Origin of the sequence: Sporofaciens musculi, assembly GCF_009830285.1 — a bacterium.
GTDB lineage: Bacteria > Bacillota > Clostridia > Lachnospirales > Lachnospiraceae > Sporofaciens > Sporofaciens musculi.
In genome coordinates this window covers 173,014-230,684 of sequence record NZ_WUQX01000003.1, presented here as the reverse complement: position 1 = coordinate 230,684, position 57,671 = coordinate 173,014, and the positions used below count along the sequence as shown (strand labels likewise).

Sequence of the window (57,671 nt, the reverse complement as noted above, 5' to 3'; positions counted from 1 at the left end):
ATCATATCAGGACCTGTGAATTTTCCGCTCGCAGGAAATGGAGAAACAAATTCAGGAAAATCAATTTAAAACTGGATATTATTCTCGGAAGCGGAGATATGGATTATTACAGTGGAACCGACATGAATCTTCTGAAACGCAAACTTGATATGTTGGATGGATATTATGATTATATATTTATAGATTTTCCGCCCGCACATAATATGGTGACAATGACCTACCTGGTAGCCTGCGATTATGTAATTGTTCCTCTGCATCTCGCCAAGAACACCAGTACGCATGGATATGAAGACGTCATTGACAGGTGCCGCGAAGCGCGGGAGGAATATGGGAATAAGAGACTGCAGGTACTGGGGTTGTTTTATATAAGTACACAATTATATAAAGGGGATCAGAAAGCCTTATATGAATACAGCATGGAGGATGAAACAAGGACTTCCATGCGGCTGTTTCGGACAACGATCCGCCATGATTATTCGAGTATGCAGATTAGCGAGTGGGAGAAAAGGCCGCTTTGCATCAGCTGTGGAAGCAGTGAGATTGCAAAGGATTATAAAATGCTGATGAAGGAGATGGAGGAGAGAATTCAGGAAGAAAGGGGAATATAAATGGCAAAGAGGAGTTTGGCAAGCCAGGCGCTTACAAAACGTAATACGATGCAGAAAGCAGCAAGTAAATCAGAAGATTTCCAGAAGGAGATAACGGATGAAACGAATGTAAATGAACTTCCAGACGAAGTAAAAGAGAAGATAAGGTATCTGGAAGATAACATGCTGGAAGATGATCCTTATAATCTTGAAATATACGGTGAATCTGAAGTGGAAATGCTGTCCCGATCCATGAAGGATTATGGTTTCCAGGGGATCATTCTGGCATATCCGCATGAAGGGAAATACAGGATAGAATCCGGGCACCGCAGGAGAGAAGCAGGGCGGCTGGCCGGTATTGATAAATATCCGGTTCTGGTTACAGAAGCACCAAAAGAGGAATGGGAGCGAAGGATGCGGCTGTTTCTTGGCAATCTGCATGGCAGAAAGGAAAAGCCAATGATTCTGGCAAGACTTGCTCAGGGACTTTTTGAGGCCCATGAAATGGAGATTAAGCATAAGAAAAGGGAAGGGTTGCTCAAAGAAGGGGAGATAACGGCAATTAATGAACTGGTCGCTATTGACATGGAACTGGATATCAAATCCGTTGAAAAGTACCGGGCGCTTTTGAAGCTGATACCGGAGTTGCAGACAATGGCAGATTCGGAGGTTTATTCCTGGTCCGGACTTTCCAGTGCAAGTACATTGAATGAAGAGAAGCAAAGAAGCCTTGCAGAGATGATACGGAAACAGACGGAAAAAGAAGGAGCTGAAAGTGTAAAAAAGGTTCGGATTTTAGAAATGATTAGTAATCTGAAATTAGAACAGCTTTCATCCGATGTGAAATCTGCTGTTGGAAGAAATGAAAAGCCAGAGCAAAAAACGGGTGTGCGCGTCAGGCGTAAAAACGGGACTAAAATAATCATGAAGTGTGCGAAGAGCCTCCATGAGGTATTAGATGAGGAGTCCTTAATCAAGGACAACGAAGTCTCGGTGGTTATCGAAACGCTGGAAGGGCTGAAAAAGAGCATTGATGAGAAGATTGATGCATTAAAAATGGAAACCTAACGGTTAGGGTCTGAGAGGATGGGTACACCATCCTCTATTTTAAACTGGAAATACCTGAGGCTTTACCCCAAGTACCAGAATGTCATCTAATCCTTTTCCGAAACCTGGATTCCAGCTGCCGATATACGTATGAAATGAATGATTTTTTAAAAGTGCTACTAATTTTTTTTCATGCCGATGGACATGCTCATTAACATTTTTATCGGCGTCATAGGCAACAACCGCACTCTTGCATCCCAGAGTTTTCAAAAAATCAAGAACGGATCTACCGGATTTGTCCGTTTTGGTTAATTTGGCATGTGAATTTACACCGGGAAGCGAGATTACAATGCAACGCAGAAAATAGTTTGCAACGATTGCTTTTTTCTCACCCTCTGTAATATAGCATACGCCAGGGTCATCTGTGGAAGGGTGAAAATAGAACCCGATATGGCTGCCGGCCCGGCAGCCATTAAGATATTCATTCGAAAGAATGTTATTGCTATCTTTTGAAGGGTAAAATGAAGAAAAGTTTTTATACTTATCCTTTTCCTTCCCTTTCTCATCTTTTCCTGGATGGTCGAGGCGCAGCCGGATACGGTACAACATTCCGTCAGTATCATAGATAGGTATCAGCATTCCGGGGTGTCCTGTGAAAGTCCATTGAAGATCAGCCTCCTGATAAAAACCAGGAACTCCCTTCAGAGTTTTGTGTTTTTTTAGCAAAAGCTGGCAAATCCTGTGCCGTTCCACATGGTCACTGTAGAACCCTTTGACGCTGTCAAACTTTCTTGGAAAAGACAGGGAACGTATAAAACTATCTCTGATTAAATCCTTTGGCCATCTCTCGGATCGCAATCCTGCATAGTGCTTCTTTGATAAGCAAAGCAGGTTCATAAAATCTGTATAAATTAAATCCAAATCGTTGTTAGGCAGAGGAATGGTCCCATAGTCGGCTGGTGGGGCAGGGGCTTCCTGTGCGGGACGATAGGTGTAACCAAAAGACTTTTCAGATACCCGGCCTCTTTTCTCAATATCAGAATAAAGGCATGAACTGTCAGGAAGCTCCTTTATGTAGTAGTAGGTTTTGCCGTTGACTGGACTCTGTGCTTCGGGAGAGTGGATTCTCCGGCAGACGTAAAGAAGCTGTCCGGGATAAGCGACGTTGTCCGGGATGAGAATGCTGCACCAGTCGGATTTGCCGCAAATTGGACAAGGTTCTGCCTTAGAGACATTACGAAATGTACCCATATATACCTCCCATGGCTTTATAGCCTGTGGCTGCAAATGCAGTCACAATAGATCATATCAACCTGTAATATGACTGCATAATGCAGAAATGGTGGAAGATGGACAAAAGCCCCGGTTCCATCCTGGCATAAAGCAAAAAATAAATTTTAAAAATTATACCATAATAACATGGCATATATTAATGTGAAAAGTATAAAGCGTAAAGGAACAAAAATAATAAGACAAATTTTTAGTGAACAATACAAATCCGATAATTTTGCTGTGAAACCCTAACGGTTAGGTTTTTCCTTTTATCCATGGCAAAGTGAAGCAGCCATTCCCAAAGAAATCTTGCTGATTGTACATCTTCCGGAGTCTTCTTCGATTTCACATTGGTATAATGCATCAAACAACGGTTGAACCAGTACGTTTGTATCCAAAGTAAAATAAAGTGGATACAACGAATCTGTAATGCCTGTTTTACCCGACATATATGGCTTGCGAACCTGAAGATAAACTGGGGGAATATCAGAGATACTCTCTAACAGAAGCAAAATCATATGGCAAGGATATTCCTCTTTGCGCCGGTCAAGCCAGCAAAAGAGCAGGCGGCTGCGAAGAACTATATCAGCATAATTGTCCCCGTTATCCCTTCCGCATAAAAGAAACAGATGGACAGCAGGAGAGGAGCTGTCCCCCTGGCTGGCGGAATAACGGATGTATGCATCCAGAAGGAGCAGATGAGAGCCAATCTGTTTATGCAGATTAAAAAGGATCTTTTTTACGGAATTGCGGTAGGATGCCTGAAAACGAATCAAAAGCTGTGCGGCTGCCATCAACTCAATGATCCGGTAAGCAGGCAATGTCTGGTTGGAGATATATGGGACTTCCATAAGGGAAGAAATATAACTGCGCGCTCCGGGGGGATAAGGAATAAAACCGTAAAGGGGAAACAATCTGACGGGCGCTGCCCTCGCCGTCAGTCTGCATACAGATGGAGCTTAAGGAGAATTCCGGCATCTGACAGCTTTTTCAAATTTCTTTTGTAATCTTGTTTTCGGTAATTTTCCGGAAGAGTGTGGTTTAAAGCATAGTTCAGGTTGTGGGTGTTGACATAGCAGTAGGTTCCGAGAAGCTTCAGGATTTCAAAGTCAACAGAGTTTAACAACCCTTTTAATGCAAGGGTGTCGATTTCGGTGTGCGAGCAGTTTTTGTTCCTGTTTTCAATCTGTATTTGGTATCCTTCTTGAAAATGAAATGGACTGTGGGTCATAAAGGCGTCGGTTTTATAATTTTTTAGTTTTTTTATTGCCATAATATCCTCCTACTATATTAGGGTGTAATCAGAATAAACCGTCTAAAGATTCGCTGCCATCGGGTACAGGCGGCCGGGATTCCTGCGTCTGGGAAGGAGACGGCATTTTTGGCGCTGCACTGCGTCTGGTTTCGGAAGAATCAAAATCATAACAACAGTATTCAGAAACAAGTTCTCTTCCAGAAAATGCAGCACAGCTGTTTCCGGCTAAGGATGAGGCGGGGGTGGCAGAAGATGCAGGGCCAGTATATGGCCTGAAAATTTCAGCAGAGAAAGACTCTCTTTTTTGGGGAGACCAGTCTTCGGGCTTTAAAAATTCGACTCTTGCATGCAATGGCGGGAGCGGACGGCCATTCTTGGTGGTAAAAAGAGTGATTTCCTGAAAATCCTTCATACGGATATCTGTCTCCTCCACCAGATTTTTCTGCGTACATGTCTCTCTTGAAGAATAAGAGAGAGAAGGCGAATCATCTGACAGGGCTGTCTCAGAAACGGTTGACTGTTCCTCCACCTCATCATGGATTCCTGCCATTGCAGAAAATACTTCCATATCTGACAGTGAAGAACGTCCGAATACAAAAATATGGGCGCAGCCTAAGATTACGCCTTTCAGATACTTTGTGATTTCGTTTTTCTCAAACTGGTCTAAAGTCTGGATTGCACAGAACATGGCTACCCGGAATTTCCTGAATAAGGAGAAATTTTTCTCTAGAGAACTGTGGATCAGCACAGGAAGCTCGTCAACATAGAAGAAGTGCGGAATCCTTGTTTTTTCTGTTCCTGGACGGGACAATACCGCATTGTTGAATGAGAGCAGAAAAAACAGACCGAATGCAATCGCGTTGCTGTCACCGGAGGCAAGGTCGTAATTGCAGACTGTAATCTCCCCGTTTTCAAGAATCTGGTCAAAGTCAATGGAGGCTTGCGCACAGTAGACATCTTTGCTTTCTGGCATCAGTAAAAACTCATTGATGATATTCCTGGTACCACGGCTCTGATCCTCCATCTTTGGACGGCCTTTCCCAAGGAGGTCCTCCCGGATATATTGAGAGATAAAGGAATAACGCTTCTGCTCCCTGTCAAGCTCGTCCAGTTTGCTCACATAAGGCGGCAGGAGGTCGAAGTTGTTAATGAGCAGCTGCAGGTCAGCAGGGGTGGCCTGGCGTTTGTAAAGGACAGGAACCGTGTTCATGACAAGAATGGCCAGGTTTGCAAGCATCTGCCTGTTGAGTCCGGTGAAATAGGAATCTGCCTTCCCCTTCAGATCGGTAATTACCTGCATGACATCTGAAAAGATGACCGCTTTTTTAACAATAGCCTGATGGAGTGCATTGCCGCTTAGAGAAGGTGATATAAAAAATGGGTTCATGCCAGTCCAGTTTGGCTTGAGTGTTCCTTCAAAGGTGTGTGTTGCGTCAATTCTGTGATAGGGAATGCCGCGTGCCTCACACAGCCTGCATACGTCATCTGTCAGAGAATCCTCCGGTGCCAGAACCGTAATTCCGCAGACCGGATACTGCATGCGGATAGATTCGGGAGAGGCGTAAGTGGCGGCAGTTTCGGTGCAGCTGTCCGGCATTGCTTCTTTGGCAGGACGAAAATTGGACAGGGAAAAATATGAGAAAGAGCCGGTATAGGTATATAGGCCGTCCTGCACAAGCTTGTGCATAGCCTTTATCTGTTCCTGCTCTGCCTGACAACGCATATCCAGATCGTCACGGATTGCGGGCAGAATCGTGGAAGACGTTTTCCCGGTTCCACTGGTTCCGTCTACCAATGTATGCAGAAAACGGTCTGTTTCTGATATGGTAATACGTTTCCCGCTGCGGATGTCCCTGGCGATAGACAAAGGATACTGGATCCTTCTTTTTTGCTTTCCGGTTTGCAGATAATAGGTCAGCTTAAAGGAAAGAATAACACTGCGGCTTTTTGCGTCCCTGGCTGGGCGGAGGAAAGACTTCATCAGTATATAAAAAAGCGGCAGGAGAGGGAGCTCTGTAATCAGGCGGGCAAGAAAAAGAACCATGCCCTTTGTAAAGATTTCGTCTGTCTCAATCGCAAGAACAGAGGGAAGGAATAACTTTGATAAAAGCTGAAATACAACTGTAATGATTATGAGTGTTTCGTAATACAGGGTTGCAATATAGGCGGCAAGCTTAAAACGGTGATAGTTAAACGCTTCTGAGACGGTAGATAAGAGCCAGAGAAGTATCGGAAACGTCATAGCGCAAAAACGATAAACAAAGCCGCAAGGGAGCAGTGAATAGTCGATTCGGTACAGTGCAAAGATAAACCGAAGGCTGTACGCAAGCAGATGGCAGAGGAACAGACCATAGGCAACTGCAGGAAAAGAACGGTTTGTTTTATTCATTAACAGGTCTCCTTTCTGGTGACGATCCGGAGCTGGCCGTCAAATTCGTCACATTCAAAAATAACGGGAAGCTTGCTGCCGTCAGCCAGAAAAATAGCTGGCGGCGGGTTAAGATGAAGAGGGCGGCTGCAGTCAATCATCAGTACAGTAGTGTTTTTGCCAGGTGTTTTGCAGAGGGATTCTATATCTGTAAGATTCTGGACGGATGAAAATAAAAGCAGGAAAACCGGTGTTTTGGCATCGGTCCCGGACTGGAAAAATTTCTGAATACGGATACGGGAGCTTAAATCTATAGTAAGATGTTCACACGCTATATAGCCGTATTTTTTATGGCAGAATCCTTGGAAGAAACGGAGCTCTGTCTGATCCTGGCGTATGATTCGCAGTGGGTGCTGATATTCCCAGCCATCTGTATTCAGCCCGTTAAATAAGAGACATTTCAGGAGCTGCTCTGGAAAATCATATTCATAGGGCATAATATACGGCTGGTAAAGAGGGAGCCTGTGATTGGGAACGGTGAAAATCGGATTTCCATTTAAAGCGTGGGACACGAGCGAAGGATGTTCGCTGTAAACACGCCGGAAATGTGAATGCACCCGTTTTTGAAACAGTTCATCCATATCCAAATCCTGCATATCAGAATAACTGGTATCATCAAGATACATTTTCTTCAGGGTATATACATCTGCGAGGCTGTCCATTTCCGGATGGCGGCTGTGCAGGCTCTGGAAGACTTGGATTTCATTCGCCGAGATCGTTCTTTTCAGCGCAGAACATTCCAATACCTGGAGGAACTGCCGGTAATCCAGCGGTACTTTGCAGTCTTCCTCAAAGATAAACCATATTTTCGTAAAATGCAGGAGAACACGGTACAGGGAGAAGGAAGGCTTTGCAGTGAGGGAGCGTTTGTGTGGAAAAGCAAGACAGAAGATCAGGATGTTTCCGGTCTCGTTTTCTCTGAGGATGCCCGCCTGCCGGTAATGCTGCAGTTTCTGAAGAATGACATTTTCGGATTGTGTATTGTTATCCTGTTCAATATAGTATTTTGTGTGTGGAGTAATAAGGATTCCGTCACACCTTGGCTCGGCTTCTTTTCCGGGGGATGCCAAGGGCTTTAGTGGGTATTCTAAAATCCATGGTACTGGATGGCTTTTTGGGGAACCGATATAAACAAAATAAAAATCGTTTGCCCGGATTCGGTGGTATATCTGCTGTGTGCCTGCCGGTAAGCGTTTTTCCAGGCTTATCTGCAGGTATTCCAGAAGAATAGGAGGAAAAAGCGATTTCAGTATGGAGCGTCCTTTTGGGGTAAGGAAATAATATTTATTTTGATGTTGGTTTGGCAGTTTTCTTGACTGGATAAGCCCGTCTTTTTCCAACGTCTTGAGAGAAAGCCTTCCGGCGGTCTCTGTTTTTCCATGAAGATTGCAGAGGGCAAGTTGTCTGTAGGTAATCAGGCCGGTCTGTGACAGCAGGAACAGGTCTGCCTGTTTCTTTTGCAAAGAAAAAAGCCCGGCGCTTTCGCACAGGCTTTTTTCAAAATATGTCTTTATCTGCATGTTTTCTCCTTTCGTTTGATAATGGTTTCGTGTAGAATCAAGAGACCTGTCTCCAGGAATTGCTAAACGAATGTTTCCGAAAGGAAATAAACTGAAAAAGTATCTTAAGTATAACAGTAAAAGTTGAGGCAGGCAAGTTTTATAAAGAAATAATTTGTAATACATTGTATTACAATGTAGTGTATTACATTTATTTATAATAGCTTATTATCAAGGTTGTATTAATAGAATTCACGTGTTACAATCAGATGAAAGAGAAAATAACGGAGGAAAGTAACATGGCTGAGACAAAACCCAAATCGTATCGGATCGATGAAGATACCGCCGAGCGGATACGGCAGATTACAGAGGAGATCGGGGAAGGGCAGCAGGCGGCGTTTGCCCGGATGATAGAGGCATATTCACTCCAGAAGGCAAAGGTGGTACTGGTAGATGACAGGGAGAATCTGGAGCAATTTGAGAATTATGGCAGTATCTTAAACCGGATGTATATGGATGCGGTGGAAGGAAAGCATAATATGAAAGAAACTGTCCGGGCGGAGTATGAGCTTTTGCTCCGGTCAAAAGACGAGACGATTTCAGACCTGCAGATAAAGAACCGGACGATGGCAGAATTAAAGGATGAAAATTATAAGAGGATCTCTGCGCTGCAAAAAGAAAATGAAGAGCTCGTTGAAAAAATCCATGCACAGGATGCAAAGATTATGGAACAGCAGGAAGATTTTCGTAGCAAACTGGTTGATAAAGATGCCTTAAACCGGAATTTGAGCGAGTCATGCAGTGATTTGCGCAATAAAATTGCCAGTATGGAATCGGCCGTTCAGAAGACAGAAAGTATTCTGGCAGAGAAAGAGGAGCTTGCAGACTCCAATACAGAGCTTCAGAAACGCATTGAAAATCTGGAACGGCTGCAGAAGGAAGCAGAGTTGGAGAAGAAGCGTGCGCTCATGGAGCAGGAAGAAGCGCACAAAAAGGCAGTCGCCGAGATGGAAAGCAGACTGGCAGAGTCAGCCCTGTCGGGTGAAAGGGAACAGCTTAAGTTAAAACAGCAGCATTCGCAGGAAATCGAAAAATTAAAAGAAAAAATGCAGGAGAAGGTAGATTCCTACCAGAATAAATATATGGAATTATTGGAGAAGCTTGGAAGTGAAAGTATATAGATAAGGGAACAGCCCTCTGATGTTCAGTAAGGAATTATAGGGGAATTATGTATAATATTATAATTTGTGATGATGATCGAGCGTTTGTTGATTATATAAAAGGAGTTATGGCAAAAAGCGGAATGGATAAGGGAGAGATTCTGTTTAGCGAGTATTATTCAGGTGAAGATCTTGTGCAGGGAATCCGGAACAGAAAGAGGTGCGATCTGCTGATTCTGGACATGCAGATGGAGGGGCTTGACGGACATGAAACGGCGGCAAGGTTTCGGGAGGTCTTTCCCAGGAGTATCCTTGTATTCTGCTCAGGTGTACACATGCCCACGGATGAGTCGTTTAAAGCGACACCGTTTCGTTATCTGCTTAAAAGTTATTCTGAGGAACGGATGATTTCAGAGATGTGTGCAGTGGTCAGGCAGATTAAGGAGAATCAGAATGTTCCCTGTATTGTTGGGAATTATTACCATAACAGCGTAGCCCTCGTTCCGGATGATATATTATATATTGAGAATACAAAACATGGGAGTAGGATTCATGTGGGCAGGGAACAGATAGAGTATTCTTTTGAACATAAGCTGACCACAAGGCAGAAGCTTGGGGAACTGTATGAGATTCTGCACCCCTTTGGGTTTGCATACGCACATAACAGTTATATTGTCAATCTGAGGTATGTGGTCAAGATGTGCTCGGACGGGGAGATGAAATTAAAGGATGGCACGATTCTGACGATTTCCCGCTCCAGGCTAAAGGAATTCCGGAGTTATTTTGCAGAATGGGTCAGCCGCAAATATATGGAGTGATGCTATGAATAGTATGAACTTTATTGATAAATATATATTACTGGTGTACTGTATCGTGGAGATATATCTTGTCTATACCTTTTTTGAATGTTTTTTTGAAAAGAAGTCCTGGGCGCTGGAACCTAAGAAGCTTTATCTTACGAATGCAGGGGCGGTGTTCAGCCTGTATGCGGTGAATCTGGTGGGGAAACGGGAGCTGAACCTTGTCATGTTCATAGTCATAAGCTTTGTCTTTGTGATGGTTTTATTTGAAGGAAAGACGGGGAGCAGGGTTTTGTGCTACGTAGTCGCATATTCCATTATATTCGCGAGTGAGTGTCTGTTTGCAATTATCTTCAACCAGACGAATGAGAAGAATATGCTGATGTCAGGGGTTCATCTGGAGATCCTGTCCCTGAAACTTTTAACCTATATTATGTTTGTACTGGTAGAACAGTTTATCGGGACATCAAAGAGGAAGATGGATAATCATATCTTTTTGGAATATCTGTGCCTGCCGGTGGCCGGTTTTGGTATCATGGCAGGAATTTTCTATTCGGGTTTTGATTTTGGTACGAATGTCTATGTAAAGGTACTGATCACCGTTTGCTTCAGCCTTCTGCTGACCGGGAATATCCTTGTGTTCTATGCATTTAACAGATATTCGGAAGAAATGTACCAAAATGCGGAAAATCAGATTCTCATTACAAAACAGCAGGCAGATTTAAAATATTATACGCAGATGGACGAAGTGCAGGGAAGCCATAATGAGTTCGTTCATAATATGAACCATTACCTGTCTATGATTCATAATTTTGCAAGGCAGGGCGACTGTAAAAGTATTATGAAGGCAGTGGAGGAGATGAACGGGCATATAGAGGACAGTGGGACGGAAATATTCTGCAGCCATCATGTACTGAACATGATATTATCCGAGAAAAAAGGACGGGCGGAAAAGAACCAGGTTGAATTTGATGCTTATGTGGAGCCGGGAGTAAGATTAGAGATGGTTTCCGATATTGATCTGGTCGCAATACTGGGAAATCTGCTAGACAATGCGCTGCGTGCCGCCGGAGAATGTCGGGGACAGAAATATGTGAAGGTACGTATTTTTATGCAGGATGTCGGAGGGTTTTGTGTATTCAGGATTATAAATGGATATTCAGGGGAGATTGCCGTGCAGGGGGATACGCTCCTGTCAACCAAAAAAGAAAAAGGTCTGCATGGCCTGGGGATTGGCAGCGTAAATAAGATGGCGGAAAAGTATGGGGGTTATCTCTCTTGTAAAGTAGAAAAAGATGTATTTACAGCAGTACTGTTATTGTCAACACAGGATTAAAAGTAGAAAAATAGAATGCCTGATAGCAGGAGATCCTTTAACTGCAAATATGGCGCCTCATTCTGCAAAAATGGACAACCTTGTTGCAGGAGAAAGGTAGGGTTGATAAACTTATATTGCGTTTCTGGGGCTTAAAACCAGTGCCGGCAAGGCACAGGCATAGCAAAGGGAGATGTAAGGCAAAGAAAGAGAGATGATATGGAGTGGGATGAAAAGTTACAGAGAATAATCAGTTGTATTGAGAGTAGCCTGGATTATGGAGAGCGGGCTATAGATGAAAAGGAAATTGAAGAGATTGCCGGTTGTTCTTATGCTTTTTTCCAAAAGGTATTCTCTTATATAAACGGAATCAGCCTGTCCGAATATATCCGGCTGCGTAAGCTTACATTTGCCGGATATGATTTAAAAGGCAGCTGCATTAGGATTGCAGAAGTAAGCAATAGATACGGATATGAATCACCTACCTCTTTTACTAAGGCGTTCCGCAGGTTTCATGGCGTTTCACCGAGAGAGGCAAGGAAGCATGAAACAAGGTTGCAGATTTATCCCCAAATGGAGAAGATACGAAAACAGCAGTATTCCTGGAATATTCAGACAAAAGAAGAGATCTGGCCGGCAGGGGTCTCTGATAATAAAAATGAATGGCAGCATTCAGTTATGATTGTATTGTCACAGCAGCTGGAAAGTGATTTCAAAGGAGGCATTTCGCTGGGTGAAGTCCGTCCATCCATAAGGCATGAATTACGGAATGTTTCTGAATATAAATTATCAGGACATACTTGGGCGATTATAGAGTGCAGGGGTGAGGTACCGCATGCAATACAAAATGGATGGAAATATTTAAAAGGGGAATGGCTGCCCAGACATTCATTCCAATATGGGGAATGTCCGGCGGTGGAATGGTATGGTGAAGGGAATCCAAAGGATAAGGATTATGTAAGCCAGATATGGATTCCTATCATTATATGAAAGATAAGGAAAAGTCCAGTCGTTTCTGGATACGGAGGACAGATCATGGATGAAATATTGCAGATTAAGGATTTGACAAAGAAATATGGGGATTTTAAACTGGATCAGGTTTCCTTTTCAATTCCTAAAGGTTCCATTATGGGATTAATAGGAGAAAACGGAGCCGGAAAAAGCACAACAATCAACGCCATTCTGGGTCTTATAAAAAAAGATAAGGGAACAGTAAGATTCTGGGGGAAGGAACTTGATTCGACAATACAGATCAAAGAAAATATAGGCGTTGTATTTGATGGGATTAATTTTTACGAGACACTGACACCAGAAAAAGTTGGAAAAATTTGTGCTGCAGCATATAAGCAATGGGATAACCCTACATATCAGAATCTCCTGGAGCGTTTCAGTATTCCACAGATAAAAGAAATTAAAACCTTGTCCAAAGGGATGAAAATGAAATTGAGTATTGCTGCTGCATTGTCGCATCGGCCGAAGTTGTTAATTCTGGATGAGGCAACGAGCGGACTTGACCCGGTTATGCGGGATGATATTCTTGAGATATTTGCAGGATTTGTCAAAGAAGAGGGGCGTTCCATCTTGATGTCGTCGCATATTACTACAGATCTGGAAAAAGTGGCAGATTATATTACATTCATTCATCGTGGGAGGGTTATCTTCTCTAAGAGGAAAAGTGACCTGTACAATGGTTACGGGGTAATTCGATGTGAGTCAGGCTTGTTTGAGAAAGTTGATAAAGCAGATATCTTAGCGTGCCGGAAGGATGGGACCAGATGGAACATACTTGTTGGGGATAAGGAAAAGGCAAAAAGAAAATATAAAAATGCTATGGTAGATACAATATCGATAGAAGATATGCTTTTGATGTATGTAAAGGGGGAGCAGTCAAATGAAGAGTCTCATTTTAAAAGATTTATATAATATTGGTCATAATGCAAAGTCGATGCTGTTAATCTTACTGGTGTTTGCTATTGGTTTGATTATGGTTTCGGGGGTGGAAAGCTATATTATTTCATCAGGAGTGTTATGCAGCATGATGATTGTAACAACGTTTACGTTTGATGATCATTGTAAATGGTCTAAATATGCTTTGGTTATGCCGATATGTAAAAAAGATATAGTTAAGGCCAAATTTATTGTTCTTATTATTTTCTGTATTGCTGGTATTTGCGTAGGAACCATTTTTGGTGTGGCAGGGGGAGTGGCTATGCATAAGATGGCGTTAAGTATGGAAGGGATAGTAACAATGCTTTTTATGGGATTTGTCGGACTCATCGTCTCGGTTATTTTCGGAAGTATGTCTATTCCATTGGTCTTTAAGTATGGTGCGGAAAAGGGGCGTATGCTTTTACTGATTTCATTTGCTGTTCCTTTGGGAATATGTTTTATGGTGTATGAAATATTAATGATGCTCGGTGTGAAAATCACGGATCAGCTTATTTTTACAATTTTATGTGCGTCTCCCTTGATTGCGGCGATCTGGATTTACACAATGTATAGAATAAGCTGCAGAATATTTTATAAGCAGGAAATAAACGGGTGATGAAAAGAGAATTTAAGAGAAGAAAGTATATATTTATGCAAAATGTATCCAGCCTTTTCTTTATGGAGTCAAAGTGGTACAGAATAGTCCGGTATGGTATGAGGAATCCATACGGATCAGAGGCTTTGCATGTTATACTTTAGATAGATGCAATATTTTAATTTTGGCAGACAGCTTATGCTGGATGTAGTTTGGAACAGAAATAACTTTGCTTTTTGGTGAAGTTTTTTTGTTTTTAGGAGACAGGAAAGTTTTATATTGCATTGTGAGATTATAGAGAAAAGGAGGGAAAACATAAAAAATAGGAAGGAGGTTTATCTGTAACTAGTAAACAAGTTAACAATGTTGCGGACAGTAGTACTTTTGTGGAATCAAATGAGAATTTGAAGAGAATTGAATTGAAAATATTATGGTGAAAAGAAGGGCTTTTAGCCCTTCTTTTGGGCTTGTCTATTTCATGAAGCTGTCGCTTAAGATAGGCAGATAGGCTTCACATAAAATTCATTTTTCTTAAGACAGTCACTTGCAAAGCAATAAATGGAATGATATAATTCCTATAACAAAATAAACAGGGGAGCTTGTGTGACAGGCTGAGAGGAAGGTAGACCTTCGACCCTTGAACCTGATGCGGATAATGCCGCCGGAGGAAGTCGTGGAGATCGGTACTTTTTCAGGGGGCATGCTATGCAGATGTCTCCTGTTTTTTGTTGAGTTTTAGCAGCCAGGCAGACAATATCGGCCTGCCATCAACCGGGAAAGCGCCGCCATGCAGGGATGTTTTTTCTCATTTTACAAAGGAGTATCATACTATGTTTGAACAGATTTTTGAAAATGTACGGGGGAAGTCACCCCTGGTTCATTGTATCACCAACTATGTCACCGTCAACGACTGTGCCAATATGCTGCTGGCCTGCGGCGGCTCACCCATTATGGCAGATGACCCGGAGGATGCCGTGGAAATCACCGGCATCTGCAAAGGGCTGGCTATCAACATCGGCACACTGAATCAGCGCACCATCCCGGTTATGCTTGCTGCCGGGAAGCGTGCCAACGAGCTGAGGCATCCTGTGGTGCTGGATCCGGTGGGAGCTGGGGCCTCCGCGCTGCGGACGGATACGGCACTTCGGCTGCTTGAGGAGCTAAAGCTTACGGTAATCCGGGGCAACATCTCGGAGATGAAGACGCTGGCTTACGGCAGCGGCACCACCAAAGGGGTGGATGCCGACGTGGCGGACAGGGTGACAGAAGACAATCTGGACGGGGCGGTATCCTTTGCCAGGGAACTGGCCCGGCGCACCGGGGCGGTTATTGCTGTCACCGGAGCCATTGATATCGTGGCGGACAAAGAGCGGGCATTCTGTATCCGCAACGGCCATCCGGAGATGTCTTCTATTACCGGGACCGGCTGCCAGCTTTCCATCCTGACGGCGGCCTTTGTCACCGCCAACCCGGAGCATCCCCTTGAGGCGGCAGCCGCAGCCGTGTGCGCCATGGGTCTGTGCGGGGAGATTGCCCACAGGCGTATGACCGAACTGGACGGCAACGCTTCCTATCGGAACTATATCATCGACGCCATGTACCGCCTGACTCCTGCAAGGTTGGAGAAAGGAGCAAATTATGAAGTGCGATAAACGCTATATGCTGCTCTATGCCGTTACTGACCGGGCCTGGACAGGGGAACAGACGCTCTGTGAGCAGGTGGAGGCGGCATTGAAGGGCGGTGTGACTTGTGTGCAGCTGCGGGAGAAAGAGATGGATGAGACGGCGTTTCTTCAGGAGGCCAAAGATATCTGTGCCCTGTGCCACCGGTATGGCGTGCCGTTCATTGTGAATGACAATGTGGACGTCGCCATCGCCTGCCAGGCGGACGGTATCCATGTGGGCCAGGAGGACATGGCGGCGGGCGAGGTTCGCCGCCGGGTGGGGGACGCTATGCTCCTGGGTGTCTCTGTCCATACGGTGGAAGAAGCACGACGGGCTGTTCGGAACGGTGCGGACTATCTGGGTCTGGGGGCGGTGTTCCCCACAAGCACGAAGACAGATGTGGATCAGATGACGAATGAGACCTTACGCGCCATCTGCGATGCGGTTGACGTGCCCGTTGTGGCCATCGGAGGCATTAACCGGGGCAACCTTCTTAAGCTGTCCGGCAGCGGTGTGGACGGTGTGGCCCTGGTATCAGCCATTTTTTCGGCGGAGGATATTGAGGATACCTGCCGAAAGCTTCGCCTGTTGGCAGAGGGGATGGTGAGGGCATGAGGATTCGCGGCGCGATTTTTGATGTGGACGGCACGCTGTTGGACTCCATGTTTATCTGGGACACCATCGGAGAGACTTATCTGCGCTCTATCGGATATGAGCCGAAAGAGAATCTGAACGAGGTGTTTAAGAATATGAGCCTGCGCCAGGCGGCCCGCTACTATCAGACCGAGTATGGCGTGAAGCTTGGTATTGATGAGATCATGGATGGGGTCAACGCCATGTTGGAGCGGTATTACTGTTTTGAGGTTCCGCTGAAACCGGGGGTGGAGGAGCTGCTTAAGCGGTTTAGGGCAAGCGGCGTCAAGCTGTGTATCGCCACTGCCACTGACCGGTATCTGGTGGAGGCCGCTCTGAAGCGGTGCAAAGCGCTGTCTTATTTTGGCGAGATTTTCACCTGCAATGAAGTGGGACACGGCAAGGATGAGCCGGATATCTTTGAGGCGGCACTTCGCTTCCTGGGAACAGAAAAGTCAGAGACGGTTGTGTTTGATGACGCGCTCTATGCCATCAAAGCGGCGAAAGAAGCCGGGTTCCCTGTGGCGGCGGTCTGTGACAGCCATGAAAAGAATCAGGAAGAAATCCGCGTTCTGTCCGATGTATACCTGAAAGACTTGGCGCAGCTGGATAAACTTCAGAAGCTCCTTCCGGTTTAAGGAATTTACTTCCTGACATCCGAAAGCTTCAAGCGGCGGATCGGGGGCACCACTTTCCGTCGCTTAATAAAAATAATGCAAAGGAGAGATAGCAATGAGAACAGTATTATCAATCGCTGGGACAGACCCTAGCGGAGGCGCCGGGATTCAGGCCGATCTGAAAACGATGACCATGAACGGTGTTTTCGCCATGAGCGCCATTACGGCGCTGGTAGCGCAGAATACCACCGGTGTAAGAGAAATTGTAGAGATGACGCCCGATTTTCTCGGACAGCAGATTGACGCGGTATTTGAGGACATCCCGCCCGATGCGGCGAAGATCGGTATGGTGGCCTCCTGCGGACTGATTGAGAAGATTGCAGAACGGCTGCGCTTCTATCAGGCGGGGAACGTTGTGGTGGACCCGGTAATGGTGGCTACCAGCGGCGACCGGCTGATTTCCGAAGTGGCGGTGGATACACTGAAAACCTGCCTGCTCCCCCTGGCGGCTGTGGCTACGCCCAATATCCCGGAGGCAGAGATCCTGTCTGGCATGGCCATTCAAAGCCAGGAGGATATTGAAGCCGCGGCCAGACAGATCAGCGGCGCCTATGGATGCGCGGTCCTGCTCAAGGGCGGGCACAACATCAACGACGCCAATGACTACCTCTATGCGGATGGCGCGGGGACATGGTTCTACGGAACTCACATTGATAATTCCAATACCCATGGAACCGGCTGTACGTTGTCCAGCGCCATAGCGGCAAATCTGGCCAAGGGATTTGACCTGCCCACATCCATCCGGCGGTCCAAAGAATACATCTCCGGCGCGCTTAATGCCATGCTGAACCTGGGGAAGGGCCGAGGACCCATGCAGCACAATTTCAATCTGACCGGTGAATACGCAAAGGAGGCAGAGTCATGAAAACAACCATAAAGACAACAGAACGGCTTTTATCCGCAACAAAAGACATTTGGGCGGCTTACAATGAGAATCCCTTTGTGAAGGGTATCCAGGACGGTACTTTGGAGCAGGCGAAGTTTAAGTATTACATCATTCAGGATTACCTTTATCTGGAGGAGTATACGAAGGTGTTCGCCCTGGGCATTGCCAAGGCAAAAAGCCCCGAAACCATTCAGCTTTTCTCCAGGTATGTGACCCTGCTGACCGAGGGAGAGATGGATATCCATCGGGGCTATATGGGTAAGTTCTCAGTTTCACGGGAGGAACTGGAGGCAACGCCCCGGTCGCTGGACAATCTTTCCTATACGTCCTATATGCTCCGGGTGGCTTATGAAGAGGGGGAGGCGGAGATTCTGGCCGCTATCCTGTCCTGTGCCTACAGCTATGAGGTGATTGCCAAAAAGATTGTAGAGAACAATCCGTTGGCACAGGATCATCCATTCTACGGCGATTGGGTCAGAGGCTACGCTAATCCCCATTACGGCGAAGCGAACGTCCTGCTGCTGGAAATGACAGACCGGCTGACCCTGCACTATACCGAACAGCAGGTGCGGCATCTGGAAGATATTTTTGTGGCCTGTTCCCGCTACGAGCTGGCTTTCTGGGAGATGGCCTGGAACATGAGCAAATAGGGCGCTAATCGGCATCTTTGGTTTCCGCTTCCATATCTGAGCCATTAGCCAGACCTTCCAGTTCGAGCAGGTCTGCCGGGACATGGCTTACGGCCAACTGTTCTTCTTCAGTCAGGCTATTGTACCAGGTTAGCCATTCTATGGTTTCAGCGGTCAGGCCTTCCCTATTGTACCAGTTGTTGTGATAATGGAGCCTGCCGCTGTCTGTCTCTATAAACCGGATGTCATATATTTCCCCTAGTTGTGCGGGATAGGATTCCATAATTTCACCGTTATACTGGATGCTGATGATATCCCCAACCTTTGGAGTGGGGTATTTTGGCATATATTCTATAGGAATTGAAATGCGGTCAGAGGATGATAATTCAGCAGAGCCCTCTACAGGTTCGACCAGTAAGGAATGCTCGTCGGCTTCTATAATGGCAGCCGAAAAAGAAGCCGAATGCTTTTTGTCATCCGCTGAAGCTGCAGGATTACTGCTGTCTTCCTTTAAGTTTCTGGAAAAGAGTATAAATACGGTAAGGCATATTATGGCGGCTGCGGTTATTATCCAGAATGTAGGTTTTTTGTAGTATGGCATGTGTTTGATCCTCCTGTCATTTTTGATTATATCTGCAAATAGAAAGTACTTCCGCCGCCGTCTGTATCCTGCACGCCAAGCTTTAATCCCTGGATTTTTGCAAGGGTAATGGCAATGGACAGGCCAAGTCCGAAATGGTCTTTTTTATTTCGGGATTTATCACTTTTATAAAAGCGGTCGAAGATAAATTCTTTTTCCTCGTCAGGGATTCCGGGGCCATGGTCCACGACGAAAACCAGTGTATGGGGATGGCAGTGTTCAGCCCTAAGAAGGATTTTTCTTGAAGGCCGCGTCAGAGAATATGCGATGGCGTTATCGAGCAGGATGGTCAAAATCTGTCGGCATAGTTCGGGGTCTGCTGATACTGGCGGAAGCGGCTCCTCCGGCAGGCGTAACTGCAGGGTTCCGTTTTTGGACAGGCAGAGCGGTTCGTAAAGCTCCAAAAGGCTTAGGAGGAGATCGTCTATTTCAAATTTCCGTTTTCTTACAGCCCATTCCCTCTGTTCGGCAGAAGCAAGGAGCAGAAGATTTTTAATCAGGGCGCTTCCCCTGCGGCATTCGTTTTTAATAACAGAAAGCAGACGGGTATCCTCTGCTGAATGGGAAGAGACTGCATCTGCGGTCATTTGGATGACTGCAATCGGAGAACGAAGCTCATGGGAGGCTGCGGCTACAAAATCCTGCTGCTTTTGGTATGTTTCTTCCAGAGGGCGCAGGGAACGGCGGACGAACCAGCGGCCGCTCAGAAAGAGGAGCAGGATTCCAAACAGGTCGATAAATAAATAGAAACATCCGGTTTTCAGGGATTTCTTCCTGCTGTCAGAGATGTCCTGCAGCAGGGTGAGCTTCTTATATCCGGCAGGGGTCTGGAGGACAAGGATATTCCCAAGATAGACATCCCGGCTGTCTCCATGGATTTGAAATATGGAGGTCTGCAACATGTTTGAGGAGATAGGGTAGGAATCTGTGAAAATGCCTTCCTTGTCTGCGGCTTTTTCTGCATATGAAAGAAGAATCTCCCGTCTCGTATCCGGTCTGTATGAACCAGGAAAGAAAAGGGGCGAGTTGTTTTCTTCTATATGAATGATGAGCTGGTTTTTCTCCTCCATCTGTGCCAGAAACAGATCCGTAAAGTGGGAATTACCCTGAAGCTGGAACATCAGAGTAAAAAGATGTTTTTGGAACAGTGATTCCTGGCGGTTTTCCTGTGAGGTAAAGTAGAAAAGAAATGTTATGGACAGGATAAAAGTTATGATCAGCCCGGTACTTAAGGTATAAAGAAAAACTAATTTTCTCTGTAGTTTAGGAAACATTGCCGTCCTCCAATCGGTATCCCATGCCATGTACTGTGGCAATATTTGCGCAGCTCCCTAAAGAGCGCAGGTGTTTTCTGAGGAAATAAATATATGTATCAAGATTGCCGTCTTCTACGGCGCTTTCCGAACCCCAGACACGCAGGAAGATCTGTTCCCTTGTCAGGGTCTTTCCCGGATTGCGTAAGAAGAATTCCATGAGGAGAGCCTTTTGTTTGGAAAGGCGCTGCTCTTTTTCGTTGCAGGTCAGAATCCTGGCCTCCATATCGAACTGGATATCCAGAAAGGATAGACAGGTCTGGTCTGAAAATGCAAGGGGCCTTCTGGAGAGGGCGCGGATACGCGCAAGGAGCTCCTCTATGGCGTAGGGTTTTACCAGATAGTCGTCTGCCCCGCAGTCCAGGCCGGCAATCCGGTCGTCTACAGAACTCAGTGCAGTTGTCAGGATGATGGGTATGGTGATGTGATTCTGGCGGATGGCTTTCAGGATGGCCAGTCCGTCGAGCTCCGGCAGCATGCGGTCCAAAAGAATTAGGTCGTAAGCGCCGGACATGGCAAGATAGATCGCCTCACTTCCGGCGTGGCAGCAGTCAACAGTATGTTTTTTGGCAGAAAGCTGTAATTTTAAGGCGCTGCATAATTCTCTGTCGTCTTCTACAATTAAAATACGCATCTTTCACACTCCTTACTTTGAATCATATAAATCACAATGCGATTCTATCATTAGGGCAGACTGCGGACAATAACCTCGTTCTCTTTTGCAAAATGAAGGGCCGTTTTTGTATTTTATAAATCTTATTTTTTGGTGTGGATATAGAAATTAAAAATAGGAGCTTGATTTATATCAAACTCCTATTTCAGAAATAATCATAAAAACTATAGCAGAAGGGGTCATACTCAACTGCTTATTAGTATAATACCACTTCAACAATATCATGTCAAATTTCCTTGGATTATAATTTCACAAAAATTTTAGCAGTTTTAGAGTTTTTTTAGAGAATGGCTTGGTAGGATATATATGACAAATATTTTAGAAAGGCAGGATTTTAGAGATGGCAAATGAAGGAAAGAACAGAAACCGAAGATTATGTGTCATGGCAGTTGCAGCCTTTTTGGCGTTGTTGCTTGTGGCATGCGGAAGCGGAAAAGAAGACAGTACGAAGGATACAGATACACAGGGAGCTTCAAAACCGGAAAAGAAGACGGAAGATACACAGGCAGGGCAGACGCCGGACAGCGACAATCCGAAGATAGCCGGGGAGACGGAAAGCACAGGCACACCGATAAACGGACTGTCAGTAGAAATAGGAGAAGTTTTAGAAGGCTCTTTTACGGGAAAGGAGATTCAGACAGACGACCAGGGAGATGCGGGGCAGGTTGCGGTGCTTGACCCGGAGGAAGCGAAACAGTTGGAGATTGTATTTACAGAACAGACCACCTTCACGGTGCGCTCATCTACGGATATGGGGGCAACGCATACAGATACACCGGGCAGCAGTGCTGATTTGGCAAGCGGTAGGCAGACAGAAGTATCAGGTACGAGGGATGGCGATACCATACATGCTTCTTCCGTAATGATTATGGATTTTGGTAATTGAGCAGACGAGCTGTTATATATTGGCAGGATGGACTGGATGTACATAATATGAGATGGTACTAAAAAGGGTTCGTCGGGAAACAAATCATTTTCCGGCAGGCCCTTTTTAATGCGCAGCAGTTCGTGTATCAGAAAAAGCGAGAAAGAGGTACAGTTGTGATTAAGGTAGAAAATGTAACAAAAGAATTTGAGCATATATGTGCAGTGAACCAGGTATCTTTTGAGATTCCGGATGGGAGTATGTTTGGCCTTCTTGGAACAAACGGAGCGGGAAAGAGCACCCTTCTTCGGATGATGGCAGGGGTGCTTGGCTGTGACACAGGAAGGATTCTTTTTGACGGAGAAAATATATACGAAAATCCATCGTGTAAGTCATCTGTCTTTTATCTCCCGGATACACCTTACTATTTTCCTAATGTAAATCTGGAAGAGATGGTCCGGTTTTACAGAAGGCATTATCCATTCTTGGAGAGAGATAGTGCGGCGTATATGGCAAAGCTTTTAAATCTTGATATGGAGCTTCCATTGCGCACATTCTCTAAGGGGATGAAACGGCAGGCATTTTTGATCCTTGCCCTTTGTTCAGGAACAAAATATCTATTGTTCGATGAAGTATTTGACGGGCTGGATCCGGTGATGACGGAAACTATGAAGGAGCTGTTCCGAAGGGAAATAGAAGAACGTAAGCTTACCGTTGTGGTCGCGGCACACAAGCTTAAGGATTTGGAGGATATCTGCCATAATATCGGGATTATGCATAAGGGAGGCATTCTAAAGGCAGGGGATATGAGGGAGCGTTCCGGCAATGTGATGAAACTTCAGTGTGTGTTTGAAGGCCAGGAAGATATGAAGGAGGAACTTGAAAAGGAACTGCAAGTTCTGCGGTATGAGAAAGAGGGATATTTTACAACGCTGGTGGTAAAAGGGGATAAGAAGGAAATATTGGAAAGGATAACTCGCAGGGTTCCGGTGTTCGTGGGGGAAATCCCTATGAGCCTGGAGGAAATTTTTATGACGGCAATGAAGGAGGCAGGATATGACATCTGTAAGGTATTTATGGAACTGGATTAAGGAAGCAGGCAGAGGGCATGTGACAGCCTTTCTTTCCTGGGGCGGTTTTTTTATCTATATAGTAGTTACGATTTTCGCACTGCAGAGTGATTCCTATTCTACTTTTTCCGGAATTGGAAGCGAAAGTCTGCTTTATCTTAGCATGGGGCTTGGAGTATTGGCCGCTGCCGCAGGCTTCTGTTATCTGGAGCAGCCTGTGAAGCTGGATTTTTATTATAGTCTTCCGGTAAAAAGAGGAACGATTTTTTGGAGTAAATATATACACGGGATTGTGCAGGTGTTATTCCCTCTGTTTATCAGCATGGCGGTCTGCGGTTTTTATGAATGCAGTATAAACAGAGATTTTGTAGCTTATGCCGGTTACTATGTGCTGCAAAGTGCGGTTCTGTTTTCATTAGTATTTCTTATCTTTTATCATATCAGTATTGTTTCTTTTCTGGCAGGTGGAAGATTTGTTACGGTACTGGTTTTATTTGCTTCTTTTATTTATGGGGGACAGGTGGTTTTTCAGGGGATTGGAAATGCCTATGCAAAATATTTCTTTAAGACTTTCTATCGGATTCCGGAGCTTGAGGCAATGAAAGAAGCGCTGACGCCGGAACAGCTTGCCCGCAAGCTTACCGGAGCCTTTCTGTATGATAAGATCGAGGCATTGGAATATGTTCCGGAAAAGGAGATTGTTCTGGCGGCGTTTTTCTGGATTTTGCTCTTTGCCGTCCTGATGGTATGTCTGGAGCGGAAGAGAAAGGTGGAGAATGTAGGAAAGGTATTCGCATTTTCCGCGGCAGAGAGGGCATTTGTATTTTTTGTGTCTGTTGTTCTGGCGCTATTGTTTGGGAATTTGGCTATGGGATATGGAATTCTTCTGGTTTTCCTTTTTCATATTCTGGCAGAGATGCTGATACAAAGACAGGGAAATGCACTTTTCAGAAGAAAATGGCAGATGGCTGCAGAATGCGCACTTGTCCTTCTGATGACAGAAGGTTTTGCTGCAGGTGCAAAAGCTTTTAACGATTTTTCCCCGGAGAGGGATGAGGTCAGTGCTGTCAGAATCTGTGTCAATGGGATGGATATGTCCCAGGCAGAGTATGAAGAAAACTTCCCCGGAAAAGAAACTTATGAGACTGAGAGGAAGCTTGAGCAGTTTAAATTTACAGAGGAGGGGCTTGCAGAGGGACTTTTCTGGATTCAGAGCCTTAAGGAGAAGGCAGAAACTGATGGAAAGGCATGGGAGTATAGCTTTGCGACAGTTTGTTATGAGATGAAAGACGGGAGACAGCGATACCGTGTCTATCCGGTAGACGAGGTGGATTTTCAGTCCTTTTCTAGAGTTTTTGAAACGAAGGAATATAAGGAGAAAGCATATCCCGCCCTGTTGTGGGAAAATGTAGGGGATAACCGTTTTGCATGGAAGGACGGTGTATGCAATCAGATACTTAAGCTTACGAAGGAGGAAAAGGAAGTATTTCTCAAACTTTATAAGGAAGAGGTACTGGAATTTCGGATGGAAGAGCTTAGAGAAGCGGCGCCGTCCGGAATTGTGGAAATGAACTCAGATAAATGGGGCGAGACGGAGGAGCTCTTGATTTATCCGTTTTTTGAAAAGACTTGTGCATTTCTTAAGGAGCATGAAGAGATAAGGGAGGATTTGCTGGATTATCCGGTTCAATCCCTTAAGGTAAAGGAGGATGTTCCAGATAGAAAAGAAGAAACTTATGTGGGGGATGGATATGCAGGCGGCGTGAGGATAGAACACTATGAGACAGAGGAAGAACTTAAAGAATGGAGAGGACGGTTAGTATGGACAAAGCTTGACGTGCAACCCCTTCTTTGTCCTCTTGGCTACAGGGGAGGAATCGAGGCAGATGTGGAGGAGCCAGAGTCAGGGGCGGTGGTGAATGTAAAATGCTGTGAGATGATGGAAACCTCAAAAACACCTTAACAAAGGGCGGAAAAGTAGTTTTGTTCTTGGAAGTCTTTTTGAGGAAAAATGTGTATAGTGGTAGATAGCATTTATGACCTGCCTGCTTTCAGCAAGCTGGCGTGCAGCTGTTCATAAACTGCGCATTATGTATGAAGGGAGATTATGTGAATGAAAATGGGAAGGCATGGAAGATACGTAAAGCGTACGGCGGCATTTTTGTTATCTGCCGTATTGGCAGCAGGTTTATTATCCGGTTGCGGCAAGGGAAAAACGGAAGAACAGAATAAAGAGAATACTTCTGTGAAGGGCCGTTATGTGGAGAATGATATGGAACTGCCGATACAGGAGGGGGAGAAGATCCTGAACATGGCAAAGTCAAAGGATGGAAACCCGGTTCTATTTTCAGAGGCAGAAGATACGAAGGTATTCCGTTATGAATATAAGGAAGGGAACTGGGAACAGACCCCGCTGGACTGGATTGGCCAGCTTTACGGAGGGCAGAACCTCCGCCTGCAGGAAATACAGGAAACAAAAGAGGGGGCACAGATTGCAAGAAGTACGGACGAAGAGATGCTTACGCATATTGCAAAAAGTGAGGACGGACAGACAGGTGCTGAGCAGTCCATTCCTTATCTTAGCCAGCAGGGCGATAACGGATACCCTGCGGTGACCAATCTTCAGGTTGACGGGGCAGGGAACTACTGGCTGAGTGACATGTACCAGTCAAAAGTGGTAGTGATCGACGCATCTTCGATGGAGGTCATGCAGGAGCTTAACAGTGTAGAAGGCAGTTCCAGTGAGCAGAGGATGCTTTTTGCGGCGGAAAACGGGGATATGGCAGCAAATACGGAGGATGGCGTGGTTACGGTCTATGATTCCGGGGCAGCAGAGAAGGGCACGATGAAGATTGACCAGCAGGAAGGGATCATGATGTGCGGTAATGAAGAAAACTGGTACATCATTTCCGGAGAAGGTATCATGCGGATGGTATTGGGCAATGAGGTTGGAGAAGTAATCCTGGATGGCACGATGGCGTCAATGGGCTCTTCTTTGAACCGTATAGCGGGATTCATAAAAGGGCAGGAGGATGATTTTTATGTCCTCTACAGCCAGCCAAAAGCGTCAACGTGGAGCCTTATGCATTATGTGTATGACGCCGAGGCAATGGCGATTCCCGAGAATACGCTGAGGGTATTCGGCCTTTCGGAAAATGCGACGGTAGAGGATGCGCTTCTCGGATTCCAGAAGGCACATCCGGATGTTAAAGTAGAATTCCTGACTTCGGGGAAAGAGGAAGGGATTACCATGGACGATATCCGTACCCTGAACACAGAGCTGCTTGGAGGAAACGGGGCGGATGTACTTCTGTTAGACGGCCTCTCGGCAGAGTCGTATATTGAGAAAGGAATCCTGGCTGACCTGACAGACCTGGCAGATGAGCTGACAGCGCAGGAGACGTACCTGGAATCCATATTGAAAAGCACAGCGCAGAAGGACGGAAAGATATACGGAATGCCGGTGAAATTCAGCATGCCGGTTATATACGGAGATGAAAATACAAAGGCAGCGCTGTCATCCCTTGACAGCCTGAAATCCTACTTGGAAGAGCATCCCCAGGCAAGCATATTTGGAATTGCGCAGAGGGATTATATCCGTGATTTCTTATTTCAGATGTATCAGGATGAGGTTATTAATAAGGACGGCAAGGTTGACCAGGAGAAGCTGGCAGATCTGCTGGAGATAGAAGTTAAGATTGCGGCAAATGCGCGGGCGGAGATATTCGACGAGGACGGGTCGGCCCAGATGGATATGGGAACGGCGGCAAAGATTTTCCAGCAGGATATGTTCAGCAACGGAGGAAGCGCAGCCATTATCAACCATCCGGACAGCGTCGCCACCAGTAAGATTGCTAGCGTGACGGATATGATGACCCCGTATACGCTTATGCGTCAGATGAGTCTTTCACCGGATACACTGGATGGGCTTTATATACCGAAAGGTATCATAGGAATTAATAAAGACACAAAGCAGAAGGACATCGCAGAGGAATTTGTGAAGTATCTGTTTTCGCCGGAAGTACAGGGCAAGCCAGTAGGAGACGGATTGTCGGTATTGGAATCCGGAATGGGAATCCTCAAGGAGGAGCTGGCAAGTGAATATGCAACAGGGCTTGTGACCATGTCAAGCTGGAAGTTTGAAGGCGAGGAAGAGATTGTGCTGGATGTAAGCTACCCGACAGAAGAGGAGGTCGATGGCCTGATTGCCATTTGCCGCACATTAGAGAAGCCGGCTACACAGGACTGTGTCATCTGGAATATTTATCAGGCAGAGGCAGATGAATGTCTGGGAGGAAATGTTGATGCAAAAACGGCAGCAAAAAACATCGCACAGAAAGTGGATACGTACCTTGCGGAATAAAAAGAGATCGGAAAGACAAGGAAGGGAGGTCAGGAACGGATACCTGTTCCTGCTCCCAAGCCTCCTGGGGACGGGGGGCTTCGTGCTCATTCCATTTATGGATGTTGTCAAAAGGTCTTTTCAGCAGGCAGTAGGCAGCGGATTTGTGGGCATGGAAAACTACCGGATGGTGGTGGAGAATGAGGCGTTTCGCTTGGCAGCAGGGAATACGGCGAGATTCATGGCGGTCTGCCTTCCCCTGCTTCTGGTCCTGTCGCTTGGCACAGCGGTTTTAGTAGGCCATGTGACAAAGTTCCAGAGATGGATGAAGACAGGGTTCCTTCTTCCGATGGCGATTCCGGCGGCATCTGTAGTGGTTTTCTTTCAGATGGTATTTGATGAAAAAGGATGGCTTGGGCAGCTTGTAGGAATATTCGGGATTACTGGACGTGACTGGCTTGCGTCTGACTCGGCGTTCTGGATACTGGTTGCCTGTTATATATGGAAGAATCTTGGCTATGACATGATACTCTGGCTCGCGGGGCTTGGCGCGATTCCAGAGGAGCAGTATGAGGCGGCAAGGGTACAGGGGGCGGGAGAATGGGCCTGTTTCTGGTATATTACCCTGCCGCAGTTAAAAGAAACAACATTTGTAACGGGGCTCCTTTCGTTTGTAAACGCATTCCGGGTATTCCGGGAGGCGTATCTGCTGGCGGGAGACTATCCCCATGAGAGTATTTATATGCTGCAGCATCTTTTCAACAACTGGTTTGTGAATCTGGATATTCAGAAGATGACGGCGGCGGCTGTGATGTTAGTCATTCTGACAGGAGGGATACTGGGTGCGGAAGAATGGTGGAAAAATCATACAAAGAAAATCGAAGAGCGGAGGATATAAAGTGCTGGTGCAGTGGGCTCTTAGGGTGTTCCTTCTGATTGTCCTTGCGGTTATGGTATTTCCGCTCTTTATGCTTACTGCAAATTCTCTGATGGGAAGACAGGAACTTCTGGAAACATGCGGCGCGGTGCTTGCAGATTATGGGGAAAGTGCAAAACTGCGTGTTTTCCCCATGTACCCGACATTGCGCGCGTATGTCCGCCTTTTGCTGGATTCGCCGGAGTATTTTACCGCTTTCTGGAATTCCATGATACAGACCATCCTGGTGCTGGCAGGGCAGCTCCTTGCAGCGGTGCCTGCGGCATGGGCATTTGCCCAGTTCCGTTTTCCGGGGAAAAAGGTGCTGTGGTTTCTTTATATGCTTCTGATGATCCTGCCGTTTCAGGTAACAATGGTATCTGGGTATCTGGTCCTGAATACGATGGACTTAATGGACACCCGTGCGGCGGTGATCCTGCCGGGTATTTTCTCCACACTGCCGGTATTTATCCTGCAGAAGACCTTTGCAGGTATTCCGAAGGAACTGCTGGAGGCGGCAAAGATTGACGGCGCCGGGGACTTAAGGATATTTGTATCTATGGGCATACCGCTGGGGATGCCAGGTATTTTCTCTATCCTGATACTGGGATTCCTGGAATACTGGAATACAATCGAACAGCCAATGACATACCTTAAGACAGAGGCGCTGTGGCCCCTGTCGCTTTATCTGCCGCAGATGGTAAATACGGAGATTGCGGCAGCTTTTGCGGCATCCATCATAACACTGCTTCCGGCGCTGCTTTTGTTCTTCTATGGCCAGGACAGCCTGGAACAGGGGATTGTGGCATCCGGGGTGAAGGCTTAACCACTTTTTACAGGGATATGTATGGGTTCGCTTGTCTGTCAACGAGACAAGACACTAATTATGGAAGGATTGACGAAGTGGACAGGAAAAAAAAGATAAATCAAAAATGGATGATTCGGATTATTGCCGGATTTCTGATCATTATGGCGGCCGGCGGGGTTATTTCCAGAGCGGCAGCCTCTATGCTGGTAGCTCAGGTGGGAGTAGAGAAGGTGGGACGGGGAAAGCTGTCTTATTCTTACGATGGGAACGGTACTGTGGTGACGGTACAGCAGGACCAGTTATTTTTATGGCCTGAACAGCAGGTGGAATGGGTGGCAGATCCGGGAAGCACGGTAAAAGCGGGGGAGCGTCTGGTTCAATTCCGTAAGGAGTATCTGCAGCAGTCAATTGATAAGAAACAGGCTGAACTGAACCAGTTAGAATTGCAGGTATCACAGCAGCAGGTGTCTGCCAGGGAACCGGCGAGGGTTCCGGCAACGACAGGGGCAGGACAGACGCTTTCCGAGGCGCAGCTTGGGCTTCAGACGGCCCAGCAGAAAGCGGCGGAGGCGGAGGCAGCCTACAACCAGTTTATTAATTCGCCTGTACCGGATGGGGAAGAGGACGACGTTGCTGCGAAGAAGCAGGAGCTGGAAGCGGCACTTCAGGAAGCGAATGCAGAAGTACAGACAGCCCAGCAGGCCGTAAACCAGGCACAGAATGCTTATGAACTGGCAAGACAGGAGGATGCGGCCCAGAATACGAATGCAGCAAATGCGGCCCAGGCGGCGCTTTTGGGAGCCGAAGCAGCGCAGGTGCAGGTTGAACAGGCCAGAAAGGAGCTGGAACGGCTTTTGTCCTATCAGGCGGCAGACGGTAAGATCTGCGCAGTTTCAGATTGTACCGTATTGCAGGTTGGTGTGCAGGCCGGCGCGGTGACTACAGGCTCGGAAATCTTTGTGACTGGGAGCGGCGGTTTCCAGCTAAAGGGCATGGTCAAGGCAGAAGATAAAGAAAAATTAAAGGTCGGCGCCGAAGTGGGAGTCCAGCTTGCAGCAGGGAAGAAAAAAACCGTAAAGATTGAATCCATAGGAATGGAGACGGGAGAAACAGCAGAGGGAGGCAGCGGGGATGACACGGCAGGCCAAGGTGCTTCTTCTATGCAGACATTCTGGCGAGCGCCGCTTCCGGAGAATACAAATGTGGGAGGCGGGGAACAGTTTACCTGGAGTATTGAGACCTCATCAGAAAAAGAGTATGACCAGATTATACCGCTTAGCGCACTGCGGGAAGATGCAAATGAAGCGTACTGTCTGGTTCTTTCCGAGGAAGACCGTATGCTTGGCACGCTGCAGACTGCAAAGCGCGTTCCGGTTACTGTGTTAGAGAAAGATGCGAAAAGTGCGGCAATCACTTCCACGCTTACGAACACGGATCAGGTGATTGTATCATCTGAAAAGTATGTGGTAGAAGGAGACCGGGTAAGGCTGAAAGAGTAAAAACGGATATGCGGATGATAATTATCTATGAAAGTGATAAGAATGGGATCAATGCATTTTGTATGGAAACAGGCATAGGTGAGAGAATGAAAATAAGATGGCAGAAAATCAGAATCCTGGTGTTGATGCTGGTATTTGTCATGGTAAATATCTGGATCATAAACGGGCTTTTGCGGTTAAAGGAACAGGCAGACATGATGTCCTTATCTTATCCGGCAGGGGCAGTGACAGAAACGGCTTTTGAGCAGTGGAAAAAAAGTGAAGACAGTGAGATTTTTTCAGAAGGGGCAGTCTGGAAAGCATGTGGGGATTTCAAAGTGTTGTCCGAGGATACCGGGCACGACCAGAAAGTATCCTGCTATCAGATGAAGGGGCAGCCGGCCGCCGTCTTTGGAAAGGAGCTGGCTGTCGGAAGGTATTTTACGGAAGGAGAAAAGAATGTCTGTCTGCTTGACCAGGATACGGTTCGGCAGTTGTTTGGCTCGGATAATGTGCTGGGGTTGGAAGTCAGAATGGATGAAAAGAACTGGCAGATTGCCGGAGTGCTGAAAGGGAGTGCTCCTATCTGTGTGATTCCGGCAGAGGAAGGAGAAGTATTTGACGGGATTACGGTACGCAATAAAGAGGAGGACCAGTCTGTAAATCAGGCGGTCAGTATCATTGAAGCGCTATTTGGAAGCACTGACGGCCAGCAGATAGACGGCCAGCTGTATTATGTTCTGGATAGTCTGCTGTATTTTATGATTTTGGCAGTTTCCCTGATTGTGATTGGAATTGCGGCTTCGAGGAAAACCCGTAAGAAGCCAAAAAGGATAGAGAATGAAAAAGCGGAGGAACGGATGGGTGTCAAAGCGGCGGAGATCGGCAGGCGGTGTATCCTGCCGTGCTGTCTGGCGGCAGCGCTTGTGATAATGATAGCGGGAGTAAATGCGGCGAATCCGGGAAGCGATTACCTGCCTACCTACTGGTCGGATTTTGAATTTTTCAGCAGGCTTTTTAGGGATAAGGCAGAGCAGATACAAAGTCTTGCCGTTCATCAGGAGTTTTTTGTCTGGCAGAAGATGTTTGGCCTTTGGCGGAGGGTTATTCTGGCGGAGGTTCTTGCAGGGGCTTTGATACTGCTGGTCTGCATGGATTTCCTTTTGCACCTGCGGGTTCGCAGGAAGAAAAAGGGGAGAGGCTGGATTGCTTCACTTGGACATCAGATTAGGAGAGTAGGAATGTGTGGTGAGAGTTGTGGTAGAGTAAAATAGAAATTATTATTATTTTTTGAAAAAGTGGTGCTGAGATTGAATATTTTGGCACTGCTTAAAAAGAATGCATAGATATAGGATAAGCAGGAGCCAGAAAATGGCTCCATTTTATATGTTTAAAATAATATGGTTACTTCGATATTAAAGAGAGGGGAAAGAGATGCTTATAGTTTTAGTTTCCAACAAGTAATTATTTATCATTCAAAGATACACAGACGTTATCAATCATAGTGTCTAAGGTAACTGGACATATAGAACATGTTATAAATGAAGAGGGGGAAAATTCCTTTATATCAATTCTAAATATTTTCACTATAACTATATCTTGAATTTATAGATAGCTATCAAGCTTTAAAATTCTGACTGATTTTTGGTAACTTTCGAGCTATAATAATCAGTAATTATCATTGGAGAGTTCTATCCTTTCCCCTATCCCGTTTATGAAGTCTGTACGCAGGGTCTCGGTAGGCAGAGCTTAAATGTAGGTCGGCTATATAGGAGTCAAGTTTGACTTTCCCTTTGGGAATGGAAGGTATACGCATAAACGCGGGCACTGACATTACTTAGTTCCATCTTGACTGCGTTCCGGATATTCATGCAGTTGATCTTAATGAAAGCGAATAAAAGTAAAAACGACAACAGCATGATGAGTGCTAGGATGATGAAGATCGTGAAAGGGACATGTTTCCTCGTACATTCTGTATGATCTAATATATGGCATGCCTCTTTATTTCCAGTAATGTTCTCTGATACCTGCCTCTCCAGATTGTTCTAAAACTATTTCTGCCCGTCTGTCATTCTTCGCTTTTGTATCTCGTACTGTTTTAACACCCATATCTAATTCTCAATTTATTTCTTAGAATGTCTGAATTGTGATGTTATGCCCCATTTGTAAAATTTTAGTTTTTGGACAGTCTCCTCCTGTGAGCGGATGGTGATGGGGACAAGGTTGAACTTCCAGAAGCCGCTGAGGTGGTAGCACCGCATATGGGGAGAGTGTGCCTGCCGGTGTATGAATTATCACGATACCAATTTTAACATACGGGATCTGCGCTACAAATCGCAAAGCTGTGCCAGTTTAGGAAAGTTTTGTGCCAATGTTGTGCCCAAAATAAAAGAAATATTTACAAAGTAAAGCGAAATGCTTTTTATTACGATGGTTTTTGATACTTGCAAATGTGATAGATAAAAAACGGTATTTAATATTACGTATTGTGAATAAAAATATGTATTAAGAACATAATTTTAAATAAAACGAAAAAAGTGTTGCATTTTTTGGGAAAGGTGGTATTATATTGATAAACAATAGAAAGGATCGGCTTCCTATGAAAATACAAAGAATTGCATTGGATGGTTTTAAAAATTTGAGCAATGTTAATATTGCATTTAGCAAGATTACTTCATTGGTTGCATTGAATAATTTTGGCAAGTCTAATGTGCTATCGGGCATTGATTTTGGCATTAACTTTATGAAATATAATGAGGAGCAGAGGCAAAGTCTCATGAGATCAGATAATGCCATGCCAATCAATAAAGCTTCTCTGGATAAGGATTTTCGATATGAAATTGAAATGACTACTATAATTAGAACTGTAAAATATCGTATTATTTATGGATTTACTTTTGGCTGGTTGCGGATCAAAGAAGATGAAGCAAGTATTAAAAATGAATATCTAAAAGTAAAAATTGATGAAAAAGGGAAAAAATATAATCAACTTATCAATAGGCAGGGTCAAGAAGCCGTCTATAAGAGTTCAGAAACTGGAAGGTGCGCTACGCATACTCAGATAGGCAATATGGAGTTAGTTGTTAATAAACTGAAAGCGTTTGATCAGCTGTATTATATAGAAATTATTAAAAGATTGAATGATTTAAAGTTGTATATGGAAAACAATCTTGATCCTAAAGAATTTTATATGCCAAATCCCATTATAAGTAAAGGAAGCTCAGAATATTTTATTGATTCGCGTAGTTTGCCGAGAGTAATTGCAAAATTGAAACAAATCAATCCGGGGAAATTCGACTTGTTATTAGATGCCTATAAAAGCTTATTTCCTGACATTGAGGATGTAATTGTTAAGGAAATTCAGATTTCCAGTGAAGGAGCTATAGTTGTACCTGATGATGTACCTTTTATAGTTTCGGATAGTATATATTTGTTGTTTGTTCGGGATAAGAATTTATGTAGGCTTATTGACTTTGAAGCAATGTCTGATGGAGCGAAAAGGGTATTTATGATTTTGACCAAAATCATAATGGCAAGTTTAGAGGAAAGAAATATATCTTTGATTGCTATTGAAGAACCTGAGAATTCCATTCATCCATCTTTATTCAGGACATACTTACAGATAATTTCCGATTTGTTAGAAGACTGCAAAGTAATAATTACTAGCCATTCTCCATATATAATTAGTTTTATGGATTTAGAGAGCATTTATGTAGGCATAAACCGGGACGGTGGGATGGTCAAATTTCATGGATTTAAAAAGAACAAAGAGAAAATGCTTGAGGATGACGCAGATTCTTTTGACATGGGTATGGGAGATTATATTTTCTCTATGTTGACCGATAACGAAAGCCGAATTGAAGAATATCTGGAGTGTGATGCATTTGAATAAGTGCTTGGTATTGTTTGTTGAGGGACAAACAGAGGTGGAGTTTTATAAAGCTCTTATAAAATACATAAGAGAATGTCATGTAGATAAAAAGCTCGAACATAAAGTGATTTATAGAAGTATAGATGGAATAGGCGGATACAAAAAAGAAGTAAATCGTATTTTTTTGAAAGAGGTTAAGCCTAAAGTAGAAGGATATCAAATAACAGTTGCTGTATGCTATGATACAGATGTATTTGGTTATGTACAAAGGCCCAAAATTAACTGGAAGGAGGTGGAAAAGCTTTTAATTGATGATGGGGCACATAAAGTGATCCACATTAAGGCCGAAAAATCAATAGAGGATTGGTTCCTAATTGATAAGGAGGGCATAAAGCGATTTTTAAAACTAAGTCCCGATATAGAACCTCAAGGTTCTAATGGATATGAGAAATTGAAGTATTTATTTAAAAAGGCAAATAAGATATATGCCAAAAAGGGGCGTGAAGTCAACGGTCTTGTCCAGGCTTTGGATATTGGCCTGATTAGCAGAGAGGTAATGAAGGGTTTGGAGTTACTGTATAAAGAGTTGGGGGTGTGAGGAGGTGGTATAAGCAAAAAATGATGAAAGATTGGAAAGAGAGAACTGTGGCAATTAAAATAGCTGAAGCGGCCAACTTCAGCTAGAAAATTGTTAATGACCATGGATGATGATCACTAAATGTACAAAAGTTATTTTATCATCTATCATTCTTGATTTCAATCCGAAACAGAAGTTCGACCAATTCCCAATCAGGTCATTGTTGGTTTTTATAGATTTTGTATCTGCAGTAAAAGGACTGCTTTATTAAATGTGGCTGAAATTAGGAGGAAAATGATGAAGTTAAAAGTCTCTAAGGAATCAAATACAGGATTAAACACGGAATTTGTGAATATTGAATCCGGAAGAAAGATAAAGCTTGAACAGGCTATTCGGCAGGTGGAGAAAGGGAACTCCGGTTATCAGAATTATGTGGCAGTCAGGAATCCCAATGGAACAACGTACCTGCGGTCAAAGCCGAACGGAAGTCTAAAAGATAATATTGAATAGTGGGAGGAATATGGATGATCAATAGAAAACAAAGAGAAAAAGATATATTAAAATTGATTGAGGGGTTGGATATTCCCCAAAGTTTATACGTAAAGGCGATTGAACATTACAATGCAGTTGCGGCGTTTTTGCATGAACAAGGAATAGAGTCTGATATTTATCCACAAGGCTCCTACAGCTTGGGTACAGTAGTAAGACCATATAAAGAAAGTGAAGATGCGGCATATGATTTGGATGCCGTTTGCGAGATTAATATAAATAAAAGCGATACGACAGCGGAAGAAATAAAAAAGATGGTCGGAGATGCCTTAAAATCAGATGGAACTTATCGGAAAATGCTTCAAGAAGAATGGGACAAGTGTTGGACGTTAGAATATGCCGATGTAAATGGAATTGGTTTCAGCGTGGATATTGTGCCAGCTGTAGCTGAAAATGACATTATATTAAAGAATACTCTGGTGACGGAAGGGGTAGATTTCTCGGTATATGATTCCCAGATTGCAATCACACATAAAGATGGAGAAAAATATACATGGAAAACCAGCAATCCCAAGGCTTATCAAAACTGGTTTAAGGAGCTCAATGAAAGTTTTGTTAAAGCAGAAAGGCAAAGACTGGCTAAAAGGCGTGATGGAAGATTATATGTATTAAATGAGGGAACAGTAGAAAAAATACCAGAAATTCAGGAGCGGTCAGCCTTGCAGCGAGTTATTCAAATTGTTAAATACCATGCAGATGTTTACTATACAAAAGGAAATATAAAAGAGTATAAATCAGCGTCTGTAATAGTAACAACACTAATTGCACTTTTAGCACAGGAGGCAGATCCATCCTTAGAAGTATTTCCATTGTTGAGTTATATTGTAGGGCAGTTGGAGATATATGGTGAAAACCTTTCGTTAACCGAGAGTGCGTTTTCAAAACGGTATGAGAATAAAAATGTAATAAGGCGTATTGGGGGGCAATGGGTGTTGCGGAATCCATTGAATCCAAGTGAGAACCTTGTTGATTCATGGAATCAGGAGCCGTGCAAAGCCCAATATTTTTTCCAATGGATTAGAATGTTGAAAAAAGACTATTTAACTTCGTTAGATACGGAAGATGAGAAGTTTGTGGCCGTTCTGGAAAATAATTTTGGAAAAGATTATCTACAGAAAAGTTTGAATATGGGTGTTTATGCAAGAAAAGAGCCCGCTAATATCAATGTGGCATCCAAGCCATATAGGAGATGATATGGGAATGACAGAAAGGGAAATTCAGGATATGCTAAATGTGTATCCTGAATTAACCTATCAAAGAAAGCAAGGAGAGGATATTTTTCAGGGAAATATCGAAATTTACCATAACGAGACAAATTCAAATGTTATCCTTACAGGTGAATTTGGAATAAAAATAGTTATTGATGACGAGTATCCCGAAAAGATACCTATTGTGTATGATGTAAATGATTCAATAAAATCTGATTACATACACAGATATTCTGATGGCGAGTTGTGTTTAGAGTCTGGTATTCGTTTACGTCTTTTTGCCAGAAAACACTCACAAAAAGAATTTATTAATTTTTCTTAATAAATTATTTGTGTTCTTATCTATATTATGACAGGTATTTAATGTACCCAAACGGGGAAAGACCACATGGATTTTGGGGTGAGTATGATTTTTGCTAGAATATTTTAATCTTACAATAGATAAAGTGATTCCCATATTAAGATATATTTTATTTCATGGAATAAAGAGAAATGATTTATGTCCGTGTGGAAGTGGTAGAGTTATTAAACGGTGTCATGGTAAAAAGATGATTGAACTTGCAAATGGAATAAAGAAAGCAGGAGTAGAAGAAATTTATTTTGAGTTATTGAATTATTTGAAGGAGAAATGTGAATGAAGGATACTATTTTTGAAAGGCAAAATGATGATGAGGTATTAGATTTACTATATTCTCAAAGAGTCTCATATGATCATGCGGAAATATTCAATAGGATAGGTTGGACAATGACATTGTTGTTGCTGTTTTTAGCAGTAGGAAAGTTGTTTGTCCCATTTTTAGAACACTCATCCGGTATAGTTGAAATCATAGTGGCAGTTGGAATTTTCGCAGTGGATTATAAAACGAAGATGTTGATAACTTGGGGAGCAGAAACTAAAGGGCTTATAGATAATATTTTGTTTGGCTTCCCGATTCAGAATAAGGAAAAACTTATTGAATATGCCATTAAAATAAAAAATAAAAATAAAGAAGATTATAAACTACAAACAACACATAAAGGAGATGACATTATAAGAGGAGTACGGGACTGGTATACAGAATATAGTTCCGATGATCATTACAAGGTCATTTTAAACTGTCAAAAAGAAAATGTTTGGTGGAATGTAAAGCTGGTAAGCTACTATAAAAAAATTGTTATTAGCTTTATCGGCATTTCAGTTTTGCTTGTAGCTTCGTTTATATCCTATCTTGCCATAAAAATAGACTTTGCTTGGAGTCTAATAATATTGGGGAGTACAATCTTTATACGGAGTATAGAGCAAATGATTGCAATAACAATATATACTAAAGCGATGGAGCATGCAAGTGCAAAAATAGAGTTGATTGAGGCTGATAGTAATAATTTAAACTTGGAATCCTTGTTGTCGTTACAAAAAGATATTGAAGAGAACAGAAAATCAGGATTTCTGGTTCCCAGTTGGGTCCATTATATGTACTCTAAGCATCTTCACAAAGAAAAGAAGGAAATAAATGAACGCATGGTGGGATAATATTAAACTGCAATGTCTTTGGCAGATATGCTACCGTAAAATGGACAATCCCTTCCGCCTACAAACAATAGCTCGTTCCATGTTTTGTTGAATTTGATATTCGACCTAAAGAAGAAGTACCCATAAACAATCCATATCTTGGCGACATATAAAAAGAATGGCGTCTATACAGTAAGTCTGTTATAACGATATGCAAAAACCGCCCTTCTATCTGCAAAAAAGGGACAGTTTATTGTAATGTGGGTATACAGATGATAACATCAAAAGGATAACGTTAAGGGAAGGTGTGAATATAATGAAACAGATTTTACTGACGGAAGATGATTTAAGTTTAATTAGCGGACTTTCTTTTGCAGTCAAAAAGGAAGGGTATGGGATAGATGTTGCCCGCACAAGCCTGGAAGCTGATACGCTCTGGGCTGATGGGAAATATGACCTGGTTATTCTGGATGTCTCCCTCCCTGACGGTTCCGGTTTTGATTTGTGCAAAAAGATGCGTCTGACTTCCAGGGTTCCGATTATGTTTTTAACTGCTGCGGATGATGAGACGGATATTGTCATGGGGCTTGATATCGGCGGGGATGATTATATCACGAAACCATTTAAGCTGGCTGTGTTCTTGTCAAGGGTGAATGCCCTGCTCCGCAGAAGCGGCAACTTTGCTCAGGAGAAATCGGAGCTTAGTTCCAATGATATCAAGGTGGAACGCATAAAAGGAGAAGTTTATAAAAGAGACGAACAGCTTGACCTTACGGCAAGTGAATATAAACTGCTGTGCCTGTTTATGGAAAATCCTGGCATTGTACTTTCACCGGAGCAGATTTTAAACAGGCTGTGGGATTGTGATGAAAACTATATAGACAATAATACGCTTACGTCCTATATACGGAGACTTCGTATAAAGATAGAGGATGATCCCGGAAAGCCGGAAAGAATTGTAACCGTCCGCCGTATGGGTTATAAATGGAATCCGGCGGAGGGAGGCATGGAATCCAGGAAGATGTAAAGGAAACATCTTGTAGAGGTGTATTATGAAGATACTGGCAAATCAAAAAATAAAAGCGCTGTTCTGTAAAATTCTTCTATATATAATAGGGTTTTCAGTGTTTTTTATTGTTTTCATGCAACTTGGAATCACACTGGCAGCTCTCTACATTGGAATTGGCGCTTGCGTTATGGGATTCCTGATCATATTGGCATGCTATGGATATTTTAAAGAACAGAATGAGGTTATGGAGAAGGCAGTGTGGCAGATCAGGGAATATATTTCCGGCAGCAAAGACGCACGTATCGAATGTTATGATGAGGGAGAACTATACAGGCTGTTTCATGAAGTGAATTCTTTGGTTTCTATCCTGAACGCACATATTGAGAAGGAAGGGAAAGAGAAGGAGTTCTTGAGAAATACGATATCGGATATTTCTCATCAGTTAAAGACTCCCCTGGCAGCCTTAAATATTTATAACGGGATTTTGCAGGGAGAGGCGGAAAATCTGCCTACGATTAAAGAGTTTGCCGATCTTTCCGAGCAGGAACTGGAAAGGATTGAAACATTGGTACAGAATCTGTTAAAGATTTCAAAATTTGATGCGGGTACAATTGTAATGGAGAGGAAAACGGAAAATATATCTGAGATGATGGAACGTATCAAAAAGAGTTTCCGTTTTCGTGCCGGACAGGAAGAAAAAGAGATTATTCTATCTGGAGATGAATCTACAGACTTTGTCTGTGACCGTAACTGGCTGATGGAGGCAGTGATAAATATTGTAAAAAATGCTTTGGACCATACGGAAAAGGGAGGTTTTGTCTGGATTGAGTGGAAGATGTCAGCGTCTTCGCTGCAGATTGCCATAAAGGATAACGGGACTGGAATCCATCCGGAGGATCTGTATTATATTTTTAAGAGGTTTTACAGAAGTCGGTATTCCAAGGATACACAGGGAATTGGTCTTGGCCTGCCTCTTGCAAAATCTATTATTGAAGCGCATGGGGGCAGTATTGCAGCTGACAGCGGATTAGGGGCCGGCTCGGCATTTTATATAAATTTTCCTACTCTCTGAAAGTTTCTTGATATTTTCGTGCTAAAATAGAGATCTATCAAACATTTGGAGGAAATCAGATGCGATATAAGATACTGATTGTGGACGATGAACCGGGAATCACCGACATGATAAGAGAGTATTTTGAGCCGGAGTATGAAGTGTATACCGCTGACAGCGGCGAGGAAGCGATAAAAAAACTGTCTGTGAAGCCGGATTTGATTCTTCTTGATATCAATATGCCAAAGATGGACGGCCTGGAGGTCTGCCGGAAAATCCGCGGATTTGTCACCTGCCCCATTCTGTTTCTGACTGCAAGGGTGGAATCTCCGGATAAGATTACCGGCTTTCAGGCAGGGGCGGATGACTATATTGTAAAGCCCTTTGAACTGGATGAGCTTGGCGCGCGGGTGGCGGCGCATTTGCGCAGGGAGCAGCGCACGCTGGATAACCGGGCGGCCGGCAGGGCAGTTCGTTTTTTCGGCGAACTGGCGGTTGATTATGGGACCCGAAGTGTGTCGGTAAACGGAAATCCGGTTTTGCTGACGAAAAGAGAGTTTGACATCCTGGAACTGCTCTCTAAGAATATGGGACAGGTATTTGACCGGGAACGGATCTATGACATGATCTGGGGGATTGACGGGGAAGGAAACAGCGGCACTGTGATGGAGCATATCCGCAAGCTCAGGGCAAAACTGGCCGAGCATACGCTTCACAGCTATATTGAGACAGTCTGGGGGTGCGGATATAAATGGAACGCCTGAAAAAAATGGGTCTAAAGAGAGCGTTTTTTGTGCTGTCTTCCCTCTGTGTCGTTCTTTCGCTGTGTCTCCTTTTACTGCTTTTCGTGTGCTGTGAGAAAGTCCGGAACAATTACCCGTCCGGGGGAATTGAATTCAGGGCGGATGGAACGAATGTACTGCTTCAGCAGCCGACAAAGGGGCAGCGGAGAATCCTGCGCATGATAGACGGCTTTCAGCTTTTTGCATGTATCTTGCTGCCTGCCGGCGGAATCGGGACTGCAGGGCTTCTGTTTTACCGTATCAAGCTGAAAACGCCGATTTCTGTCCTGAAGATGGGGACGGAGCGTATCCTGAATCGGGATCTGGATTTTTCCATTCCGGATATTTCAGAGGATGAACTGGGGCAGATCTGCAGAGGATTTGAGATTATGCGGGCAGAACTCCTTCAGGCGAACCAGGAATTGTGGGAGCAGGCGGAAGACAGAAAGAGGCTGAATGTCGCATTTTCCCACGACCTGTGCAATCCGGTTGCTGTTTTAAAAGGAACGGTTAAGCTGATACAGCAGGGGAAAGGCGACCAGAGAACCTTTGACAGGCTTGCGGGTTATACGCTGCGTATCGAGAATTATGTTGAGGCGATGAGCAGTATCCAGAGAATGGAACAGCTTCCGGTTCGGGCCGTAGAATGTACCTATTCCATGCTTGAGACAGAACTGGCGGATACGATAAAGTTTCTTGCTCCGGCATTAGAATCTACGGTTACGGTGGAGCCCAGAGGAAGTACCCGGCTGGATTATGAGATTTTCCTGAATGCTGCCGAGAATCTGATCAGTAATGGGGCGCGGTTTGCTGTGAAAAAACTGTCTGTACTGCTAAGGGAGAAGGATGGCAGAGTCGTTTTGACGGTCATGGATGACGGCCCCGGATTCCCTCTGAAAATGCTTCGGGAGGGTCCGAAACCTTTCGGAAAAAAATGAACGAGGAGGCGGAACATTTTGGAATGGGATTATATAGTACCCATGTTCTTTGCCTGAAACATGGAGGGACGCTTAAATTAGAAAATCCGGCAGGCGGAGGAGCAGCGGCAGCCGCTTCGTTTAGAATTATTTGACAATTTTATAATCTTGAACGTTTCTTGAGATTTATGAGTTACACTCTTCTTATCCGGATATCCAATGGTTTACATTCCATTACGGACATTTGGCCGTTTTACAAAATATAAGGAGAGTGTTTTTATGATCATTGAGGCAAGAGAACTATCGAAAATCTATGGCAGCGGGGAGAGCCGCGTGGTAGCGCTCGACAAGGCAGACCTTAAAATCGGGCAGGGGGATTTCCTTTCTATTACAGGCCCTTCGGGTAGCGGGAAGAGTACGCTGCTTCACCTGCTGTCCGGTCTGGACCGTCCCACATCAGGGCTGCTTTCCTATGGCGGCAGGGATATTTACAGTTTCCATGATAAGGAGCTTTCCGCTTTCCGGCGCAGGCGTATCGGATTTATCTTCCAGCAGTTTAACCTCCTTCCGGTTCTGACGGCCAGGGAAAATATCATCATGCCGCTTCTATTGGATAAAAAGCAGCCGGATGAAGCTTACCTTAGGAAGCTTACAGAACTTCTGGGAATCCAGAAGCGGCTGAATCATCTGCCCCATGAGCTTTCCGGAGGGCAGCAGCAGCGTGTGGCCATTGCCCGTGCCTTAGCGGCACAGCCGGACATTATTTTTGCGGACGAGCCGACGGGAAATCTTGACAGCAAAAGCGGCGGCGAGGTGATGGAGCTTCTTTGCAATATCAGAAGGGAGCTGGACAAAACGCTGGTGGTCATTACCCATGACATCCGGATTGCGAAGATGGCTGACAGGCAGTTTGTAATCGTGGATGGAATCCTTTCAGAGACAGGAAGCGGGGTGGAAGTATGAAGTCCTACAGAACTTTGGCATGGAGGGAGCTGTGTGCACAGAAGGTTACTTCCATATTAATACTGATTGCGGTGGTTCTCTCTACAGTCATAACAACCGTAATCGGCCAGTCGATTGGGATTCTGAATGCGATGAAGGAGCAGCAGGCAGACGCCCTTGCAGGGAAAAAGTATGGCTCTTTCGTGCAGCTTGCAGAAGAGCAGCTTGCAGAAGTGAAATCCGATTCCCGTTTTTCCTATGTCGGAGCGGCCATTGACCTTGGGACAATCCAGTTGAACAGCCAGCTAAAGCTTAGCCTTGTAGAATATCTGAACCATAGTTATGAGATGTATCCGGCTTTTACAGAGCTTCTGGAAGGACGGCTTCCGGAACATCCAATGGAGATTGCACTGTCAGAGGATGTGTTAAGGTTTCTTGGCTTTCAGGGAAAATCCGGAGATCGGATTTCCCTGACGGCTTCTAAATCGTGGCGGCATGGGATTCTGCCTGCAGTGGATTATACGGAGGAATTTACCCTTACAGGAATCACGAAGAGCAACTATGTAGCCTATACTTATGGCATGCTCCCTGGTATTGTGGGGGAGGGGACGGCTTCCCGGCTGTTCCCGTCAGAGCAGATATATTATGTGGCGGATTTCTGTACCGCGGATAAGAAGACTATGCAGAGTACGGTGGAGGATGTGGCAGAGAACCTGCAGATTCCTGAACTGGATGTGACCTACAATATCGTCTATCTTTCGGCAGTGGGCATCCCCTATGAGAATCCGGAAGGAGGCGGGGAGGATGGAATGGACGTTTCCTTCCTTAGGATTGCGGGTATCATGGTAGGCGGCCTTGTGCTTCTGGCATCAGGGCTTGTGATTTACAATGTGCTGAAAATTTCCGTGTCAAAGCGCATGAAAGAATACGGCGTGCTACGCGCCATCGGAGGCGGGAAAGATCAGCTCTGGGTGATAGTTTTCCTGCAGATATTGCTTTTGTGTGCAGCCGGAATCCCGGTTGGGATACTGGCAGGATATTTTTCAGCAGAAAGTATCTTTTCGATGGCAACGAGCTTTGTGTCCCCGGAGCTCTTTATGGTAAATGATACTGCGGGATTAAAGGAGCTTATCCGGGAAAACAGCGCAGGGAAGCCACTGTTTCTTGCCGCCAGTGCATTTCTCACCGTGTTCTTTGCATTTGCCGCGGCAGTACCGGCGGTCCGGTATGCGGGGAAGGTGGCGCCGACTGTAGCCATGTCAGGCGGGAATACGAAGATCCGGCGCAGAAACCGCAGGACAAAAAGGATTAAGAATTTTGCGGCTTATTATGCCCGGCTGAATCTGAGGCGGAGCCCCGGACGGACGGCCATTACAATCCTGTCTCTTGTGATGAGTATTTCGGTGTTTATTGCCCTGCAGAGCTTTACTTCGCTTTTAAATGCTGCCAGTCTTATGGAAGAAATGCGTCTTGGGGATTATTCGATTATCAATGAGACGGCCGGCTTTACAGAAAAAGATTTAGATGAGTTATCTCAAAATGATGCTGTTGAATCTGTTGCGGCAATCCAGTTTTCTCTTTATGATACGGAAGAACTGGTTGCCGGGATGTCTCCGGGATTTGAATTGAAGCCGGGGGAGACCCTGCAGGTTGTAGGGTTCAATGAAATGTATATGGACGCTTATACGGAAGGGAAGCTTTCAGAAGAAGAGTTTCAGCGTCTGATGGCAGGAGAGGGCTGTGTGATAAAGAATCCGTTTCCGGTAGTTTATGAGGGGGAGGAGTTGGAACATTCAGAATTTGCCGCAGGCGATACAGTTTCCATAAAGGGAAGGGAGCTTCCGGTCATGGCTGCATTTGACGGGACGGATGGATTTGCGGGAATCGGGAATCAGGGATTTACAAATGGCGTGCAGGTGATTGTATCTGACCGGATTTATTCGGAACTGACGGGAAAGAGCGAGTATCAGGAAATGCTCCCGACGCTGAAGGAGACGGCGGACAGGAATTTATTTGACCGGACGGTGGAGGAATTATGCCGGGAAATTCCGGGCACGACTTATCTTTCCTATGAGGATACGGACCGGCAGCTTGAGGAGAGCTATGAGCAGATCCGGCTGCTGGCATGGGGGCTGATTTTGTTTGTAGGTCTGATTGGCCTTTTGAATATCGTGAATACGGTGTATACGAATATCCATACCAGGGTGACGGAGATTGGGATGCAGAGGGCAATCGGCATGAGCCATGGGGCATTATATCAGACATTCCTGTGGGAAGGGGCGTATTATGGAATCATTGCTGCTGTGATTGGGGGTGTGACTGGGTATATCTGCACGATTTTTGTGGAAGCTGCCCGTACAGATACCATCCAGCTGGTCTCGATTCCTGTAGTTTCCCTGGCGGGAGGCGGCCGTAATGTCTGTGCTTGCCTGCCTGATTGCAACGTGCATACCATTGAGGCGGATTGCGAATATGAGTATTGTGGATTCGATTGAAACGGTAGAGTGATAAATACTATTCGGATTTATTTGCTAAGTAGAAAGACGTATTTTTTAAAACTGTCTCATTGCATATGGGCAGGTATTGTATTATGATTTACGAAAAAGGAGGTAAGAGATATGGCGAATGAAGATAAAAAAAGATTTTAATGCAATGTTGCATGAAAGTAAGGATATGCCCAAGATTCAAGTGATTACGGATCAGAAGAGTATTGACAAATATGGCGGTGACAGAATGTATTTTGCACCGCCAATAGAGTATGATAAAATTATGAAAAGGATTCCTTACGGGAAGGTGATAACCGTGGGAAAGATCCGTGAGTATTTTGCTAAATTAAGCGGTGCTGATTTTACAGAACCTATCACTGCCGGTATTTTTGTTACTATAGCAGCATGGGCAAGCCATCAGAGAACAAAGGATGAGACGCCTTATTGGAGGACGTTGAAAGCAAAAGGAGAGCTAAATCCCAAGTATCCCGGCGGTGTTAAGGCCCAAAAATCAAAACTGGAAGCAGAGGGACATACGATCATTCAAAGGGGAAGAACGAATATCCGGTATTATGTAAGTGATTATGAGGACTTTCTGTTTGATTTAATATAAAGCAAAATATAGTTTTTGACCATCTCTTTATAAGTTCTCATAAGCCGGCATAGCCTGTGTTTACAGGCTTTCCGGCATTTTTCAGATTTTTTCCCGTTCTTTGTGATTTAACCCTACCAATAACAAAATCGAAAGACAACCGCATAACAATAGAATTATAATACTTGCAATCACCAGCTTTACGATAGTCAATTTTACTTTATTGACAGGAATCAACCTTAGAGTTTTCAGTGTGTCGTCTTGTTCCTCCGGGCAAACCATATAACTTCCCAACCGTCTGTGAAAAAACCAGTCCCGGAATATCGCTTTATTTAAAGCAAATGAGGGATGACCACGGTAACTAAAATCCCTACAACATAAACGGCGTTTAATCCAAGCGCAATTTTGGTGTAAATATCTCTGAACTTCATTTTAACAAAGAGAAAGAGTGCATATAAAAAACTTAGCCCAGCAAAAATGCAATATCCTATAATAATGGCTGTCGCTGCTGGTGAAGTAGGTTCCCATACAAGAACTGCTGTTAATGGCACAAAAACTGTTACGAGCGCAATCATACTTAAAATTATTTCTTTCATTTTAAAAGCTCCTCGTATAATAAGTTTGTAAGCAAGAAAAACTGCTTACAGACTTATTCTTTTTGATTAGACAGAAGGATAATTCTAAACATCCTTTCCGAAGATTCTTCTTCAATCACGCTGGTTCATCCATTCTCTGTCTATTGGTTAATAAGTTACTTTATAGTCATGGTCCCAGATGTTACAATAAGTTCCATAAGAATTGTAGCTATGGTCATTGCTTCATCGCTCCTGCAAAGCGTTTGCTATTGCCAAGAAAGCATGCAACCCTAATACTGCGCTAAGACTTATTACACAAATGCTGCATCCTGGTATCTAGCCACCAGCAGGGTATTTCTTCCAGGTAATGCTCATAACGCGAGGTTTAGGCCGGCGTAGTGGTCTGGGATAACCCATGATTACTCTTCTTCACTTTTATTGAAAGGTGGTGATGATCCGTGAAAGAACATATTGATTACCTCTCAACACTGTTTGTTGGGATTGATATTGCATCCCGTGTTCATGTTATCTCTGCACTTGATTTCAACGAGGAATTCTACATCAGGATGAAATCTGTAGAAAACACTCAGGAAGGTGCAGCTTTTATTGAACAGATGATTTCTGATGTATTAAAACACAACCATCAGTTCAAATACGTTATGATCGGTATGGAAGCTACTGGTTTCTATGGTGTCCATCTGGCGAATTATCTTTCTGCCAGTGACCTGCTTGCTCCATTCTCTGTCAGAGTTTACTGTCTCAATCCGAAAGAAGTTAAGAACTACAAAAAGTCCTTTAACGATATCGGAAAAAATGATGGCATTGACTCTTATGTGATTGCCGATTTTGCCCGTGTGGGACGTATTGCAATCAAACCCTGGCGTGGCTCCCAATACCTTGCCTTACAGCGTCTTACCAGACACCGTATGCACATCACTGAATGTATCGCAAGAGAAAAGACTTACATGCTTAACAACATTTATCTCAAGTTCAGTGAATACGCATTACTCCGTGATGGGCAGCATCCATTCGCAAACAAATATGGTGCCACAGCCGAAGCCATTCTTACCGAGTACACAACGAATGAAGATATCGCAAAATCATCCGTAGAAGACCTCGTTGCTTTTATTAACTCCAAGAGCAAAGGCCGTATTGCTGATCCGGAAGAAACAGCAAAAATCTTACAGGCTGCAGCCCGCAACTCATACCGGCTTGATAAATGCCTCTATGAGCCGCTTACTATCTCAATCGCTTCTTCCTTTAACTGTATCAGTTCCTTTGAAAGAGAACTCAAAGCGATTGATAAAGCAGTCCTTCAAACAGTTCAGGGACTAAACCCTGACGAGTACACTGTACTGAATTCCATTCCTGGGATTGGTAAAGTTTATTCAGCCGGTATCTTGGCCGAAATGGGTTCCATTAAGGCTTTTCCTAATGCCAATGCCCTCGCAAAATACTGTGGTATCGTTTGGAACGATAATGACTCTGGCGATTTCGTAGCCGAAGACAAACACATGAGCAAAGCTGGCAACAGATATCTGCGCTACTACATCATAGAAGCTGCCGGAAGTGTTATAAGACACTGTCCTGAATACAAAGCTTTCTATGACAAAAAATATGCTGAGACAAGAAACCATCAGCATAAACGAGCACTCGCGTTGACTTCCCGTAAATTTATACGTCTGCTCTTTGGTCTGCTGGACAAGGGCCAACTCTACTCTCCGGAAAAGAGTAGGTAATCCATACTGCATATCGAACTTACGTTCTTAATAGACCGTAGGTCTATTAAGGTTACCCTTTTCCAAGAAAATCTTTTTCATTTTCCTCTTGACATATTACCAAATTGCTTTCTTATCCTCAATGTCTGTTTGTCATTATGCGTTCTCTCTGCGCAGGACGTAGAGAGATATTATTTTTCCTCTGCTTTGTTTTAGCTTCACCCGGCGATTTAGAGATTACAATGATAAAAGCTGAAATCAACAACATTACTCCAAGTGAAGCAAGCCCCAGTGGAATGCTTGCTTTATTTTTTGCGTTGATATATGATGTGGTGTCAAAACCAATCACCGTAAAAGAAGCTAAAAAAGGATAAATATTTCTAAGCAGACCACTTTTAAAAAACATACTGCAATAGCCCAATATAAAAGCGATAACTGCGCCGCCCATAAAAAATCCCGGTGTTCTCCCACAAAATGCGATAATAGGAAGAACGGCAATATAAATGCAAATCGAGATCCCCAACATATAAAATAAGCCTTTTATCAAAGCAAGAATATCAAAACCGGAAAGCCCCGCAAAAATGCCAACAATGATTGTGATTACGAAACTATACATTCCCAATATAAGGGATAAAATGCCCATAGCGGTTAATTTCCCTGTTAATAATTTAGGAAATGAAACAGGAACAACTAAGACATTTTTCAATGTATCGTCCGTATACTCCCTGTTTATCAGATAACCGCCAATCAAAGTAAAAATAATAGGCATAAATACGGTTGCATTGTTCCAAATTGTGCTGTCTACTAATGCGCTAAGGTCAAAATTCGTATTTTTTGCTTCCTCAATCGCAACATTCTGTGTGATAAGCCCAAGAATAGGTGAGAGAGCCATTCCTATAATTCCGATCAACAGAATATGATACCGCTTTATCTTTTGTAATTCTGTTAAGACAATAGATAACATATAAAACCTCCTGTTATGCTTCCTGTTTTTGATAAACCCGTATAATTAATATAATACATACAATCGCTTCCGCAATCAGTATCGCAAATATGATAGGTGTTGATACAAAGTACGGGCTTAGACGATTATAAAAGTCTGTCATAATCTTTCCTTCTGGCACCTTAAACTGATACAGCCATCGAAAGACCATCGGTACAGGAATAAATGTGCTGATATTCAGCCCTAATGGTTTCATCATAATGGCATCACTTAGGTGCAATGCAAATCCAAGCAGTGTATAGAAGAAAGCGATTATGACAGAAATAATATAGGACTTATTGCACCAGACCACAAGGATAATACAGGGCAGAGCTGCCGCCCAAAGTAAAATACCCGTACAAAATGTAAGGAATAGCTGTAAAGCCCACCCATTTAAAGAAATACCCTGTGCAAGAGCAATTAAGATACCAATACAAAAGCCTAACATTTCATAAGTAACTGAAAACAGAAAAAGCATAGTAACCTTCGCTATGACTAAGTGGTTTTTTAAAACCGGAACACAAATAAGATTTTTTAAGGTGTCGCTATCGTGTTCTTCAAAAAACAGGTTAGCAGCTATAATTACCAGTATCGGGATCAGAAGTAAGAAACCGCTTTCCTCACGCACGCTGCTCATAACGTCTGCTAAACTTCCCTCTGCTAAAAGCATGATATTAAAAACAGGGAATAAAACAGCCGTAAAGAGAGCAATTTTAAACAAGCCTTTCCGCTTTATCTTCCAAAATTCACACTTTACAAGGTCAAGCAATCCCCTCACCCCCTGTTACACGCTTGAAATAATCTTCAAGGCTTTCTTCGCAGACATAGGCTTCTGATACGGTAAGCCCGTTTTCGACAAAGGCGGTTACAATTTCTCCGACAGAAATATCTAAATTATGCAGACGCATCTTGTAGTCGTCCTGTATGGTAAACTGCATTTCATGGAAACCCTGTTCTAAAATCCTCGCCGCCTGTGTTGTACTGGAAACGGTAAAACGGATATGTCTGCTGCTCTTTGCTTCCAGCTCTGCAAGGCTTTCTTCCTCCAATAATACGCCGTGGTCAATAATTCCTATATCATCAGCCAGCAATGCAATCTCGGAAAGAATATGGCTGGAAATCAGTATCGTTTTCCCTTTTTCAGTACAGAGGTCACGGATAAAAGAGCGTACTTCCGCAATTCCAATCGGGTCAAGACCGTTAATCGGTTCGTCCAAAATCAAAAGCTCCGGGTCGTGCATAATGGCAAGGGCAATCGCCAATCGCTGCTTCATTCCAAGCGAATATTGGGAAAACAGCTTTTTGTCTTTATAGGGAAGCCCTACTAAATCAAGCGCATTTTTAATTGCATTGCGGTTCGGCACTCCCCGCAGGGTTGCAAAAATGCGCAGATTTTCTGTGGCGGTCAGGTTCGGGTAAAATCCGGGGGATTCAATCAGACTGCCAATCCGGGGCAACAGCTTCTTCTCATTTGTCCGTAAAGGTTTTCCCCAGATTGTAACTTCCCCGGAAGTGGGCTGTGTCAGCCCAAGCAGCATTTTCATGGTCGTTGTCTTTCCGGCTCCGTTTCTGCCAAGCAGACCGTAGATGCGCCCTTGCCTTACATGGATATTTAAATCCGCAACGCTTTTCTGTGTTCCGTATTGTTTGGTAAGATTTTTTGTTTCAATTACATATTTGTTCATTGCGAGACCTCCTTTTCATACTTCATTCTATCACGCTAACCTTGCCAAAACCTTGCCGAAACTTTGCTTTTTTCTTGCTTTTACAGTTAAGCAAAATTCGATAAAACTGAAAAATCCCCGTATTATTACAGGGATTTCGGAAACAATAAGGCAAATACAGTTCCTTTATTGGGAGTGCTATCAACGGTAATCTTTCCTTTGTGAGCAGCTACAAGTTCTTTTACGATTGATAAGCCTAATCCATTTCCTCCGGCAGACCGCGACTGATCACATTGGTACATTCTTTCAAAAATATGCGGGAGATGATCGGGGGATATTCCTTTTCCATTATCTGTCATAGTGATTTTGGCTTGTAGGTCATTTTCAAAAATATGGAAAGATATTTTGCTTCCTTTACTATGGATAAGGACATTTTGCAACAGATTATTGAGGATGCGGCTATAAGCGTTTGCATCTATGCGCATAAGATATTCTGTTTCCGGTATATCAAACGCATAGTCAAAATTGTTATTTTCTAAAACAGAAATCCAATCAACTATAATATTCCGGGATAACTCGTTTAGGTCTAAAATTTCAAAATGAAAAATCTGTTCTCCGGAGTCCAGTTTTACCCATTCAAAAAGGTTTTCAACAAAATGCTTTAGGTAATGAGCTTTCTCAAATGCGACATGAATATATTCGTCTTTTTCTTTTCCTGCAACTATCTGACATTCTATTGCTTCCAAATAACCAACCAAAGAAGCAAGGGGAGTTTTCACATCATGGGAAATACTTGTCATTAACCGTTTATATGCCTGTTCAGATTGTTTTTGTTTGATAAGCTGCGTTTGGCTGTTCATTGCAATATCGTTAATACCATAGCAGATTTTTCTTGTCATATCGTTCTTTTTAGTCAACATACGGCGGTTTAAATTCCCGGATTTTATATCTTCAAGGGCTTCTTCGATAATAGATAGTTGTCCCTGTACACGCCTAAGTTTTAAGAGAAGAAACAAAATAAATAAGAGTGTGATACAAAACGCAATCAATAAAAGCAGATTAACATTCATGTTATGCCTCCCTGTTAAAACGATAGCCAACGCCACGGACGGTTAAAATATAAAAAGGGTGTTCCGGGTCTGGTTCAATTTTTTTCCGTAATTTGCTGATAAAAGACATGATATTGCTATCATCAAAAGCATATTCTTCCTCCCATACATGGGTATAAATCTGCTTCTTCGTAAATACCTTCCCCTTATTCGCTGCAAGAAAAGAGAGCAGATCAAATTCTTTTCCTGTAAGTTCCACTTGTACGTCATTCATAAAAACAAGACGATTAAGATTATCAATCGTCATTCCTTGAAACACCATACAATCCGTTTCAGTGCTGGAAGATGGATTGAGCAGGGTATAACGCCGGATAAGGGAATTTACACGCGCCATAAGCTCGTTAATGCTAAATGGCTTTGTCAGATAATCGTCTGCCCCCATTCGCAAGCCGGACACTTTATCTTCCTCGTCGCTTTTGGCAGTGAGCATAAGGACGGGAACATTGCTTGTCCGCCGTATTTGCTGCAACACTTGAAATCCGTTTAAATCGGGCATCATAATATCCAGAATAATAAGGGAACAGCTATCTTTGTTTTCATCGGCCAGACGCAGCCCCTGAATGCCGCTATATGCCGCTATGGCTGATAAATTTTCCTGCTCTACGCATTTTTTCATAAGAGCGCACAGTTCTTTATCATCATCTATAATCAATACATTATTCATGGCGTAACTCCCTTCCATCAATCGTCTTTTTTGCGTCTGTTTGTATCAGCCGCATATACCCAGGTTTTGAAACGTCCGGTATGCGGTTCTCGCTGCAAAGTATTTGTACCTGTCTTTCTTCAAACTGTATCAGTATATAATTGTATATGGATACTCGAATAATAGCAAGTGCCTCATTGTGTATTAGAATGTATTTTACACCGCCATTTGAGTATGATAAAATTATGAAGAGGATTCCTTACCGGAAGGGCTTTCTTTTTGAATTTCTAAAAATGTCGTATTTTAAAGGGGCAATACAGATATGTGGCAGATTTCATTTATTCTTTTTTTAATACCATTTTGCATATTTGCGAGAATTATGCTGCACGATCCCAGAACATTATGGATCGGCGTTTCATTTTTCTGGATGATGACAAGTCTGGCTGTTTTTTTGTTTTTTATACTTTCCCAGTATTCAGAATGGCTTGCGTCACATGATGCAGTCATCGGACTTCTTGTTTTTCTGTTTATTTTGGCAGTAGCCAGCGTAATCGCATTTCCGGCAGTTTTGATTGTTACGTTTTTTATAGAAGGAATAAAAATTATCCGGCATGAGGGAATGAAGCCTTCTAATTTATTATCTATTCTATTTTCAATCTTGCTGTTTGGATATCTTGCAGTCTGGCCAGTGATTGGGAGTCTGGAAAAGGGCAGATTCAGTACAATGCTCTATGTAACGATTAGTTTTTCTGCTGTATATGTATTGTCACTGATGGCGATGTATTCACTATCTGCCGTCCTTAATCTTATTCATCTGAGAAAAAAGAGGAATGCGGACTATATTATTGTACTGGGCTCCGGGATTATTGGGACTAAGGTTACGCCGCTGCTTGCGGCCCGGATTCATAGAGGGATAGAGCTTTTGCGTTGCAATCAGAATGCAGTACTGATTATGTCCGGAGGGCAGGGGCCAGGCGAAGATATTTCGGAAAGCGCCGCTATGGCGGCATATGCTGTCGATCAGGGAGTGGATGCTGAAAAGATCATAATGGAGCAAAAATCGGTATCAACTGAGGAAAACCTGATGTTTTCAAAGGAGTTGATAGACAACGAGAATGCGAAAATTGTTATTGTTACAACTGCTTATCATGTCTTTAGAGCTTTAATCCTGGCGAAGCAGCAAGGAATAAAATGCGTAGGGTTTGGTGCAAAGACGAAATGGTATTTTACACTGAATGCATTGCTCCGTGAATTTGCAGGATATCTTCGGCTGACCTGGAAGAGACACGCCATTGTAATAGGCATCATTATAAGCATTGCAATAGCTTTTAGATGAGTTATTAAATCCATATTTTAATTCATAAATGTAGGCTAAAGAAGACCAGCAGCCTCTTTATTCATGCTGCAGTGAACCTCTATATATTGATAATTCCTGCAAAATAGCAGGATAATTGCAATATTCCTGTAGGATTAGTGTGTTATGCTTCTTATACATTAAAAATGAAATTCCATGCAGACGGGCATAACGATTTGGGAATTCATTTTCGATGTATGGATTTTATGGAGAAAGAGGTGCTTTAATTTATGAATTTGTTGGAGGTTAAATCAATTTCCAAGACCTACGGGGAAGGAGATACGGCTGTACAGGCTTTAAAGAAAGTTAGTTTTTCGGTACCGAAAGACCAACTATTAAAAGTCAAGTAGATAATTGAAAAAATTCAAAAGAAATTTTGTAAAAAAGAGTATGACAATAAGGCCTGCTGTCAGGCAAGCCGGCATGGGTTAAAAGGATTTACACTTTTGGAACGTAAGGCCGATTGTTTTTTAGGACGGCATAAATGATGTTGCACATTTTTCTAGCAACAGCTCCAACACATGTCAAATGATGTTTGCCTTCTGCCCTCTTTTTCTGGTAATAGACACTTAATACGGGGTCTCTAAAAGAAGCGATTAGAGCGGACTGAAAAATGGCTTTCCGCAAATAAGGTGATCCGCGTTTGCTCATTACATTGTGGGCTGCTTCAAATTCACCGGATTGTGTAACAGTGGCATCGAGACCGGCAAAAGCCACCAGCTTTCTGGGGCTGTCAAATTTGGAGATATCGCCTATCTCGCTAAGAATGGTCGCTCCTGTGACAGTGCCAATTCCAGTAATGGTAGTAATGGGGGATTCCAGTTTTTCCATGATACTGGAAATTTCCGCTTCCGTTTCTGTTACCTGTTTTTCAATAAAAGAAATCTGCTCGATCAGTGATTTGAGCTGGAACGTGAAGCTGTTTTTGGCAAAGGTAACGCCGAAAGAAGAGGATGCAGCAGCTTTTAACTGTTCCGCTTTCGCAGCGCCGACTTTCTGTCTGCTAAGTTGTGCAAGAAGTTCCGCCAAGGTTTCAGATGAAACCGATTCAAAATCAATCGGTGAAGAAAACTGGAGAAGGATTTCTTTTGAGGTCTTGCCGAAAATGTCGGAAAAGATGGACTGGTATTCGGGGAATACCTGATCCAGAACACAGACAACTTTCCGTTTTAAATCACTGATGGATTCCACAAGATAAGTGCGGAAGCGAGTCAGGGTACGCAGAGAAAACAGAGCTTCGTCTGCAAGCCTGGTTTCCACGAACTGCCCATACCGGATCAGGTCAGCGATCAGGAGGGAATCAATGATGTCATTTTTGCGTTTGCGGATTTCTGTTCCCCTGCGCCATCCATCGGTTTGGATAGGGTTGATAACATGGAGAAGGAAACTTTTCTCAAAGAGGAAAGAGTAAACGGAAAGCCAGTAGTGGCCAGTAGCTTCCATACCGATCTCAAAATCAGAGGGGTTTAAAGAATAAGAAGCGAGTTTGGAAAACAACGCATTTCCGCCATCCGAAGTATTGGGAAAGGAAAAAGCTTTGAATACTACTTTGCCAGTATCATCCATCATGGAAGCAACATGATTATTTTTACCAATATCAATGCCCACAAAAACATAAGAACACCTCGAAAAAAGATTTCAGATTGGGAGACCACTCATCTAATAAGCGCCACTACCTTGTGCTAAATACGGAGAGAAGCCATAAGGCAACCAACATCCAACTCATACGCGGAAAGCTTATTAGAGAGAGGGATCAGTCTTTCAAGTACGAGCAGAATCGCTCAAGGAGAAAACGATCATCCTCTCAATCTAATAAAACAATTATCTCCTATCAGACTGGAGATGTAAAGAAGTAGGTCTAAGGGTTTATAGGTATCCCTCGAACAACCTAAATACATTATACAAGGAGAATTTGTCGCAATCGTCGGGGAATCAGGCTCCGGAAAGAGTACGCTTCTTAATATGATCGGTGCGCTGGATATGCCTTCCTTTGGCAAGGTATATATTGACAGCAAGGATATTTTTGCAATGAAAGAAAGAAATCTTACGGTTTTCCGTCGCAGGAATATCGGGTTTATTTTCCAGAACTTTAATCTGGTTCCCGAACTGACGGTCGAGCAGAATATCATTTTCCCGGTACTACTTGATTACCAGAAACCAAACAGAAGATACCTGGAGGAACTGCTAACAGTGTTGAACCTTCGGGAGCGCCGGCACCATCTGCCAAGCCAGCTCTCGGGCGGGCAGCAGCAGAGAGTGGCAATCGGTCGGGCGCTGATTACCCGTCCTGCCCTCATCCTTGCTGATGAGCCGACGGGAAATCTAGACACACAGAACAGCAGAGAGGTGATTACGCTCTTAAAAGAAGCGTCCAAGAAGTATGAGCAGACTATCATTATGATTACCCACAGCCGCAGCATTGCACAGAAAGCGGATCGTATCCTGCAGGTGTCGGATGGGGAGCTGAATGATTTGGGGGAGGTGCGGTGAATGAAGAATTATCTTAGCTTAATTCCGATTTCTGCACATGTCCACAGGCGGCAGAACCGGCTGACACTTTTGTGCATTACAATTTCCGTATTTCTGGTGACGGCGGTTTTCAGTATGGCTGACATGGGAAATAGGATGCAGACGAATAATATGCTTAAGAAGCATGGGAACTGGCATATCCAGCTAAAAAATGTGCCTGAAGCCGATGCAGAGCGGATTGGCCAAAGTGCAGATGTTTCTGTTGCGGCATGGACGGATGTGGTGAATTACGGCAGGGAAGAAGAGTACCATATTGGGAAAAGGAAGGCTGTTCTATATGGGGTTGATGAAGCTTATATTACGGATATCAAGAATGGTTTGAAGGAGGGCTCTTTCCCGCAGAATGATACGGAGATTTTGCTCAGCTCTAATGCAAAGGATGCGTTTGGCGCAAAGACAGGCGACAGAATCACCATAGAAACACCTTCCGGCAGTATGGATTTTACCATATCCGGATTTGGTGAGGATGATGAGGAGTTCAATGCATTATATGGAACATTCAGTGTATATATGAACCGAAAAGCGTTCGAGAAGTACGGGCTTGTCCGAAATCCATCCTTATATATACGGTATCAGAGCCAGGCAGATATTAGCAGACATGTTTCAGACATCAAGGAAGAGTATGGATGGGCGGATGAGAATATCGAAGTAAATAAAGCTTTGATGGGGACGGGAGCCCTTGGTGGGGATTCGGGAATGCAGGAGATTTACATGATTGCTGTTATGCTGTTTATTTTGATACTGATTGCAGGAGCGCTGATGATTGCAGGCAGTATGAACAGCAATGTTGCCCAAAGGACAAAATTTTTCGGTATGATGCGCTGTATCGGTATGAGCAGGGAGCAGATTATCCGGTTCGTAAGGCTGGAAGCCCTGAACTGGTGTAAGATTGCGATTCCGGCAGGTGTCATCCTTGGTATTCTGGTCACATGGGGAGTGTGCGCCCTGCTGCGGTTTATGGCAGGAGAGGAATTTGTCAGTATTCCATTGTTTGGAGTGAGTGCGGCAGGAATTGTCAGCGGAGTGGCAGTGGGAATTATTACGGTTCTGATTGCAGCGCAGTCTCCGGCAAAAAGAGCGTCCAAGGTGTCGCCTGTGTCGGCTGTTACAGGGAATGCAGGGGATGGGAAAAATATGAGCAG

52 protein-coding genes, 3 pseudogenes and 1 riboswitch (2 of these 56 only partly in view) are annotated in these 57,671 nt (G+C 43.9%); of the genes and pseudogenes, 39 read left to right on the top strand and 16 right to left on the bottom strand.

What is annotated here, in order from left to right; genetic code table 11:
* Together GN277_RS28955 and GN277_RS28950 are read left to right on the top strand one after the other, a co-directional pair.
* On the top strand, positions 1 to 608 hold the 3' portion of the coding sequence (locus GN277_RS28955; protein ID WP_016220713.1) for a ParA family protein. The gene continues 241 nt to the left of window position 1, outside the view; 608 of the gene's 849 nt are visible here — the last part of the coding sequence; its start codon lies beyond the left edge, outside the window; its stop codon occupies positions 606 to 608.
* Positions 609 to 1,655, top strand: coding sequence for a ParB/RepB/Spo0J family partition protein (locus GN277_RS28950; protein ID WP_016220712.1), 1,047 nt, complete (start codon positions 609 to 611; stop codon positions 1,653 to 1,655).
* Between the two features lie 39 nt (positions 1,656 to 1,694).
* On the opposite strand, the gene GN277_RS28945 is transcribed toward GN277_RS28950, so the two are convergent.
* From GN277_RS28945 to GN277_RS28925, 5 genes are all read right to left on the bottom strand, one after another.
* Positions 1,695 to 2,885 (bottom strand): DUF3854 domain-containing protein, encoded by a 1,191-nt coding sequence (locus GN277_RS28945; protein ID WP_159757899.1) that lies wholly within the window; start codon positions 2,883 to 2,885, stop codon positions 1,695 to 1,697.
* Between the two features lie 290 nt (positions 2,886 to 3,175).
* Positions 3,176 to 3,757: a hypothetical protein gene (locus GN277_RS28940; RefSeq protein ID WP_159757896.1), complete on the bottom strand. Its 582-nt coding sequence runs from the start codon at positions 3,755 to 3,757 to the stop codon at positions 3,176 to 3,178.
* Positions 3,758 to 3,843: 86 nt separating this feature from the next.
* Positions 3,844 to 4,179 carry a hypothetical protein gene (locus GN277_RS28935; protein ID WP_159757893.1) on the bottom strand — a complete coding sequence of 112 codons (336 nt, stop codon included), beginning with the start codon at positions 4,177 to 4,179 and terminating at the stop codon, positions 3,844 to 3,846.
* Positions 4,180 to 4,207: 28 nt separating this feature from the next.
* A complete protein-coding gene (locus GN277_RS28930; RefSeq protein ID WP_159757890.1) occupies positions 4,208 to 6,550 on the bottom strand; it encodes a TraM recognition domain-containing protein in 2,343 nt (780 codons plus the stop codon).
* A complete protein-coding gene (locus GN277_RS28925) occupies positions 6,550 to 8,109 on the bottom strand; it encodes a replication-relaxation family protein (RefSeq protein WP_159757887.1) in 1,560 nt (519 codons plus the stop codon). Before GN277_RS28925 ends, GN277_RS28930 begins: the two co-directional genes overlap by 1 nt.
* A 278-nt stretch (positions 8,110 to 8,387) precedes the next feature.
* Between GN277_RS28925 and GN277_RS28920 the strand changes: the two genes are divergently transcribed.
* The 11 genes from GN277_RS28920 to tenA all read left to right on the top strand — a co-directional run bounded on the left by GN277_RS28920 (position 8,388) and on the right by tenA (position 18,398).
* The gene (locus GN277_RS28920; protein ID WP_159757884.1) at positions 8,388 to 9,269 is read left to right on the top strand and encodes a coiled-coil domain-containing protein; all 882 of its coding nucleotides are present in this window, start codon (positions 8,388 to 8,390) and stop codon (positions 9,267 to 9,269) included.
* A gap of 47 nt (positions 9,270 to 9,316) precedes the next feature.
* On the top strand, positions 9,317 to 10,066 hold the full coding sequence (locus GN277_RS28915; protein WP_159757881.1) for a LytR/AlgR family response regulator transcription factor: 750 nt from the start codon (positions 9,317 to 9,319) through the stop codon (positions 10,064 to 10,066).
* 4 nt (positions 10,067 to 10,070) lie between these two features.
* Positions 10,071 to 11,384 carry a sensor histidine kinase gene (locus tag GN277_RS28910; protein ID WP_016220703.1) on the top strand — a complete coding sequence of 438 codons (1,314 nt, stop codon included), beginning with the start codon at positions 10,071 to 10,073 and terminating at the stop codon, positions 11,382 to 11,384.
* A gap of 198 nt (positions 11,385 to 11,582) precedes the next feature.
* The gene (locus GN277_RS28905; protein WP_016220702.1) at positions 11,583 to 12,353 is read left to right on the top strand and encodes an AraC family transcriptional regulator; all 771 of its coding nucleotides are present in this window, start codon (positions 11,583 to 11,585) and stop codon (positions 12,351 to 12,353) included.
* A 45-nt stretch (positions 12,354 to 12,398) separates the two neighbouring features.
* On the top strand, positions 12,399 to 13,286 hold the full coding sequence (locus GN277_RS28900) for an ABC transporter ATP-binding protein (protein ID WP_159757878.1): 888 nt from the start codon (positions 12,399 to 12,401) through the stop codon (positions 13,284 to 13,286).
* On the top strand, positions 13,255 to 13,908 hold the full coding sequence (locus GN277_RS28895) for an ABC-2 transporter permease (protein WP_159757875.1): 654 nt from the start codon (positions 13,255 to 13,257) through the stop codon (positions 13,906 to 13,908). Before GN277_RS28900 ends, GN277_RS28895 begins: the two co-directional genes overlap by 32 nt.
* Positions 13,909 to 14,468: 560 nt before the next feature.
* A riboswitch (TPP riboswitch) is annotated at positions 14,469 to 14,574 on the top strand.
* A 143-nt stretch (positions 14,575 to 14,717) separates the two neighbouring features.
* On the top strand, positions 14,718 to 15,539 hold the full coding sequence (thiM, locus tag GN277_RS28890) for a hydroxyethylthiazole kinase (protein ID WP_159757872.1): 822 nt from the start codon (positions 14,718 to 14,720) through the stop codon (positions 15,537 to 15,539).
* Entirely contained in the window at positions 15,526 to 16,167 is a 642-nt protein-coding gene (thiE, locus tag GN277_RS28885; RefSeq protein WP_159757869.1) for a thiamine phosphate synthase, read from the top strand. Before thiM ends, thiE begins: the two co-directional genes overlap by 14 nt.
* The gene (locus GN277_RS28880; RefSeq protein WP_016220697.1) at positions 16,164 to 16,823 is read left to right on the top strand and encodes an HAD family hydrolase; all 660 of its coding nucleotides are present in this window, start codon (positions 16,164 to 16,166) and stop codon (positions 16,821 to 16,823) included. Before thiE ends, GN277_RS28880 begins: the two co-directional genes overlap by 4 nt.
* Positions 16,824 to 16,917: 94 nt before the next feature.
* Positions 16,918 to 17,727, top strand: coding sequence for a bifunctional hydroxymethylpyrimidine kinase/phosphomethylpyrimidine kinase (thiD, locus tag GN277_RS28875; RefSeq protein ID WP_159757866.1), 810 nt, complete (start codon positions 16,918 to 16,920; stop codon positions 17,725 to 17,727).
* Positions 17,724 to 18,398, top strand: coding sequence for a thiaminase II (tenA, locus tag GN277_RS28870; protein WP_322101305.1), 675 nt, complete (start codon positions 17,724 to 17,726; stop codon positions 18,396 to 18,398). The genes thiD and tenA overlap by 4 nt, the downstream gene beginning before the upstream one ends.
* Positions 18,399 to 18,402: 4 nt before the next feature.
* Here the strand turns inward: tenA and GN277_RS28865 are convergent, their stop codons facing one another.
* Genes GN277_RS28865 through GN277_RS28855 form a run of 3 tightly spaced genes read right to left on the bottom strand, consistent with a single transcriptional unit; the run spans position 18,403 to position 20,964 of the window.
* Positions 18,403 to 18,978, bottom strand: coding sequence for a hypothetical protein (locus GN277_RS28865; protein WP_159757863.1), 576 nt, complete (start codon positions 18,976 to 18,978; stop codon positions 18,403 to 18,405).
* Between the two features lie 26 nt (positions 18,979 to 19,004).
* Entirely contained in the window at positions 19,005 to 20,291 is a 1,287-nt protein-coding gene (locus GN277_RS28860; RefSeq protein WP_159757860.1) for a sensor histidine kinase, read from the bottom strand.
* Positions 20,281 to 20,964: a response regulator transcription factor gene (locus tag GN277_RS28855; protein WP_159757857.1), complete on the bottom strand. Its 684-nt coding sequence runs from the start codon at positions 20,962 to 20,964 to the stop codon at positions 20,281 to 20,283. The genes GN277_RS28860 and GN277_RS28855 overlap by 11 nt, the downstream gene beginning before the upstream one ends.
* A gap of 379 nt (positions 20,965 to 21,343) precedes the next feature.
* On the opposite strand from GN277_RS28855, the gene GN277_RS28850 reads away from it, so the two are divergent.
* The 22 genes and pseudogenes from GN277_RS28850 (at position 21,344) to GN277_RS28745 (ending at position 45,976) form a co-directional block, all read left to right on the top strand.
* Positions 21,344 to 21,889 (top strand): hypothetical protein, encoded by a 546-nt coding sequence (locus GN277_RS28850; RefSeq protein WP_159757854.1) that lies wholly within the window; start codon positions 21,344 to 21,346, stop codon positions 21,887 to 21,889.
* A 155-nt stretch (positions 21,890 to 22,044) separates the two neighbouring features.
* Complete coding sequence (locus tag GN277_RS28845) at positions 22,045 to 22,959, top strand: ABC transporter ATP-binding protein (RefSeq protein ID WP_159757851.1); 915 nt, start codon at positions 22,045 to 22,047, stop codon at positions 22,957 to 22,959.
* Positions 22,925 to 24,901: a DUF6449 domain-containing protein gene (locus GN277_RS28840; RefSeq protein ID WP_159757848.1), complete on the top strand. Its 1,977-nt coding sequence runs from the start codon at positions 22,925 to 22,927 to the stop codon at positions 24,899 to 24,901. Before GN277_RS28845 ends, GN277_RS28840 begins: the two co-directional genes overlap by 35 nt.
* 150 nt (positions 24,902 to 25,051) lie before the next feature.
* Positions 25,052 to 27,301, top strand: coding sequence for an ABC transporter substrate-binding protein (locus GN277_RS28835; protein WP_159757845.1), 2,250 nt, complete (start codon positions 25,052 to 25,054; stop codon positions 27,299 to 27,301).
* Positions 27,243 to 28,178: a carbohydrate ABC transporter permease gene (locus tag GN277_RS28830; RefSeq protein WP_016220689.1), complete on the top strand. Its 936-nt coding sequence runs from the start codon at positions 27,243 to 27,245 to the stop codon at positions 28,176 to 28,178. Before GN277_RS28835 ends, GN277_RS28830 begins: the two co-directional genes overlap by 59 nt.
* A gap of 52 nt (positions 28,179 to 28,230) precedes the next feature.
* A complete protein-coding gene (locus GN277_RS28825) occupies positions 28,231 to 29,022 on the top strand; it encodes a carbohydrate ABC transporter permease (protein ID WP_081643959.1) in 792 nt (263 codons plus the stop codon).
* A gap of 110 nt (positions 29,023 to 29,132) precedes the next feature.
* Entirely contained in the window at positions 29,133 to 30,503 is a 1,371-nt protein-coding gene (locus GN277_RS28820) for an HlyD family secretion protein (protein ID WP_159757842.1), read from the top strand.
* A gap of 8 nt (positions 30,504 to 30,511) precedes the next feature.
* Positions 30,512 to 31,756, top strand: coding sequence for an ABC transporter permease (locus tag GN277_RS28815; RefSeq protein ID WP_159757839.1), 1,245 nt, complete (start codon positions 30,512 to 30,514; stop codon positions 31,754 to 31,756).
* Between the two features lie 1,325 nt (positions 31,757 to 33,081).
* The gene (locus tag GN277_RS28810) at positions 33,082 to 34,374 is read left to right on the top strand and encodes an AAA family ATPase (RefSeq protein WP_159757836.1); all 1,293 of its coding nucleotides are present in this window, start codon (positions 33,082 to 33,084) and stop codon (positions 34,372 to 34,374) included.
* A complete protein-coding gene (locus GN277_RS28805; RefSeq protein ID WP_244325033.1) occupies positions 34,340 to 34,951 on the top strand; it encodes a DUF4276 family protein in 612 nt (203 codons plus the stop codon). Before GN277_RS28810 ends, GN277_RS28805 begins: the two co-directional genes overlap by 35 nt.
* Positions 34,952 to 35,224: 273 nt before the next feature.
* The gene (locus GN277_RS28800; protein WP_159757833.1) at positions 35,225 to 35,440 is read left to right on the top strand and encodes a DUF3892 domain-containing protein; all 216 of its coding nucleotides are present in this window, start codon (positions 35,225 to 35,227) and stop codon (positions 35,438 to 35,440) included.
* Positions 35,441 to 35,454: 14 nt separating this feature from the next.
* Entirely contained in the window at positions 35,455 to 36,672 is a 1,218-nt protein-coding gene (locus GN277_RS28795; RefSeq protein WP_159757830.1) for a nucleotidyltransferase domain-containing protein, read from the top strand.
* A 1-nt stretch (position 36,673) separates the two neighbouring features.
* Positions 36,674 to 37,009, top strand: coding sequence for a hypothetical protein (locus tag GN277_RS28790; protein WP_159757827.1), 336 nt, complete (start codon positions 36,674 to 36,676; stop codon positions 37,007 to 37,009).
* Positions 37,010 to 37,100: 91 nt separating this feature from the next.
* On the top strand, positions 37,101 to 37,325 hold the full coding sequence (locus tag GN277_RS28785; protein ID WP_159757824.1) for a YecA family protein: 225 nt from the start codon (positions 37,101 to 37,103) through the stop codon (positions 37,323 to 37,325).
* Entirely contained in the window at positions 37,322 to 38,197 is an 876-nt protein-coding gene (locus tag GN277_RS28780; RefSeq protein ID WP_159757821.1) for an S-4TM family putative pore-forming effector, read from the top strand. Before GN277_RS28785 ends, GN277_RS28780 begins: the two co-directional genes overlap by 4 nt.
* A gap of 295 nt (positions 38,198 to 38,492) precedes the next feature.
* Entirely contained in the window at positions 38,493 to 39,203 is a 711-nt protein-coding gene (locus tag GN277_RS28775) for a response regulator transcription factor (RefSeq protein WP_159757818.1), read from the top strand.
* Between the two features lie 25 nt (positions 39,204 to 39,228).
* Positions 39,229 to 40,257, top strand: a complete 1,029-nt coding sequence (locus GN277_RS28770) for a sensor histidine kinase (protein ID WP_159757815.1) — start codon at positions 39,229 to 39,231, stop codon at positions 40,255 to 40,257.
* Between the two features lie 59 nt (positions 40,258 to 40,316).
* Positions 40,317 to 41,000 carry a response regulator transcription factor gene (locus tag GN277_RS28765; RefSeq protein WP_016220681.1) on the top strand — a complete coding sequence of 228 codons (684 nt, stop codon included), beginning with the start codon at positions 40,317 to 40,319 and terminating at the stop codon, positions 40,998 to 41,000.
* Positions 40,988 to 41,956: a histidine kinase gene (locus tag GN277_RS28760; protein ID WP_244325032.1), complete on the top strand. Its 969-nt coding sequence runs from the start codon at positions 40,988 to 40,990 to the stop codon at positions 41,954 to 41,956. The genes GN277_RS28765 and GN277_RS28760 overlap by 13 nt, the downstream gene beginning before the upstream one ends.
* 258 nt (positions 41,957 to 42,214) lie before the next feature.
* On the top strand, positions 42,215 to 42,898 hold the full coding sequence (locus tag GN277_RS28755; RefSeq protein ID WP_159757812.1) for an ABC transporter ATP-binding protein: 684 nt from the start codon (positions 42,215 to 42,217) through the stop codon (positions 42,896 to 42,898).
* Positions 42,895 to 45,372 carry an ABC transporter permease gene (locus GN277_RS28750; protein ID WP_244325031.1) on the top strand — a complete coding sequence of 826 codons (2,478 nt, stop codon included), beginning with the start codon at positions 42,895 to 42,897 and terminating at the stop codon, positions 45,370 to 45,372. Before GN277_RS28755 ends, GN277_RS28750 begins: the two co-directional genes overlap by 4 nt.
* 123 nt (positions 45,373 to 45,495) lie before the next feature.
* Positions 45,496 to 45,976 (top strand): annotated as a pseudogene (locus GN277_RS28745) (MGMT family protein).
* A gap of 176 nt (positions 45,977 to 46,152) precedes the next feature.
* Here the strand turns inward: GN277_RS28745 and GN277_RS32530 are convergent.
* Positions 46,153 to 46,249: pseudogene (locus GN277_RS32530) on the bottom strand (ABC transporter permease); the annotation flags it as partial.
* 38 nt (positions 46,250 to 46,287) lie between these two features.
* Positions 46,288 to 46,551, bottom strand: a complete 264-nt coding sequence (locus GN277_RS28735; protein WP_159757806.1) for a hypothetical protein — start codon at positions 46,549 to 46,551, stop codon at positions 46,288 to 46,290.
* Between the two features lie 437 nt (positions 46,552 to 46,988).
* Between GN277_RS28735 and GN277_RS28730 the strand changes: the two genes are divergently transcribed.
* Positions 46,989 to 48,269: an IS110 family RNA-guided transposase gene (locus GN277_RS28730; protein WP_159751637.1), complete on the top strand. Its 1,281-nt coding sequence runs from the start codon at positions 46,989 to 46,991 to the stop codon at positions 48,267 to 48,269.
* A 118-nt stretch (positions 48,270 to 48,387) separates the two neighbouring features.
* On the opposite strand, the gene GN277_RS28725 is transcribed toward GN277_RS28730, so the two are convergent.
* The 5 genes from GN277_RS28725 to GN277_RS28705 all read right to left on the bottom strand — a co-directional run bounded on the left by GN277_RS28725 (position 48,388) and on the right by GN277_RS28705 (position 52,667).
* Positions 48,388 to 49,212 (bottom strand): ABC transporter permease, encoded by an 825-nt coding sequence (locus GN277_RS28725; protein WP_159757803.1) that lies wholly within the window; start codon positions 49,210 to 49,212, stop codon positions 48,388 to 48,390.
* A 13-nt stretch (positions 49,213 to 49,225) separates the two neighbouring features.
* The gene (locus GN277_RS28720; protein WP_244325029.1) at positions 49,226 to 50,008 is read right to left on the bottom strand and encodes an ABC transporter permease; all 783 of its coding nucleotides are present in this window, start codon (positions 50,006 to 50,008) and stop codon (positions 49,226 to 49,228) included.
* The gene (locus GN277_RS28715) at positions 49,992 to 50,915 is read right to left on the bottom strand and encodes an ABC transporter ATP-binding protein (protein ID WP_159757797.1); all 924 of its coding nucleotides are present in this window, start codon (positions 50,913 to 50,915) and stop codon (positions 49,992 to 49,994) included. Before GN277_RS28715 ends, GN277_RS28720 begins: the two co-directional genes overlap by 17 nt.
* Positions 50,916 to 51,040: 125 nt before the next feature.
* Complete coding sequence (locus GN277_RS28710) at positions 51,041 to 51,964, bottom strand: sensor histidine kinase (RefSeq protein ID WP_159757794.1); 924 nt, start codon at positions 51,962 to 51,964, stop codon at positions 51,041 to 51,043.
* Position 51,965: 1 nt separating this feature from the next.
* Positions 51,966 to 52,667 carry a response regulator transcription factor gene (locus GN277_RS28705; protein ID WP_159757791.1) on the bottom strand — a complete coding sequence of 234 codons (702 nt, stop codon included), beginning with the start codon at positions 52,665 to 52,667 and terminating at the stop codon, positions 51,966 to 51,968.
* Between the two features lie 406 nt (positions 52,668 to 53,073).
* Between GN277_RS28705 and GN277_RS28700 the strand changes: the two genes are divergently transcribed.
* Positions 53,074 to 53,982, top strand: a complete 909-nt coding sequence (locus tag GN277_RS28700; protein ID WP_244325028.1) for a YdcF family protein — start codon at positions 53,074 to 53,076, stop codon at positions 53,980 to 53,982.
* A 456-nt stretch (positions 53,983 to 54,438) separates the two neighbouring features.
* On the opposite strand, the gene GN277_RS28695 is transcribed toward GN277_RS28700, so the two are convergent.
* Positions 54,439 to 55,608 (bottom strand): IS110 family RNA-guided transposase, encoded by a 1,170-nt coding sequence (locus tag GN277_RS28695; RefSeq protein WP_280178624.1) that lies wholly within the window; start codon positions 55,606 to 55,608, stop codon positions 54,439 to 54,441.
* A gap of 294 nt (positions 55,609 to 55,902) precedes the next feature.
* On the opposite strand from GN277_RS28695, the pseudogene GN277_RS28690 reads away from it, so the two are divergent.
* Both GN277_RS28690 and GN277_RS28685 read left to right on the top strand, forming a co-directional pair.
* Positions 55,903 to 56,490, top strand: a pseudogene (locus tag GN277_RS28690) (ABC transporter ATP-binding protein); the annotation flags it as partial.
* Positions 56,491 to 57,671, top strand: partial view of an ABC transporter permease gene (locus GN277_RS28685; RefSeq protein ID WP_159757785.1) — the 5' portion only. 1,174 nt of this gene lie beyond the right edge of the window; the window shows 1,181 of its 2,355 coding nt (coding positions 1-1,181); the start codon lies at positions 56,491 to 56,493; its stop codon lies off the right edge, out of view. It abuts the pseudogene before it with no gap.

Excerpts from the sequence above, each read along its gene's own strand:
- GN277_RS28725 (WP_159757803.1), bottom strand. The coding sequence starts at position 49,212 with ATGTTATCTATTGTCTTAACAGAATTACAAAAGATAAAGCGGTATCAT.
- GN277_RS28945 (WP_159757899.1), bottom strand. The coding sequence starts at position 2,885 with ATGGGTACATTTCGTAATGTCTCTAAGGCAGAACCTTGTCCAATTTGC.
- GN277_RS28850 (WP_159757854.1), top strand. The coding sequence starts at position 21,344 with ATGGCAAATGAAGGAAAGAACAGAAACCGAAGATTATGTGTCATGGCA.
- GN277_RS28950 (WP_016220712.1), top strand. The coding sequence starts at position 609 with ATGGCAAAGAGGAGTTTGGCAAGCCAGGCGCTTACAAAACGTAATACG.
- GN277_RS28855 (WP_159757857.1), bottom strand. The coding sequence starts at position 20,964 with ATGCGTATTTTAATTGTAGAAGACGACAGAGAATTATGCAGCGCCTTA.
- GN277_RS28710 (WP_159757794.1), bottom strand. The coding sequence starts at position 51,964 with ATGAATGTTAATCTGCTTTTATTGATTGCGTTTTGTATCACACTCTTA.
- GN277_RS28905 (WP_016220702.1), top strand. The coding sequence starts at position 11,583 with ATGGAGTGGGATGAAAAGTTACAGAGAATAATCAGTTGTATTGAGAGT.
- GN277_RS28760 (WP_244325032.1), top strand. The coding sequence starts at position 40,988 with ATGGAACGCCTGAAAAAAATGGGTCTAAAGAGAGCGTTTTTTGTGCTG.
- GN277_RS28780 (WP_159757821.1), top strand. The coding sequence starts at position 37,322 with ATGAAGGATACTATTTTTGAAAGGCAAAATGATGATGAGGTATTAGAT.
- GN277_RS28810 (WP_159757836.1), top strand. The coding sequence starts at position 33,082 with ATGAAAATACAAAGAATTGCATTGGATGGTTTTAAAAATTTGAGCAAT.
- GN277_RS28820 (WP_159757842.1), top strand. The coding sequence starts at position 29,133 with ATGATTCGGATTATTGCCGGATTTCTGATCATTATGGCGGCCGGCGGG.
- thiE (WP_159757869.1), top strand. The coding sequence starts at position 15,526 with ATGAAGTGCGATAAACGCTATATGCTGCTCTATGCCGTTACTGACCGG.
- GN277_RS28715 (WP_159757797.1), bottom strand. The coding sequence starts at position 50,915 with ATGAACAAATATGTAATTGAAACAAAAAATCTTACCAAACAATACGGA.
- GN277_RS28700 (WP_244325028.1), top strand. The coding sequence starts at position 53,074 with ATGATGACAAGTCTGGCTGTTTTTTTGTTTTTTATACTTTCCCAGTAT.
- GN277_RS28705 (WP_159757791.1), bottom strand. The coding sequence starts at position 52,667 with ATGAATAATGTATTGATTATAGATGATGATAAAGAACTGTGCGCTCTT.
- GN277_RS28770 (WP_159757815.1), top strand. The coding sequence starts at position 39,229 with ATGAAGATACTGGCAAATCAAAAAATAAAAGCGCTGTTCTGTAAAATT.
- GN277_RS28920 (WP_159757884.1), top strand. The coding sequence starts at position 8,388 with ATGGCTGAGACAAAACCCAAATCGTATCGGATCGATGAAGATACCGCC.
- GN277_RS28775 (WP_159757818.1), top strand. The coding sequence starts at position 38,493 with ATGAAACAGATTTTACTGACGGAAGATGATTTAAGTTTAATTAGCGGA.
- GN277_RS28825 (WP_081643959.1), top strand. The coding sequence starts at position 28,231 with ATGGTATTTCCGCTCTTTATGCTTACTGCAAATTCTCTGATGGGAAGA.
- GN277_RS28835 (WP_159757845.1), top strand. The coding sequence starts at position 25,052 with ATGAAAATGGGAAGGCATGGAAGATACGTAAAGCGTACGGCGGCATTT.
- thiD (WP_159757866.1), top strand. The coding sequence starts at position 16,918 with ATGAGAACAGTATTATCAATCGCTGGGACAGACCCTAGCGGAGGCGCC.
- GN277_RS28735 (WP_159757806.1), bottom strand. The coding sequence starts at position 46,551 with ATGAAAGAAATAATTTTAAGTATGATTGCGCTCGTAACAGTTTTTGTG.
- GN277_RS28800 (WP_159757833.1), top strand. The coding sequence starts at position 35,225 with ATGATGAAGTTAAAAGTCTCTAAGGAATCAAATACAGGATTAAACACG.
- tenA (WP_322101305.1), top strand. The coding sequence starts at position 17,724 with ATGAAAACAACCATAAAGACAACAGAACGGCTTTTATCCGCAACAAAA.
- GN277_RS28755 (WP_159757812.1), top strand. The coding sequence starts at position 42,215 with ATGATCATTGAGGCAAGAGAACTATCGAAAATCTATGGCAGCGGGGAG.
- GN277_RS28750 (WP_244325031.1), top strand. The coding sequence starts at position 42,895 with ATGAAGTCCTACAGAACTTTGGCATGGAGGGAGCTGTGTGCACAGAAG.
- GN277_RS28930 (WP_159757890.1), bottom strand. The coding sequence starts at position 6,550 with ATGAATAAAACAAACCGTTCTTTTCCTGCAGTTGCCTATGGTCTGTTC.
- GN277_RS28880 (WP_016220697.1), top strand. The coding sequence starts at position 16,164 with ATGAGGATTCGCGGCGCGATTTTTGATGTGGACGGCACGCTGTTGGAC.
- GN277_RS28925 (WP_159757887.1), bottom strand. The coding sequence starts at position 8,109 with ATGCAGATAAAGACATATTTTGAAAAAAGCCTGTGCGAAAGCGCCGGG.
- GN277_RS28860 (WP_159757860.1), bottom strand. The coding sequence starts at position 20,291 with ATGTTTCCTAAACTACAGAGAAAATTAGTTTTTCTTTATACCTTAAGT.
- GN277_RS28940 (WP_159757896.1), bottom strand. The coding sequence starts at position 3,757 with ATGGAAGTCCCATATATCTCCAACCAGACATTGCCTGCTTACCGGATC.
- GN277_RS28795 (WP_159757830.1), top strand. The coding sequence starts at position 35,455 with ATGATCAATAGAAAACAAAGAGAAAAAGATATATTAAAATTGATTGAG.
- GN277_RS28865 (WP_159757863.1), bottom strand. The coding sequence starts at position 18,978 with ATGCCATACTACAAAAAACCTACATTCTGGATAATAACCGCAGCCGCC.
- GN277_RS28840 (WP_159757848.1), top strand. The coding sequence starts at position 22,925 with ATGACATCTGTAAGGTATTTATGGAACTGGATTAAGGAAGCAGGCAGA.
- GN277_RS28815 (WP_159757839.1), top strand. The coding sequence starts at position 30,512 with ATGCGGATGATAATTATCTATGAAAGTGATAAGAATGGGATCAATGCA.
- GN277_RS28790 (WP_159757827.1), top strand. The coding sequence starts at position 36,674 with ATGGGAATGACAGAAAGGGAAATTCAGGATATGCTAAATGTGTATCCT.
- GN277_RS28830 (WP_016220689.1), top strand. The coding sequence starts at position 27,243 with ATGCAAAAACGGCAGCAAAAAACATCGCACAGAAAGTGGATACGTACC.
- GN277_RS28765 (WP_016220681.1), top strand. The coding sequence starts at position 40,317 with ATGCGATATAAGATACTGATTGTGGACGATGAACCGGGAATCACCGAC.
- GN277_RS28935 (WP_159757893.1), bottom strand. The coding sequence starts at position 4,179 with ATGGCAATAAAAAAACTAAAAAATTATAAAACCGACGCCTTTATGACC.
- GN277_RS28910 (WP_016220703.1), top strand. The coding sequence starts at position 10,071 with ATGAATAGTATGAACTTTATTGATAAATATATATTACTGGTGTACTGT.
- thiM (WP_159757872.1), top strand. The coding sequence starts at position 14,718 with ATGTTTGAACAGATTTTTGAAAATGTACGGGGGAAGTCACCCCTGGTT.
- GN277_RS28900 (WP_159757878.1), top strand. The coding sequence starts at position 12,399 with ATGGATGAAATATTGCAGATTAAGGATTTGACAAAGAAATATGGGGAT.
- GN277_RS28915 (WP_159757881.1), top strand. The coding sequence starts at position 9,317 with ATGTATAATATTATAATTTGTGATGATGATCGAGCGTTTGTTGATTAT.
- GN277_RS28895 (WP_159757875.1), top strand. The coding sequence starts at position 13,255 with ATGAAGAGTCTCATTTTAAAAGATTTATATAATATTGGTCATAATGCA.